Below are 57,671 nucleotides of genomic sequence, written 5' to 3' on the forward strand. Positions count from 1 at the left end.
TGGGTGGCGAACGCCCGTACCTTCAACGCGTTTAACCTGGCTGCGACAGGAGTACCCTGTAGCCAGACAACGGTTACGTGGCAATCGTTGCATTGCCTGGTGCCATGATAACTCATAGATACCCAATGAGTTTTGGTGATTCTTCACTTCGTGACCGTAAGTGCCAGCCATACCACAGCACCCCACGCTGACGTTCTCCAACTTTGCGCCAAAGCGAGCAAAAATAGTCGCCCACTGTGCAGGCGCGCCCGGCAAAGCCGTCACTTCGGTACAGTGGCCAAAGAAGTACCACGGTTCACCGCCAACAGCGACTGACTGCTGTGTTTCCACAGCTTTAGATAACCATTCGTTGGCCAGCAGCACATGGAAATCACCCCGCTGTTCTCCCAGCACCAGCTTGTATTCATCGCGATAACAAAGCACCAGCGCCGGATCAACACCCACCATCGGAATATTCAGCTTCGCTACCCGGTTAAGAAACTCGGATGTCTTTTTCGCCGTTTTGGCAAAACGGTTTAAAAAGCCTTTAATGTGCTGCGCCTTGCCGTTTGGCGAAAACGGCAGCAGTACCGGCTGCATACCCAGTTTTTCTACCAGACGTATAAAATCAGCCACCACCTGCGCATCGTAATAGCTGGTGAACGGATCCTGTACCACCAGCACCGTGCGGGCTTTTTGCTCGAGGCTGAGTAATTCGAGCTGTTCAAGCGTCATGTTGGCAGAACGATGCCCCACCAGTTGGCGTTGCAGCGACGGCGCAGACAATAGCGGTAAATCAACCATTCCAATGTGCTTTTTAGCCAGATTTCGCACCAGCGGCTGATTGATGAAGAAGTTAAACGTTTTAGGCGCCCGCGCCATTAGCGGTGCATAGCTCTCAACGGTCGCCACCATATGATCGCGCAACGGGCGCAGATAACGCGTGTGGTACAGTTGTAGGAAGCGTGAGCGGAACTCCGGCACATCAATTTTAATCGGACACTGTGTGGAACAGGCTTTACACGCCAGGCAACCTGACATCGCCTCTTTTACTTCGTGCGAGAAATCGTATTCACCCTTGCGTGCATGCCAGCTGTTGCGGGTACGGGTAATCAGCGTGCGTAAACTGGCGCGTTTCTCCGGTAGCTCTTTTTCCAGTTGCACAGGATCGATCCCGCGATCGGCCAACAGACGCAGCCATTCACGTACCAGCGTAGCTCGCCCTTTCGGAGAATGGATACGGTTAAGGCTGATTTTCATCGACGGACACATGGGGCTTTTCGCATCGAAGTTAAAGCATAACCCGTTGCCATTACACTCCATTGCCCCACGCCACTCCTGGCGTACGGCCAGCGGGATTTGACGGTCATACGTTCCGCGTTTCACCGCATCCACTTTCATCATCGGCGCATCAACGTCCTCCGGTGGACAGATTTTGCCAGGGTTGAGCCGGTTTTGCGGATCAAACACCGATTTCACTTTGCGCAGTTCACGATACAGTTCATCACCGAAAAACGCCGGACTGTATTCCGCACGAAAACCTTTCCCGTGCTCACCCCACAACAAACCGCCATATTTTGCCGTCAGCGCGACGACATCATCAGAAATGCGTTTCATCAGCACTTCCTGCTGCGGGTCGCACATATCTAAAGCCGGCCTGACGTGCAGCACGCCAGCATCCACGTGGCCGAACATGCCGTAACTCAGACCATGGCTGTCGAGCAGCGCGCGAAACTCGGCAATATAGTCAGCCAGATGCTCCGGAGGAACGCAGGTATCCTCGGCGAACGGAATTGGCTTCGCAGAACCTTTTGCATTGCCCAGGAGACCGACAGCCTTTTTGCGCATGGCGTAAATTCGTTCGACGCCCGCCAGTTCAGTACATAGCTGCCAGCCAATAACGCCCGCTTCCTGACGAGCGATTAACCCATCCAGGCGTTCGCAGAGTGCGCTGACCTGCGAATTAACCAAGGTTTCATCGTCACCGGCAAACTCGACAATATTCAGGCCCAGCATCTCTTTATCCGCTACATCGGTAATCAGTTCGCTTACCGAGTGCCAGACGATGTCTTCACGCGCCAGATTGAGTACTTTGGAGTCGACGGTTTCTACCGACAATGCGCGCGCTTCCACCATCACCGGCGCGTTACGCAACGCCGAATCAAACGAATCGTACTTAACGTTAACCAACTGTCTGACTTTGGGCAGTGGCGTGATATCAAGGCGGGCTTCGGTGATAAACGCCAGCGTACCTTCAGAGCCGGTAAGAATGCGGGTTAAATCAAATTCGGTCATCTCATCGTTAAAGACGTGCCGCAGATCGTAACCCGTCAGGAAGCGATTAAGTTTCGGGAATTTATCCATGATCAGCTGTCGGTTATCGCGACAACGCTCATAAACGGTCTTATAGATACGGCCAATCGTGGTATTGCTGTTACCCAACGTTTGGGCAAGCTCGACCGGCATGGGCTGGGTATCCAGAATATCACCGCCCATCAGCACCGCACGGATGCCCAACACATGATCGGAAGTTTTACCGTAAACCAACGATCCTTGCCCGGACGCATCGGTGTTGATCATCCCGCCGAGCGTTGCCCGGTTACTGGTGGATAATTCCGGGGCAAAGAAATAGCCATATGGCTTCAGAAACTGGTTAAGCTGGTCTTTTATCACCCCGGCTTCTACCCGCACCCAACCTTCTTGCGGGTTGATTTCAATAATGCGGCTCATATAGCGGGACATATCAACAATAATGCCCTGGTTCAGCGCCTGACCGTTAGTCCCGGTGCCGCCGCCGCGCGGGGTAAAAATCAACGAAGAGAATAGCGGTTCTGCCGCCAGACGGGCGATTAGCGCCACATCTGCGGTTGAACGAGGGAAAACGACAGCATCAGGAAGCAGCTGATAAATACTGTTATCCGTCGACATTGTCAGACGATCGGCATAGCTCGTTGCCGTATCACCCGTGAATCCTTGCTGCTCCAGCGCCTGCAAAAAATTGAGCACCAGTTGAACGACACCTGGCGCCTGAGAAATTTGTGGAATCATTATAGTGACCCTTTCCTGCGGTCTGTGTTGTGAATTTAATCGTTTGCGTGTTGCTTTGTTTGTTGTATCACATTTTTTTCTAATACGCTCAGCAGATTTACAGGCAGAATCCGCCTGTTCAAAACCGCTGAAATTGCTCATCATTATAAAGTGTGATTAACGTGTTCACGTCGCGTCAACGTTCTGGCGCAAAGACAAAGGTGAAAAGTATTTATGGTAAATTTCCGTCAGCCCAGGGATATTGCACAAGTGCTGCTATCGGTGCTGTTTTTAGCCATCCTGATTGTGGCCTGTCTCTGGATTGTGCAACCCTTTATCCTCGGTTTTGCCTGGGCAGGCACGATTGTCATTGCGACCTGGCCTATCCTGCTACGCTTACAAAAATTGCTCTGGGGACGTCGTTCACTTGCCGTACTGGTGATGACACTGTTGTTAGTGCTGTTGTTCATCATCCCTATCGCGCTGCTGGTTAACAGTATCGTCGATGGCAGCGGGCCGCTGATCCATGCCGTAACCGCAGGTGATATGACGCTACCGGATCTGGCATGGTTGAACAGCATTCCACTGGTGGGTGCCAAGATGTATGGCGCATGGCACAGTTTACTGGATATGGGCGGTTCGGCCATTATGGCCAAAGTTCGTCCTTATATCGGTACCACCACCACCTGGTTTGTCGGTCAGGCCGCGCATATCGGCCGCTTTATGATGCACTGTGGTCTGATGCTGCTGTTCAGTGCCCTATTGTACTGGCGCGGTGAACAGGTCGCATTAGGTATTCGTCACTTCGCCTGCCGTCTTGCCTCTAAACGTGGCGATGCTGCCATTCTGCTGGCCGCGCAAGCCATTCGCGCCGTCGCATTGGGCGTTGTGGTCACCGCTCTGGTGCAGGCAGTGCTCGGGGGTATTGGTCTGGCGGTAACCGGCGTGCCTTACGCCACGCTGCTGGCGGTATTGATGATACTGTCTTGTCTGGTGCAACTGGGGCCGTTGCCAGTGCTGATTCCGGCCATTATCTGGCTATACTGGACGGGGGATTCCACCTGGGGCACAGTGCTGCTGGTGTGGAGCGGCGTGGTCGGAACACTGGATAACGTAATTCGACCAATGCTGATTCGTATGGGGGCTGATTTGCCACTGATCCTGATTCTCTCCGGGGTCATCGGCGGACTGATTGCCTTCGGCATGATTGGTCTGTTTATCGGTCCAGTAGTGCTGGCCGTTTCCTGGCGTCTGTTCTCCGCCTGGGTAAACGAAGCCCCTGCGCCAGGTACCAATCCGGATGAAATCCTCGAAGAAATTGCTGAAATCGAACGCAATAAGTAATCCAACATCAGGCGGCAGCGCCGCCTGATTGTTTAACAATACTAATCAATCCTCCCTCTTGCGGGATTAGACCCAACCTCGTCCTTCTTTAAAGAATCATTTGTGTCGCAAATTCTTTACAGTTTTTAAACTATTGAGATGAATCTGATCGACGTAAAAAATCACTATGCCTACTATTAGCTCATGGCTTTAGATCAACACATTGATTTATAAGCATGGAAATCCCCTGAGTGAAACAACGAATTGCTGTGTGTAGTCTTTGCCCAACTCCCACGTTGGGCTTTTTTTTGTCTTTCGCGCGCCACTCCACCAACCTTAACGCACCAACACATTATCTTCCCCGTCAAGGAACAAATAATATTGCACAAAATACTGTGACTCTCTTCAAGCAGAAATATCCACAGCAATGTTATTACTATTCCACCGTCTTTTATGAAGTGACCAAATAATGAACGCATTAGAACTACAGGCGATCCGCCATATTTTTGCTATGACGGTGGAAGAAAGCGCCAGGTATATCGCGCGCGATAACAATGTTGCCGCCTGGCAGCAATGGGAAAAGGGTGAAAGAGAAATTCCAGAAGACATCATCCGCATTTGTTCAGAAATGAAAGCAAGGAGGAAGTTAAGAATTAATGCAATTATCGACAAAATAAATAATCGTATCGGTAATAACACCATGCGTTTTTTCCCCGATCTGAACGCTTTTCAGGCGGTTTATCACCACGATGGTTTTCTCGACTGGAAAATCTATCAATCGGCTGCTGTTGAACTCTATGCTCACGATCTCGAGCGTATGTGTTAAGAGATTGCAACGCCATACCTATTTAGCCTCTTCGCTGAGTAACACATTATGAAAAACACCTATTTCTCCACTGCGATAGGGCTGTACCTAAATTACCTGGTGCACGGCATGGGGGTCATTCTGATGAGCCTCAATATGTCTTCGCTGGAACAACAGTGGCAAACCAATGCTGCGGGCGTCTCGATTGTTATTTCCTCACTCGGTATCGGCCGCTTAAGCGTTTTATTAGTGGCAGGGATGCTTTCCGATCGCTACGGTCGCAGACCATTTATTATCCTTGGTATGACCTGCTACCTGATTTTCTTTATTGGCATCATCAATACTCACAGTATTTTTCTTGCCTATGCTTTTGGTTTTTTAGCAGGAATGGCAAACAGTTTTCTCGATGCCGGAACCTATCCCAGCCTGATGGAGGCATTCCCCCGTTCCCCCAGCACAGCCAATATTTTGATAAAAGCCTTCGTCTCCAGCGGTCAGTTCCTGCTGCCAATGATCATCAGCCTGCTGGTGTGGAGCGAACTTTGGTTTGGCTGGTCCTTCCTGCTGGCGGCTGCCGTTATGATACTCAACGGCGTGTTTTTGTTTCGCTGTCGGTTTCCGCCACACCCCGGGCCTCATATCGTCATCCGGGCACAACCTGCTGAACGAGAAACCGCACAACCTGAACATCGTTGCTCCCTGCTCGACCTTGCCAGTTACACCCTGTACGGCTACATCGCAATGGCAACATTTTACCTGGTAAGCCAGTGGCTGGCGCAATACGGACAGTTTGTCGCAGGAATGTCCTATACGTTATCTATCAAACTGTTAAGCATTTATACCTGCGGCTCTCTACTGTGCGTGCTGATCACCGCCCCGCTGGCGCGAAAAGCAGAACGCGCGACATCGATGCTGATGCTGTATACGTTTATCTCATTTGTCGCATTGCTGATGGTTTGTCTGCATCCGACACCCTACGTGGTCATTATCTTTGCGTTTGTCATCGGTTTTTCTTCCGCTGGGGGCGTTGTGCAAATCGGTTTAACGCTCATGGCCGCACGCTTTCCGCATGCGAAGGGCAAAGCGACCGGGATTTACTACAGCGCGGGCAGCATTGCGACCTTCACCATTCCATTGATAACAGCAAAACTCTCAGAAACCAGTATTGCTCACATCATGTGGTTTGATACTGGTATAGCCGCTGTTGGGTTCCTGTTGGCGTTGTTTATTGGTTATCGCAGCTACATCGCGTCAAAGCATCAGCTAAAAATGATACAAGCCGTAGAATAGCGTGGATGCAATATTGTTCCCCCCTTCTGCAAAATAATTGGCATATGTTTTAAAACATCAACAAAACACCGGCTGGCAGAGTTCAATTTCACAGTGTGTTATGCAATATACCTGGTAACTTAAACGCCATGCTATGTAGGCTCTGTGGCTGCTGCCCGGTATATTAATTACAAGGTCGCCGCAATTTAAACAATATCGACGAGCACAGAACAATTTTAAAATCCGCAAGGAGTTGTGAAAATGTCTCAAAGCAAGACCTTTAATACGCCATTTCTTTTGGCGATAACCTGTATTTATTTAAGTTATTTCCTACACGGCATTAGCGTCATTACACTGGCGCAAAATATGACCTCTCTTGCAGAAAAGTTTTCCACCGACAATGCAGGAATTGCCTATTTAATTTCAGGCATTGGTCTGGGGCGACTAGTGAGCATCTTATTCTTTGGCGTGCTCTCAGATAAATTTGGTCGTCGGGCTATCATTCTGTTAGGGGCTATTCTTTATATACTGTTCTTCTTCGGTATTCCCGCCAGCCCTAATCTGATGATTGCCTTTATTCTGGCCGTTTGCGTTGGCGTGGCAAACTCGGCACTGGATACCGGTGGGTACCCGGCGTTAATGGAATGCTTCCCTAAAGCCTCTGGCTCAGCCGTTATCCTGGTGAAAGCTATGGTCTCGTTTGGGCAGATGATCTACCCCATCGTCGTCAGCACCATGCTGCTCAACCATATCTGGTACGGTTATGCGGTCATTATCCCGGGAGCGTTGTTTGTAGTCATTACCCTGATGCTGCTAAAAAGTCGTTTCCCCAGCCAGATGGTGGATGCCGGCATCGCGAAAGATCTGCCACAGATGAACAGTAAACCATTGGTCTGGCTGGAAGGTGTGGCATCCGTCATGTTTGGTGTTGCTGCCTTTTCGACTTTTTACGTCATCGTGGTCTGGATGCCGAAATATGCGATGGCCTTTGCCGGTATGGCAGAATCCGACGCACTGAAAACAATCTCTTACTACAGTATGGGTTCGTTGGTCTGCGTATTTATCTTTGCCGCACTGTTGAAAAAATGGGTACGACCTATTTGGGCAAACGTATTTAACGCCGGACTGGCAACCATCACCGCAGCCGTCATTTATTTATACCCATCTCCGCTGGTATGTAACGCAGGTTCATTTCTCATTGGATTCTCTGCCGCTGGCGGTATTTTACAGCTCGGTGTCTCGGTGATGTCAGAGTTCTTTCCCAAGAGCAAAGCCAAAGTCACCAGTATTTATATGATGATGGGTGGCGTAGCCAACTTTATTATCCCATTAATCACCGGATACCTCTCTAACATTGGTCTGCAATACATTATTTTGCTGGACCTTGCATTTGCTCTGTTGGCTTTTGTCACCGCCATCATCGTCTTTATTCGTTACTACCGCGTATTTGATATCCCCAAAAATGATGTGCGGTTGGGCGAGCGTTATTTTCAATAAATTGTTTAGAAGGAGTATTAAATGGACGTAACTGCAAAATATGAACTGATTGGTTTGATGGCCTACCCTATCAGACACAGTCTGTCGCCTGAAATGCAAAATAAGGCATTAGAAAAAGCGAGATTGCCATTCACTTACATGGCATTTGAAGTTGATAACTCAACGTTTGCTAATGCCATTGCCGGGCTGAAGGCCTTAAAGATGCGGGGTACCGGGGTCTCAATGCCCAACAAGCAGCTGGCATGTGAGTATGTTGATGAATTAACACCCGCAGCCAAGCTGGTCGGCGCAATTAACACTATCGTCAATGATGATGGTTACCTGCGCGGTTACAATACCGATGGCACGGGCCATATTCGTGCAATTAAGGAAAGTGGTTTCGATATCAAAGGTAAAACCATGGTACTGTTGGGCGCAGGCGGTGCGTCGACGGCTATTGGTGCACAGGCAGCGATTGAAGGCATCAAAGAAATTAAACTCTTTAACCGCCAGGATGAGTTTTTTGCCAAAGCGCAGGAGTTTGCCAAACGCGTCAATGAAAACACCGACTGCGTGGTCACCGTTATCGATCTCGCCGATCGCCAGGCTTTTGCTGACGCACTTGCCAGCGCAGATATTTTGACCAACGGCACTAAAGTCGGCATGAAGCCGCTGGAAAATGAATCTCTCGTGACCGACGCTTCCCTGCTGCGTCCGGAACTGCTGGTAACCGAATGCGTCTACAACCCGCATATGACCAAATTATTGCAGCAGGCACAAAGTGCTGGTTGCAAAACAATTGATGGTTACGGCATGTTGTTGTGGCAAGGGGCTGAACAGTTCAAGCTCTGGACCGGGAAAGATTTCCCACTGGAGTATGTGAAACAGGTTATGGGTTTTGCCGCCTGACAGGCAAGCATTTGTACAATAGTTAAAGGGTAATCAATGAAAACCGTAACCGTAAAAAACCTCGTTATTGGCGAGGGTGCGCCGAAGATCATTGTCTCGCTGATGGGTAAAGACATCGCAACGGTAAAAAGCGAAGCGCTGGCCTATCGCGAAGCGGATTTCGACATTCTGGAATGGCGCGTAGACCATTTCGCCGATGTCTCTTCCATTGAGGCGGTGTTGGAAGCTGCGCGCACCATCCGCGATGTGATGGCTGACAAACCACTGCTTTTCACCTTCCGTAGCGCCAAAGAAGGCGGTGAACAGGCTCTGTCTGTCGAGCACTATATTGCACTTAACCGCGCGGCGGTAGACAGCAGTCTGGTGGATATGATCGATCTGGAACTGTTTACCGGTGACGAACTGGTCAAAGCGACCGTCGAGCATGCGCATGCGAAAAATGTCTTTGTGATTATGTCCAATCACGATTTTCATAAGACACCAGCCGCGGAAGAGATTGTCCAGCGCCTGCGTAAAATGCAGGAGCTGGGCGCAGATATTCCGAAGATTGCCTTGATGCCGCAAAATAAAACGGATGTTCTGACGCTGCTTAGTGCCACGCTGGAAATGCAAGAACGCTATGCCGATCGCCCGATAATCACCATGTCGATGGCTAAAACAGGGGTGATTTCACGTCTGTCTGGTGAGGTTTTCGGTTCAGCGGCAACCTTTGGGGCAGTAAAAAAAGCCTCCGCACCAGGACAAATTTCGGTCACCGACCTGCGTACTGTATTGACAATATTGCATCAAGCTTAATTACAGATATATCCATATAAATATCAGTAATGCCCTACCCCAGATATTCGTCCAACCACGGATATCTGGCCGGTAATTAAGCGTTATTATATAACTCACAATATTATTGTCGAATATAGCGACAGGTAGTCGCACGCATATAATCTGGAGTTCACATGAAATTTTCAAGGCCAAATCGTATAGATGGTCGGGTACCCGTATTATCCGCTGCAGATGCAGTCAATTATATTCCTGATGAAGCAACTCTTTGTGTATTAGGTGCAGGCGGGGGTATTCTCGAAGCAACAACATTAATTAACGCACTGGCTGAAAAATATAAAAATTCTCAGTCACCACGAAATTTAGCGTTGATTAGTCCTACAGGTCTTGGTGACCGGGCCGACCGGGGAATTAGTCCACTGGCACAGGAAGGTTTAGTCAAATGGGCATTATGCGGCCACTGGGGACAATCACCGCGAATCTCCGATCTGGCTGAACAAAATAAAATTTCCGCCTATAACTATCCTCAGGGCGTATTAACCCAAACCCTGCGTGCATCGGCGGCTCACCAGCCAGGGATCCTTAGTGATATCGGCATCGGTACATTTGTTGACCCTCGCCAACAGGGCGGTAAGCTGAATGAAGTGACCACCGAAGATCTGATCAAATTGGTGGAAATTGATAACAAAGAGTACCTGTATTACAAAGCCATTGCGCCAAACATCGCCTTTATTCGCGCCACCACTTGCGACAGTGAAGGCTACGCCACCTTTGAAGATGAAGTGATGTATCTTGATGCACTGGTGATTGCCCAGGCCGTACACAATAACGGTGGCATCGTTATGATGCAGGTGCAAAAGATGGTGAAGAAAGCCACGTTGCATCCGAAATCGGTGCGTATTCCCGGCTATCTGGTCGATATTGTGGTCATCGACCCCGACCAAACGCAACTGTATGGTGGCGCGCCGGTTAACCGCTTTATCTCTGGCGATTTTGTTCTCGATGACAGCCAACAGACTGCCCTGCCGCTCAATCAGCGTAAACTGGTGGCCAGACGCGCCCTGTTTGAAATGCGCAAAGGTGCGGTCGGCAACGTTGGCGTAGGCATTGCCGATGGCATTGGCCTCGTCGCTCGCGAAGAAGGCTGTGCTGATGATTTTATTCTGACAGTCGAAACGGGTCCGATTGGCGGCATCACCTCTCAAGGTATTGCTTTCGGCGCCAACGTCAACACCCGCGCCATTCTGGATATGACTTCCCAGTTTGACTTCTATCACGGTGGTGGATTGGATGTGTGCTATTTAAGTTTTGCCGAAGTCGATCGCCACGGCAACGTTGGCGTACACAAATTCAATGGCAAGATCATGGGTACCGGCGGTTTTATCGATATTAGCGCCACCTCCAAAAAAATTATTTTCTGCGGCACGTTAACTGCCGGAAGTCTGAAAACGGAAGTTGCCGATGGCAAGTTAAATATCGTGCAGGAAGGTCGGGTGAAAAAATTCGTCAACGAATTACCTGAAGTGACTTTCAGCGGAAAAATTGCTCTCGAACGTGGACTTGATGTGCGTTACATCACTGAGCGCGCTGTATTTACGTTAAAAGCAGATGGTCTTCATTTAATCGAAATTGCACCGGGAGTCTCTTTACAGGAAGACATCCTGGACAAGATGGATTTCACGCCAATCATTTCGCCAAATCTGAAGCTGATGGACGAAAGATTATTTATCGATGCCTCGATGGGTTTTGTGTTACCCGACGCCGCCAATTAAAAGGAGTACCATGATGGACTTTTCTTTAACTGAAGAACAAGAACTGCTACTTGCCAGTATTCGAGAACTGATTACCAGCAATTTCCCGGAAGAATATTTCCGTACCTGCGATCAGACGGCGACCTACCCAAAAGAGTTTATGCGTGCCCTGGCGGACAACGGTATTTCGATGCTGGGCGTTCCGGAAGAGTTTGGTGGCATCCCGGCGGATTACGTCACACAGATGCTGGCGCTGATGGAAGTTTCAAAATGCGGCGCACCCGCTTTTTTGATCACTAACGGTCAGTGTATTCACAGTATGCGTCGTTTTGGATCCGCCGAACAGCTGCGTAAGACCGCAGAAAGCACCATGGAAACGGGCGATCCAGCGTATGCGCTGGCATTAACCGAACCGGGAGCTGGCTCCGACAACAACAGCGCGACCACCAGCTACACTCGCAAAAACGGTAAGGTCTATCTCAACGGGCAGAAAACCTTTATTACCGGCGCGAAAGAGTATCCATATATGCTGGTACTGGCCCGCGATCCGGAGCCAAAAGATCCGAAAAAAGCTTTTACGCTATGGTGGGTCGATTCGAAGAAACCCGGCATTAAGGTTAATCCGCTGCATAAAATCGGCTGGCATATGCTCAGCACCTGCGAAGTCTATCTTGATGACGTCGAAGTGGACGAAAGCGATATGGTCGGAGAGGAAGGCATGGGTTTCCTCAACGTCATGTACAACTTCGAAATGGAACGTTTGATCAACGCTGCACGCAGTACCGGTTTTGCTGAATGCGCCTTCGAAGATGCCGCCCGTTACGCCAACCAGCGCATCGCATTCGGTAAGCCAATTGGTCACAATCAGATGATCCAGGAAAAACTGGCGCTGATGGCGATTAAAATCGATAACATGCGCAATATGGTGTTAAAAGTCGCCTGGCAGGCCGATCAGGAACAGTCTCTGCGCACCAGTGCAGCGCTGGCAAAACTGTATTGTGCACGTACTGCAATGGAAGTGATTGATGACGCCATTCAGATTATGGGTGGACTGGGTTACACCGACGAAGCACGCGTTTCCCGCTTCTGGCGTGATGTCCGCTGTGAACGCATTGGCGGTGGTACAGATGAAATCATGATTTACGTCGCGGGTCGCCAAATCCTGAAAGATTATCAGAATAAGTAAGCAGTAATGCTTGCCGGATAGCGCAAATGCGTTATCCGGCACGTGCCAGGTGAATCATATTTCTGGCATCAAACATTCTTGTTCTACAAGGTTATTTTTAAACTGCTTACGATAATCGCTGGGAGTACAACCCACATGCCGCTGAAAGAGTTTGGCAAAGTGATCGACATTTTCATACCCTACCCGCCATGAAATTTCTGCCAACGAGGACTCCGTATTCGTCAGGGCAAATTTTGCCTCTGTCATTCGCCGCTGAATCACATAATTAATCGGCGAAATACGATATTCCTTAGTAAACTCGTGACAGATATAGCTCACGCTGGCTCGAAATTTCTTAGACAACTGTTCCAGCGTAATTTTCTCTCGGAAGTTGTTATTTAAATAAACCAACACATCTTTAATTAAGATATCTTTTTTAATATATCCCTGCTCAGAACGATAAGCATTTTTAAAGTTTTCGTAATATAAAACGGTTAATGCATAAGCAAAGGCGTCATAAGCGGAAGACGTCAGGTTATTCTTGCTCTGCGGGATCATAACACTCAGTTCATTAAAGATACTTTTAATAACCTCTTTGCCCTGGCTAACGCTAATAACCGGACACGAGTGCATCTGCAAGAGTTGGTTCTCCTGCCAGTCGTTAAAACGAAAGCCGTAGAGCGCACAGGTGTAAGTGGTTGCAGGTGCGCTGCTATCGGAAGCAACCGCATGTAACCGCCCTTGTTCTATCACTACGATGTCACCCGCATGTGCGACATACAGCGAAGAGTCGATAATTAGCCTTGCGACACCCTTTTTTACATAGATAAGCTCTGTTTCATTGTCATGAACATGATGGCCCGACTCCCAGTTAGGATCATCACTGATGACGAATCGCGAAAATCTCGGGGTTTTTCCCTGTTCAAAAAGGGTCTCCATGGCATTATCAAAACAGCGTTGATACATGACAACCTCCACCGAAAGGCAGTAATTTTGCGGATAGTTAATATTGAAAAGTAAAAACGATGATGATGTTATACAACGTTATTCTATCCAGGCGAAACAAAATTATTTGCGTCGTCTGCAAGATGACACCTCCTACTCCAGCACGCTGCTCGCGCAAATTGTTTTTATTTTAAAATAACAGGAAAGTATAAATGTTATTAAGTCAGCAATAATAATTTACACACCAGAAACAAAGTGCGTGCAGAAACGGATAAAAATATGATCCATTTCTCAAAAAAACGTCTCGATTTTATTTCCATATTTATCACTTTAACACCCGGCGTCGTCTTTACGTTCATAAACTCAGCATTCCTAAAGTCCTTTTTTTTGCAAGATTGTTGGGAATGAAAACAGATTGCCCCGTCGAAAACAGTCTCCCTCTGCCGCACACTATTTTCAGTCAATTTTCCCTACTGTTGATGATGTCACTCCCCGTCATCATCCACACGAGAATCACTGGAGATGCCATGAAACTAATAACCTGCTTTAAGTTGGTGCCTGAAGAACAGGACATTGTTGTTACCCCAGAACGTTCGCTTAACTTTGACCGGGCCGATGCCAAAATCAGTCAGTTTGATTTGAATGCAATAGAGGCCGCGACGCAACTTAGTGCGGAAGGTGATGAAATTGTCGCCTTAACGGTTGGCGGCTCGCTGCTGCAAAACTCCAAAGTGCGTAAAGACGTACTGTCCCGCGGGCCGGACAGTTTGTTTATGGTGCAGGATCCCCAACTGGAGCATTCATTACCGCGAGACACGGCTCAGGCGCTGGCCTGCGCGGCCAAAAACATTGAATTCGACCTGATGCTGTTCGGCGAAGGGTCTGGAGACATCTACGCCCAGCAGGTTGGCTTACTGGTTGGCGAACTCTTACAACTTCCAGTGATTAACGCCGTCAGCAACATCCAACGTAACGGCGATCGCATTGTGGTTGAACGTACGCTGGAAGACGAAGTTGAAGTGATTGAACTGTCGCTCCCCGCCGTGCTGTGCGTAACCTCGGATATCAACACGCCGCGTATTCCCACGATGAAAGCCATTCTGGGCGCAGGTAAAAAACCGGTCACACCGTGGCAAGCCAGCGATATTGGCTGGACACCTGCCTCACCGTTAGCAGAACTGGTGAGCCTCACCGTTCCGCCACAAACAGAACGTAAGCACATCATTCTGGAAAATGACTCAGCAGAAGCCATCGCCGAGCTGGCTGAGCATCTGAAAAAAGCCCTGAACTAAGCCCAACGGAGAGAAATTATTATGAGTAAATTAGCTAACGTATGGGTGTTCAGCGATAACGTAGAACGCTATGCAGAATTAATGGCCGGCGCACGCCTGTGGGGTGAACAAGTACACCTTATTGTACAAGGCAACGAGCAGGCCAATCAGGTTAAACCTCTGGGTGCCGATGAGATTGTCGTGCTTGAAACAACGTCTGGTTTACAGCGTGTTGAAAATTTTGCCGAGACCATCGCCGCCCTGATACAAGAACATACCGGGCTATTGCTGATGCCAGCGACTAAACGCGCTAAATCCCTTGGTGCGCGGTTAAGTATTCAGCTCAATGCAGCGATGGTAAATGACGCCACGTCGGTAACACTTGATGATGGCTCACTGTTCGCAGAACACCGTATGTACGGTGGCCTGGCATTCGGCAAAGAAAAAATCAAAACAACTCAGGCAATTATCACCCTTGCCACAGGCGTACTTGAACCGGTAGAGGCTAATGCTTCACATACCTGCCCTGTAGTCTCTGCACCTTACATCGCACCACACCATGAAATTATGTGCCAGGAACGTCGCGCCAAATCCGTGAGCAGCGTGGATCTCAGCAAAGCCAAACGTGTGGTGGGTGTGGGTCGCGGCCTGGTTGCGCAAAACGATCTGGAGATGGTGCACCAGTTGGCATCTGTACTGGGTGCAGAAGTGGGTTGTTCACGACCGATTGCCGAAGGCGAAAACTGGATGGAACGCGAACGCTACATCGGCGTTTCTGGCGTGTTACTGAAATCGGACCTTTACCTCACCCTCGGCATTTCAGGACAAATTCAGCATATGGTCGGCGGTAACGGCGCGAAAGTCATTGTCGCCATCAACAAAGATAAGAAAGCCCCTATTTTCAATTACGCCGATTACGGACTGGTCGGCGACATCTACAAAGTCGTTCCGGCTCTTATCGAGCATCTCAGCCGCTAACCCCCACATTTAACGCACATATCCCGCTGCCCTCGCAGCGGGAAGGGAGCATAAAGCATGTCAGATGAAAAATTTGATGCCATTGTGGTCGGTGCTGGCGTGGCGGGTACGGTTGCAGGCTACGTGATGGCTCAGGCCGGACTGGACGTACTGGTCATCGAGCGCGGAAACAGTGCAGGTAGTAAAAATATGACCGGCGGAAGACTCTATGCACATAGTCTTGAGCGCATCATGCCGGGTTTCGCGCAGGAAGCGCCGCTCGAGCGTAAAGTCACCCGCGAAAAAATCTCTTTTCTGACCGAAGAAAGCGCCGTCACTCTCGACTTTCATCGTGAAAAAGCTGACGCGCCAACGCAGGATTCGTATACCGTTTTGCGCAACAGACTTGACCCATGGCTAATGGAAAAAGCGGAACAAGCTGGCGTGCAGTTCATCCCCGGCGTGCGCGTCGATGCCCTGATCCGCGAAGGTAATAAGGTTACCGGAGTTCAGGCCGGTGACGATATCCTGGAAGCCAATATTGTCATCCTTGCCGATGGCGTCAACTCTATGCTGGGGCGTTCCCTGGGGATGGTTCCGCCCTCTTCTGCACATCACTATGCCGTTGGCGTAAAAGAGCTGATCGGCTTACCTCCAGCGGTCATTGCAGATCGCTTCAATCTTTCAGGTAATGAAGGCGCGGCCTGGCTGTTTGCAGGCTCACCGTCTGATGGATTGATGGGAGGCGGATTTTTGTATACCAACCAGGACTCCATCTCTCTGGGTCTGGTGTGTGGTCTGGGGGATATTGCCCATGCCACAAAAAGCATTCCACAAATGCTGGAAGACTTTAAACAACATCCAACTATTCGGCCATTGATTGCCGGTGGAGAACTACTGGAATATTCCGCGCATATGGTGCCGGAAGGCGGTCTGGCAATGGTTCCAAAGTTGGTCGATGACGGTGTGATGATCGTGGGCGATGCCGCCGGTTTCTGTTTGAACCTGGGTTTCACGGTGCGAGGTATGGATTTGGCCATCGCTTCCGCAGAAGCCGCTGCCCAAACAGCTATTGCAGCAAAAGAACGCCAGGATTTCTCTGCCAGCAGCCTGATGGGCTACAAGCGCGCGCTCGAACAGGGCTGTGTGATGCGTGATTTACAGCATTTTCGCAAGATCCCGGCGTTAATGGAAAACCCACGGCTGTTCACTCAGTATCCGCGTATGGTGGCCGACATCATGAGCGATATGTTCACCGTTGACGGACGTCCAAATCAACCGGTTCGCAAGATGATTATGTCCCACGCAAAACAAATCGGGCTGATGAACTTACTGAAAGACGGTATCAAGGGGGCAACTGCACTATGAATCAGGACAATACCGTTAACGTTGACGTTAAACTGGGCGTCAATAAATTCAATGTCGATGAAGGCCACCCGCACATTATTCTGGCCGAACATCCAGACCTTAATGAATTTCGCAAGCTGCTGAAAGCCTGCCCCGCCGGGCTGTATAAGCAGGACGAGAGTGGAAACATTCATTTTGATTCTGCTGGTTGCCTGGAGTGCGGAACGTGTCGAGTACTGTGCGGCGACACAATCCTCGACCAATGGGAATATCCGGTCGGAACATTTGGCGTTGATTTTCGCTACGGCTAATGGATTTTGCCTGTAGTACACCGGATCGGCCACGCCGGCCATCCGGTCAGATGTATGCCGAAATCATCCTGGGAATAACTTCATGAGTATCACACTAACGTTTAACGCCGAACGCCGCGAAGTCTGGCGGCAACAGGGTTTATGGGGAGATGCTTCGCTTGGCGATTACTGGAACCAAACTGCCAGAGCCATGCCAGATAAAATCGCCGTGGTTGATAACCATGGCGCTTCATACACCTATGCTGCACTCGACAGCGCGGCCAGCAGTCTGGCAACCTGGTTTTTAGCCTGCGGTATTCAACCCGGCGATCGCATTGCCTTCCAGTTACCGGGCTGGTGCGAGTTTACGATTATCTACCTGGCCTGCCTGAAAACCGGGGCCGTTTCCGTACCGCTGCTGCCAGCGTGGCGTGAAGCAGAGCTGGTATGGGTGCTGAATAAGTGCAAAGCGAAGATTTTTTTCGCACCGACGCTATTTAAACAGACCCGACCGGTCGATCTGATCCTCCCCTTACAAAACCAGTTGCCGCATCTGCAACAGATCGTTGCCGTGGATAAACTGGCTCCGGCAACTACCTCGCTGGCGCTCAGTCAACTGCTTTTAGCTCCACCTTTAACCCAGACGATTAATGTTCACGCCGATGAACTGGCGGCGGTGTTGTTTACCTCCGGTACCGAGGGAATGCCAAAAGGCGTAATGCTGACCCACAACAACATCCTTGCCAGCGAGCGCGCCTATTGTGCCCGCCTCAATCTCACCTGGCAGGATGTGTTTTTGATGCCCGCACCACTGGGACACGCTACCGGTTTTCTGCATGGCGTTACCGCACCGTTTTTAATCGGCGCACGCAGCGTATTGTTAGACATTTTCACCCCAATCGCCTGTCTTGAACTGCTGGAGCAACAACACTGTACCTGTGTGCTCGGCGCAACGCCCTTCGTCTACGACATGTTGTGTAGCATGGAAAAACGGCCACGCGACCTCTCATCGCTACGCTTTTTCTTATGTGGGGGCACAACCATTCCACAAAAGATTGCCCGTGACTGCCAGCAGCTCGGCATAAAATTATTAAGCATTTATGGCTCGACAGAGAGTTCACCGCATGCGCTGGTCAATCTCGATGATTCGCTTTCTCGCATGATGAATACCGACGGATATGCTGCTGCAGGCGTCGAAATTAAAGTGGTCGACGAAGCACGCAATACGTTGCCCGCGGGGGTAGAAGGTGAAGAAGCTTCGCGTGGTCCCAATGTGTTTATGGGCTACCTCGATGAACCCGAACTCACCGCCCGCGCGCTGGATCAAGACGGCTGGTATTACAGCGGCGACTTATGCCGAATGGACGATGCGGGGTACATCAAAATCACCGGACGGAAAAAAGATATCATTGTCCGCGGTGGAGAAAACATCAGCAGCCGCGAAGTTGAGGATATTTTATTGCAGCATCCTCGCATTCACGATGCCTGTGTTGTCGCGATGCCGGACGAACGCTTAGGTGAAAGGTCGTGTGCTTACGTGGTCCTCAAACCTCCACATCATTCGTTGTCGCTGGAATCAGTGGTGGCCTTTTTTAGCCGCAAGCGGGTGGCAAAGTACAAATACCCTGAGCACATTGTGATCGTGGAGAAATTACCGCGCACGGCGTCCGGTAAAGTACAAAAATACCAGCTTCGTCAGGATATTATTCAGCGTTTGAGCGTGGAGAGTCTTACAGGATAAAGCACCGGATGGCGATGCTAACGCATCTTATCCGGCCTACATTGAATAGGCCGGATAAGGCATGATGTTACTTGTTCAGTTCAGCCAGACTCAGCCAGGTTTGTACGACGGTGTCCGGGTTCAGCGACAGGCTGTCGATCCCCTCTTCCATCAGCCAGGCCGCGAAGTCTTCGTGGTCAGAAGGTCCCTGGCCGCAAATACCCACGTATTTACCCTGTTTCTTGGCTGCACGAATCGCCATCGACAGCAGTGCTTTCACCGCGTCGTTACGCTCATCAAACAGTTCAGAAACCACACCAGAGTCACGATCCAGACCCAGCGCCAACTGCGTCATGTCGTTTGAGCCGATGGAGAAACCGTCGAAGTATTCGAGGAACTGCTCGGCCAGCAAGGCGTTAGACGGGATCTCGCACATCATGATGATCTTCAGTCCGTTCTCGCCGCGTTTCAGCCCCTGGCGTGCCAGCTCTTCCACCACCGCTTTCGCCTGGGCAACGGTACGTACAAACGGTACCATCACTTCAACGTTAGTCAGGCCCATGTCGTTACGGACACGTTTTACTGCGTCGCATTCCAGCGCGAAGCAGTCGCGGAAGCTGTCGGCAACATAACGGCCCGCCCCACGGAAGCCCAGCATCGGGTTCTCTTCATGCGGTTCATAACGCTCACCGCCGACCAGGTTGGCATATTCGTTGGACTTAAAGTCCGACATACGCACGATGACGCGTTTTGGATAAAACGCCGCACCCAGCGTCGCGATCCCTTCCGTCAGACGACCGACATAGAATTCACGCGGAGAATCGAAACCTTTCATCATGGCGCGGATTTCATTTTGCAGCTCAGGCGTCTGGTCATCGAACTCCAGCAGCGCACGCGGGTGTACGCCAATCATGCGGTTGATGATAAATTCCAGACGCGCCAGGCCGACGCCTTCGTTTGGCAGACAGGCGAAGTCGAAAGCCCGGTCCGGGTTACCGACGTTCATCATCACCTTCAACGGCAGATCCGGCATGGTCTCCACGCTGGAACTCTTCACGCTAAAGTCGAGCATGTCAGCGTAAACATAACCGGTATCGCCTTCGGCACAGGAGACGGTTACCTTCTCACCATCTTTCATGCGCTCGGTCGCATCGCCACAGCCCACCACGGCCGGGATCCCCAGTTCACGGGCAATGATTGCCGCGTGACAGGTACGACCGCCACGGTTAGTGACAATTGCTGCCGCTTTCTTCATGATCGGTTCCCAGTCCGGGTCGGTCATGTCGGTAACCAGTACGTCGCCTGGTTCGATGCGGTTCATTTCGCTGATGTCATGAATGACTTTGACCGGACCCGCGCCAATGCGGTGGCCGATGGCGCGACCTTCAGCAATAATTTTACCCTGAGCATGCAGCGTATAACGCTCCATCACCTGGCCGCGAGAACGCACAGTTTCCGGACGCGCCTGAACAATGAACAGCTTGCCGGTATGACCGTCTTTCGCCCATTCGATGTCCATTGGACGACCGTAGTGCTTCTCGATCTGCACCGCCTGCTTGGCCAGTTCCTGCACTTCTTCGTTAGTCAGGGAGAAAATGTCGCGTTGTTCCTGCGGGACATCTTCAATGGTCACCTGCTTACCGTGTTCCTGGGTCGGCGCGTAAATCATGCGGATTTTTTTCGATCCCATTGTGCGACGGACGATCGCCGGACGGTTAGCCGCCAGGGTCGGTTTGTGCACGTAGAATTCATCCGGGTTAACGGCGCCCTGCACGACCATTTCGCCCAGGCCCCAGGCGGACGTGATAAAGACAACCTGGTCGAAACCGGATTCGGTATCGATGGAGAACATTACGCCTGAGGACGCGAGGTCAGAACGTACCATCCGCTGAACGCCAGCAGAGAGCGCGACGCCACGGTGGTCATAGCCCTGGTGAACACGATAAGAGATCGCGCGGTCGTTAAACAGCGAGGCAAATACGTGTTTGATGGCAACCAGTACGGCATCAAATCCCTGGACGTTGAGGAAGGTTTCCTGCTGACCGGCAAATGACGCATCTGGCATATCTTCTGCGGTAGCGGAAGAACGCACGGCAAAAGAGGCATTGGCATCGTCCGCTGACAACTGCGCGTAGGCATCGCGGACGGCATTTTCCAGTTCGGGCTGGAAAGGAGTGTCGATAATCCACTGGCGGATCTGTGCCCCGGCTTTCGCAAGCTCAGTGACATCGTCGATATCCGTTTTATCCAGCAGCTCATAAATGCGCTGGTTTACACCGCTCTGGTCCAGAAACTGGTTAAACGCATCGGCGGTCGTTGCAAAACCATTCGGTACGGAAACACCCATACCTGAAAGGTTAGTAATCATTTCACCCAGGGAGGCATTTTTGCCTCCAACTCTGTCTACATCATTCATGCCGAGTTGGTTATACCAAAGCACCAGCGGTGACGAGCCATTGTTGGACATCGAACAATCCTTATATATGAACGAGGTTAGGAAACTCAATTTTGCGTAATTATCTTGGCATATTTACTCCGGCGAAAAAAACGGTGAATCGTTCAAGCAACTTTATTTTTTATTTTTTCAGATTGTTTCCGCATTTGCGCAAACCCGCGAGCCACACGGGATCACCACAAAAACGATCGGTATAAACATTTGTTCCGAAAAATGAAATCCACTTTTCATTAAATATAAAAATACCGTTTCATTTTATAAAATAGATGCGGCAATATTCGCTTCTGGCGAATTTTAATTTATGCTTTCAGAGAATTATATCTGCCCCAGGATGAGCAAAATGGATAATGCTGTTGATCGTCACGTATTTTATATTTCTGATGGTACGGCCATCACCGCCGAGGTATTGGGTCACGCGGTGATGTCGCAATTTCCTGTCACGATCAGCAGTATTACGCTGCCGTTTGTGGAAAATGAGAGTCGTGCGCGCGCGGTTAAAGACCAGATTGACGCTATTTACCAACAAACTGGCGTGCGCCCTTTGGTGTTTTACTCCATCGTCCTGCCGGAAATTCGCTCGATCATTCTGCAAAGCGAAGGATTTTGTCAGGATATCGTGCAGGCGTTGGTTGCCCCACTGCAACACGAGATGAAACTCGACCCTACGCCTATCGCCCATCGCACTCACGGTCTGAATCCCGGTAACCTCAACAAGTACGACGCGCGCATTGCTGCCATTGACTACACCCTCGCCCACGACGACGGTATTTCGTTGCGCAACCTCGATCAGGCGCAGGTGATCCTGCTCGGCGTTTCCCGTTGCGGCAAAACCCCGACCAGTTTGTATCTGGCCATGCAGTTTGGTATCCGCGCGGCCAACTACCCCTTTATTGCCGATGATATGGATAATCTGGTACTGCCCACTTCCCTCAAGCCGTTGCAGCATAAGCTGTTCGGTCTGACTATCGACCCTGAGCGCCTGGCGGCCATCCGCGAAGAACGCCGTGAGAACAGCCGTTACGCCTCGCTGCGTCAGTGCCGTATGGAAGTCGCTGAGGTAGAAGCGCTGTACCGGAAAAACCAGATCCCCTGGCTGAACAGTACCAATTATTCGGTAGAAGAGATTGCTACCAAGATCCTCGATATCATGGGACTGAATCGTCGCATGTACTAGAATGCTAGTGCATTGGTTCGATTTTTTGTTATTATGCTCGCCACCAGGCAGGATGAGTGTGATATTGTGATGTACATCACTTCCCGGTAGTCCTGCCGTTGAAGCAACAAATTTCTGAGACAAGTAATGAACAGAACCGATGAACTCCGTACTGCGCGTATTGACAACCTGGTCACTCCAGCAGAGCTTGCGCAACGGCATCCTGTTTCATCCTCCGTCGCCCGTCATGTTACGGACTCCCGACGTCGGATAGAAAAAATTTTAAATGGTGAAGACCCCCGTTTACTGGTGATCGTAGGTCCCTGCTCGATTCACGATCTTGATGCCGCGATGGAATACGCGACACGATTACAGGCGCTGCGCACTAAGCACCAGGCGCGTCTGGAAATCGTGATGCGTACCTATTTTGAAAAACCACGCACCGTCGTAGGCTGGAAAGGCCTGATTTCCGACCCGGATTTGAACGGCAGTTATCGTGTAAACCACGGTATTGAACTGGCGCGAAAACTGCTGTTGCAGGTCAACGAACTGGGCGTCCCCACGGCGACTGAATTCCTCGACATGGTGACCGGCCAGTTTATTGCCGATTTAATCAGTTGGGGAGCTATTGGCGCGCGCACCACCGAAAGTCAGATCCATCGTGAAATGGCCTCCGCGCTCTCCTGCCCGGTCGGCTTTAAGAACGGAACGGATGGCAACACGCGCATCGCCGTCGATGCGATTCGCGCCTCCCGCGCCAGTCACATGTTCCTCTCGCCGGATAAAACCGGCCAGATGACCATTTACCAGACCAGCGGTAACCCTTACGGGCATATCATCATGCGTGGCGGTAAAAAGCCGAATTATTATGCTGAAGATATTGCTGCCGCCTGCGATACCCTGCACGAATTTTCCCTGCCTGAGCATCTGGTGGTCGATTTTAGCCACGGCAATTGCCAGAAGCAGCATCGCCGTCAGTTGGACGTTTGTGATGATGTATGCCAGCAAATTCGCAATGGTTCGACGGCGATTGCCGGGATTATGGCGGAGAGTTTCCTGCGTGAAGGTACGCAAAAAATCGTTAGCGGCCAGCCGCTGGTTTACGGTCAGTCCATTACCGACCCGTGCCTGAACTGGGAAGATACCGAACTGTTGGTTGAAAAACTCGCCTCTGCGGTTGATAGCCGTTTTTAATGCTGTTCGCCGGGCAATATCAGCTTGCCCGGCGCTAATCCCTTGTTTTTCCCTTTCTTATTGCGCAAAAAACGTTCTCGTCACAATTATTTCACAAAAACGCTTGCCGCAAATTTGCAGTTTGATGATAATGATTATCATTGTTACATTGATTGTTATTTTTAAACACTATGTCACGTATGGATAACACAACGGCAACGCCTGCAAAAGACAAAACACCGCCTTCCGTCGCGCCAAACGACCGACGAATTGACAGTAAAACCCTGCTTGGTAACGAAGGACGCGTGATCATAGAACATGATGGTCAGCACTACCTGCTGCGCCAGACACAAGCCGGAAAACTCATTCTGACTAAATAAACAACACATTTCGCCAGCCACCCAGGTCATACCCAGGCAGCCAGCGCTTTTCGATTTCCTAATGGAGAGTTGCTATGCCTTACCTGCACACCGCTTCCCTGCGCCCATCGCTGTTGGCGCTGGCGATTATCGGTAACATGCCCGCCGTCGCCTATGCGGCGGTCGAGGATATGACCGTTACCGCCACCGGCAATGCCCGTAGCGCCTTTGAAGCACCGATGATGGTCAGCGTCATTGATGCCACTGCACCAGAAAACCAAACCGCCAGCTCAGCTGCCGACCTGTTACGTAAGGTTCCGGGCCTGACCCTTGATGGTACGGGCCGTACCAACGGCCAGGACGTGAATCTGCGCGGGTATGATCGACGCGGCGTTCTGGTGCTGGTTGACGGCGTTCGCCAGGGAACCGACACCGGACACCTGAACAGTACCTTCCTCGACCCGGCGCTTATCAAACGCATCGAAGTCGTGCGTGGCCCTTCCGCACTACTGTACGGTAGCGGCGCGCTAGGCGGCGTGATCGCCTATGACACTGCAGATGCCAAAGATCTACTGGAAGTCGGGCAAAACAGTGGTTATCGCGTGTTCGGTACCGCGGCGACCGGCGATCACAGTCTCGGCATGGGCGCCAGCACGTATGGCCGTACCGATACGCTGGACGGACTGCTTGCCTGGTCCAGCCGCGATCGCGGTGATTTACGCCAGAGTGACGGTACTACTGCGCCGAATGACGAAGCAATTAACAATATGCTGGCGAAAGGTAGCTGGAAAATTGACAGCGCCCAGACGCTGGCCGGTTCGCTGCGTTACTACAATAATGACGCCCGGGAACCTAAAAACCCGCAGACCAGCGCGGCGGATGCCAGCAATCCGATGACCAACCGTTCAACGATCCAGCGTGATGCGCAACTGACCTACTCGCTCGCTCCGGCGGACAATGACTGGCTGAACGCTGACGCCCGTATCTACTGGTCCGAAGCGCGCATTAATGCTCAGAATGCAGATAACACTGGCGAATTTCGCAAGCAAACCACCAAAGGCGGGAAGATCGACAACCGCAGCCGTCTGTTTACCGACTCTTTTGCATCTCACCTGTTGACCTACGGCGGTGAATACTATCGTCAGGAACAACAACCGGGAGGAGCAACAACTGGTTTCCCGGAGGCTAAGATCGATTTCAGCTCCGGCTGGCTCCAGGATGAAATCACCCTGCGCGACCTGCCGGTTACGCTGCTGGGCGGTACCCGTTATGACTCTTATCGCGGCAGCAGCGACGGTTATGAAGATGTCGATGCCGATAAATGGTCGTCCCGCGCCGGATTAACGGTTGCGCCAACTGACTGGCTGATGCTGTTCGGTTCATACGCTCAGGCTTTCCGTGCCCCGACTATGGGCGAGATGTATAACGATGCGAAACACTTTTCGATTGGTCGTTTTTACACCAACTACTGGGTGCCGAACCCTAACCTGCGCCCGGAAACCAACGAAACACAGGAATACGGATTTGGCCTGCGCTTTGACGATCTTCTGATGGCGAGCGACGCGCTCGAATTTAAAGCCAGCTATTTCGACACCAAAGCGAAAGATTACATCTCCACCAGCGTCGATTTCGCCGCTGCGACAACCACGTCCTATAACGTACCCAACGCCAAAATCTGGGGCTGGGACGTGATGGCGAAATATTCCACCGACCTGTTCAGCCTCGACATGGCCTATAACCGCACACGCGGAAAAGATACTGACACCGGCGAATACATTTCCAGCATTAACCCTGACACCGTCACCAGCAAACTGAATGTGCCGGTTGCGCACAGCGGTTTCTCTGTCGGCTGGATAGGGACATTTGCTGACCGTTCAACGCATATCAGCAGCACCTACGCTAAACAGCCCGGCTATGCGGTAAACGATTTCTACGTGAGCTATCAGGGCCAACAAGCGCTGAAAGGCATGACCACCACGCTGCTACTGGGCAACGCCTTCGACAAAGAGTACTGGTCACCGCAAGGCATTCCGCAGGATGGTCGTAATGGCAAAATTTTCGTGAGTTATCAGTGGTAATCACTTTTCCCCGGTTCGCCGGGGCCGCAATCTGGAAGGAAGAGACAATGAATCATTACACACGCTGGCTGGAACTGAAGAAAGAAAATCCTGGCAAATACGCACGTGATATTGCGGGGTTGATGAATATTAGCGAAGCCGAACTGACCTTTGCTCGCGTCGGTCACGACGCCTGGCGCTTACGTGGTGAAGTGCGTGAAATTCTCAGCGCACTGGAAGCAGTTGGCGAAACCAAATGTATTTGCCGCAATGAATACGCAGTACATGAGCAGGTAGGTGCTTTTACCAATCAGCACCTCAACGGTCATGCCGGACTGGTTCTCAATCCGCGCGCCCTCGATCTGCGTCTGTTCCTGAATCAGTGGGCCAGTACCTTTCATATCAGCGAAACAACCGCCCATGGTGAGCGTCAGAGCATTCAGTTCTTCGACCATCAGGGAGATGCGCTGCTAAAGGTCTATACCACGCAAAATACCCTCGTTGAGGAATGGGCAGCGTTGCTGACCCGTTTCATCTTTGCAGAAAACCCGCCGCTGGCACTGCAACCCGCCAACAATTCTGCGCCTGCCGCCGTCACAGTCGATGCGCAGACCGTCGATCAAGAGTGGCGAGCGATGACCGATGTCCACCAGTTCTTCGGTCTGCTGAAACGCCATGAACTCACCCGTCAACAAGCGTTTAATCTGGTGGGCGACGATCTGGCCTGTAAGGTTTCTAATAGCGCACTGGCGCAGTTACTCGACACCGCGCGTCAGGATGGCAACGAAATTATGGTTTTTGTGGGTAATCGCGGCTGTGTACAGATTTTTACCGGCGTGATTGAAAAACTGGTACCGATGAAAGGCTGGCTAAACATCTTCAACCCAACCTTTACCCTGCATCTGCTGGAAGAGAGCGTGGCCGAAACGTGGGTAACGCGCAAACCGACCGCCGATGGTCACGTCACCAGTCTGGAACTGTTTGCTGCCGACGGTACGCAAATCGCACAACTGTATGGTCAACGTACGGAAGGCGAGCCGGAACAGACACAATGGCGCACACAGATTGACGCGCTAACGCCGAAAGGACTGGCCGCATGAAAAAACTGCTGGCCCTGATCGCGCTGCTGCCCTTCGCCGCACTGGCTGCACCCGAGGAACGAGTTGTTGCCCTCGGTGGCGATGTCACCGAGATCGTATACGCACTGGGAGCACAACCCTCCCTTGTGGCGAGAGACAGCACCAGCCAATGGCCTGCTGCGGCAACCGCGTTACCTGATGTTGGTTATTTGCGCCAGCTCAACGCCGAAGGGATCCTTGCCACACGCCCTACGCTGGTCCTTGCCAGCGCGCAGGCGCAGCCTTCTCTGGTGTTAAAACAGATCGAGCAGAGCAACGTCAGGGTTGTCACGATCCCAGCAAGCAACGATCTTAACGCGATTGATGAAAAAGTTAGGGTTATCGCCGAGGCTACCCATCGGGAGGCCGACGGCGAAACGCTGCGCGCAACGTTACGTCAGGAACTGGCGACGCTCCCGTCATCTGAACTTAATAAACGTGTGCTGTTTATTCTCAATCATGGTGGGATGACCGCGATGGCGGCGGGCCAGCAAACCGGAGCCGATGCGGCGATTCGTGCCGCTGGTCTACGCAACGCGATGCAGGGCGTTAATCGCTATCAGCCGCTGTCACAAGAAGGCGTCATTGCCAGCCAGCCCGATCTGGTAGTGATTTCACAAGAAGGTGTTAAGGCGATGGGTGGCGAGGCAAACCTGTGGGCGCTGCCGGGGCTGGCGCAAACACCTGCTGGGCGGAATAAACAGGTGTTGCAGGTTGACGATATGGCGCTGTTGGGCTTCAGCGTTCGCACGCCACAGGCTATTTTGCAGCTTCGTGCTAAAGCGGAGCAATTACCCTGATGTCCCGGCGGATCACCTGTTCGTTGTGGATGTTGGCATTGATGCTGATTGTAATGACGGTTCTGGCTACCGGTTTTGGCGCGTTGCGCCTGCCGGTAAGTCTGCTCTGGCGTGATGACGATGAGGCATTGCGTCAAATCTGGCTCACGATTCGTCTGCCCCGCGTCCTGCTGGCGCTGGTGATTGGCGGTTCTCTGGCGCTCGCTGGCTGCGTGATGCAGGGGCTGTTTCGCAATCCACTTGCAGACCCTGGATTACTGGGAATAAGCAGCGGCGCCGCCTGCGCTGTGGCCCTGTGGGTGGTGCTGCCTGTCTCCTTGCCCGCGCTGCTGATGTTGTATGCTCCAATGCTGGCCGCTTTTTTCGGCGCGCTGGCGGCAACGGTAGTGATTTTTATCCTCAGCCAACAGCGCGACGGTTCACTCTCACGCCTGCTGCTGGTCGGCATTGCCATTAACGCGCTCTGTGGGGCGGCGGTTGGCGTTTTGTCGTGGGTCAGTAATGATGCGCAACTGCGCCAGCTGTCGCTATGGGGAATGGGAAGTCTGGGGGCCGCGCAGTGGTCCACACTGTTGGCTGTCACTTCACTGACAATCCCGACAGTGCTGATCATCTGGCGACTTGCTCCGGCGCTGAATCTTCTGCAGCTGGGTGAGGAAGAGGCGCATTATCTCGGCGTTGATGTGCGTACAATCCAGCGTATTTTGCTGCTTTGTAGCGCATTACTGGTTGCCTCAGCCGTGGCGGTAAGCGGCGTGATTGGCTTTATCGGGTTGGTCATCCCACATTTAATACGTATGTGGCTCGGCTCAGACCATCGGGCCGTTATTCCGGGTTCCGTGCTGGCGGGCGCGTTTTTATTGCTGATTGCCGACACGCTGGCCCGTACGGCGGTTGCGCCTGCGGAGATGCCGGTCGGTCTGTTGACCAGTCTTCTCGGCGCACCGTGGTTTTTATGGCTTATTTTTCGTCAGCGAGGACCGCATGGCTGAACATTTCATCGCTGAAGGGCTTCACTATCACGTAGCTGGCAGAGCGGTGATCGACGACGTATCGCTCGCCCTTACAAAAGGTGAACTGGTGGCGCTGATCGGCCCAAACGGTGCGGGGAAATCCACTCTGCTACGCCTGCTGACCGGTTTTCTGAAACCGGCTACCGGGCGCTGCGTGCTGGCGGGCAAACCGCTGGAGGAGTGGCCTACCCAAATGCTGTCGCGACACCGGGCGGTAATGCGTCAGCAAACGCAACTGGGATTTGACTGGCCGGTAGAGGCCGTCATCACGATGGGTCGCGCGCCCTGGACCCAACGACCGGAACCTGGGCTTATTGCACAGGTAATGGAGATGACCGGATGTACGCCTCTGGCAGGCCGGCAATACGCCGCGCTTTCCGGCGGTGAGCAACAGCGAGTGCAGTTAGCCCGTGCGCTGGCGCAACTCTGGTGCGACGGTGCGCCTCGCGGTTGGTTATTCCTTGATGAACCGACCTCCGCGCTGGATCTTTACCACCAGCAGCATCTGTTGCGCATGCTAAAAACGCTAACCGCTTCGGGTGAGCTGCATGTGTGCATTGTGCTTCACGATCTGAACCTCGCCGCACTGTGGGCAGACAGAATAGTGCTGCTGCACAACGGCAGGCTGGTGTCGCAGGGAACACCGGAAACTGTGTTACAGGCCGATGATCTGAAGCGCTGGTACGGTGCTCAGGTACACGTTGGCCAGCATCCGGCCAACGCCTCCCCGCAGGTATTTCTGGCCCCTTAGCTTGAACAACTCACTTCCAGCCGTTTGCCCCAGTCAGGTGGACGGCTGGCATAGTCGTCATCGCGATCGGCAAACGGGGTACGCAAGGCCTGGTGCAACCGATGCAGTTCGGCGTAATCCCCCTGCTCTGCCTGACTAATCGCCCGTTGCGCCAGCCAGTTACGTAATACCATCGCCGGATTTGCCGCCTTCATCTGTGTTTGTCTGACTGCATCGGCAATATTGTCTTGCTGAAGGCGCGAGCGATACCGCGTGAACCAGTCGTCAAATGCTGCGCGGTCGATAAACTCATCGCGCAACGGAGATTGCGCACTGTGCTGCTCCGTTTCGCTGAGCATGCGAAACGTTCGCGTATAGTCGCTTCTTTCTCGCGCCATCAGGCTAAACAGTTCGCTAAGCAGTTCGTTATCGTCTTTCTGCTCGCTAAAGAAGCCGAGCTTTTGCCGCATCCGCTGACCATAGCGAGTTAATAGCGCCAGCTGGTAACTGTCCAGCGCATCATTTAGCACCTCGACCGGGATAAACGGCGACAGGGTTTGCGCCAGACGTTGCAGGTTCCACAACGCGGCAGCCGGTTGGTTATCGAAACTGTATCGCCCCTGGTTGTCAGAGTGGTTGCAGATATAATCAGGCACGTAATCATCAAGAAAACCGAATGGACCGTAATCCATTGTCAGACCCAGAATCGACATGTTGTCCGTGTTCATAACACCATGCGCAAATCCTACCGCCTGCCAGTCAGCGATTAACGTCGCAGTACGCGTGACAACATCGTTAAACCACAGCTGATACTTATCGGCTTCTTCCTGCCATTGCGGCCAGTAATGGCGAATCGCAAAGTCAGCCAACTCGCGCACTTTTTCCGGCTCTCGGCGATAGTAAAAATGCTCAAAATGGCCAAACCGCATATGGCTTTGCGCCACGCGAATGAGCATCGCCCCTGCTTCGACCGTTTCGCGATAAACCGGCGTGTCGCTGGTGACAATCGACAATGCCCGCGTGGTCGGTATTCCCAGGTAATGCATCGCTTCACTGGCCAGGCTTTCACGAATGGTCGAGCGCAGCACGGCACGCCCATCACCCATGCGGGAATACGGCGTGAGTCCGGCGCCTTTCAGGTGCCAGTCAAACGTTGAACCATCCGCGAGCTGTTGTTCGCCCAGCAGGATCCCACGTCCGTCGCCAAGCTGACCAGCCCAGACACCGAACTGATGCCCGCTATAAACCTGGGCTAAAGGCGACATCCCGGGAAGCAACGATTCGCCGCCCCAAACGCCTGCACCAGTCGGAATATCAAATAGCGCCGCAGGAATTGCTAATTGCTCCGCCAGCGCATCGTTATGCCAGATAAGGCGCGCGTTTTTCAGAGGGGTGGGTGAAAGCGCGGTATAGGTTGCTGGTAGTTCATCACGCCAGCGAGTGGTAAAAGACAGGGTCATAGGGCCTCCTGCCTCTAGTGTAGACTGTTAATAGGCTGTTAAACACCAGCAAATAAAAGGGTTATATCTTAGCGAGCGAAATTATCTGCGCAGGAGGCACCGCAGGCCACAATCCTCCCTGCATGGCACTGAATCCCACAGGCAAGACGCGCTCCAGCATCTCTTGTGTATCAATTCCGCTAATGATTATTGACTCACAGCTGGGCGATAGTTGCGCCAGAATAGCCCGCATAAACGGTTCAAACGAAATATGTGCAATCCTTTGTTGAACAAAGTTTTTATCCAGCACGACGTGTTTGAACAGGCCGTCAAAAATTGCCCGGGTTGATATACCGCCAGAACCATAGTTTGTCAGGACTAATGGAAATCGCGCAGCAAGTGCGGCCAATACTGGATTATCTTTACCTTTGTTTAACTCCGGATAGCTTTCATTAATAGTCAGCTCCAGAAATGAAAATCGTTCAACTTGTGAAGCAAATTCAGTATCTGATAATAAAGTATTAGCAACTGCTGGCGTTAAATTAATCCAGGCGGATACTTTTCGCTGAATAAAAAAATGTTGGCACGTTTCGATTAATTCTAGTTTTTCTACAAATAAACGACATTGTTCGTCGTCTGACATCCGAGGTAGGACCAGCTCGGTGGGTATACGCACATCCCCATGCGCACTGGCGAAACTGGTGATGATATCGACGAATTCAAGATCGCCTTTTTCGCTTCTCGCAGGAAGAAAAGAGAACTCAGAATGGTAAAGATTATCCAGTGAAACAATCATCGTGCCAGCCCCGCTGCATGGGTGTTATCCGGCATCCTGTAGCAAAGGATGGAGAAATACGTTACTGCTGATGCAAGTAGAGGCCCTTTCATTTTTCCCTTTTTAGCCGGTAAATCGAATCCTTTTTTTTAGCTTATCCTGATTATAAGCGAATATCCAGCTTTGCACTTTTTAATATCTCGGAATAAATCATATTTTTAGCAAGATACGCTCTTAATGTTCAGGGGTATTGTCTAACCAAAAGCAGAAATAAAAGTTAACTTTCAAATGGTGATGTTGAGGCTGCGCACTCGATGGCAGCCTCGGAGTTGCGGGGGATTAAATACGTCGTGCCTGCCAAAAGTTTTTACGCCAGTAAACGTTATCCAGAGACGAGCGCATCACGCCACGACTGGTTGAAGCATGAATAAATTGATTATTGGTATCGTAAATACCAACATGCAGACCGCTTTCCCCAGACCCGGTTTTAAAGAAAACCAGATCGCCGGGCAGCAAATCGTCTTTATCAATTTCGGTACCAATCTTTGATTGCGTACGCGTATCGCGCGGGAGTTGCAGGTCGAATTTATCGCGCATCGTCATCAAAACAAATCCAGAACAATCCACCCCACTACGGCTCATGCCGCCATAACGATAGGGTGTGCCATGCCAGGTTTGTAGCTGATCATTAAGACCGGCGATAACGGCAATAGAATCCGACAAGCGGGCATTTGGCGCAGGCGCACGATGGCTGCTGCAACCCGCCAAAAACAATGCTGTGATGAAAAGGAGCCAAAAGCGCATTCAGTACGAATCCTCTGAATTTTATTTTTATGCCAATTTAGCGTGGAAATTATATGATTTTCAAGAACCCATTTCACTTAAGTGGTTGATATGAGCATTCTGTGCCCTTCAATATCCAAACGTCGGAAGTTGACGCCATAGGCCGCAGACAGATTGGCCGGCGTCAGTACCGCATCTCGTGAACCACTGGCAATTAGTTTCCCGCGTTTGAGTAGCCAGGCTTTATGCGCATGGCGTAAGGTGTGATTAAGGTCGTGGCTACTCATCACAATCGCAATGCCCTGCAAACACAGCTGACTCAACAGTCGGTCCAGTGCGTTTTGTTGCGCGACGTCCAGACTGTTCATCGGCTCATCCAGCAGTAAAAGCTGACCTAATGGATTCGATTGTGGGCAAATCTGCAGGATAACCGCAGCCAGACGCACACGCTGCCACTCACCGCCGGAGAGTTGGTTCACGCCGCGCCCCAGTTTATCTCCCAGGCCGAGCGCATCGGCGATCTCCTGTAACAGATCGGTGCGTGCTTTGTCGGGTTGATGCAGCGTCAGAAAATGCCAGACCGGCATGGCAAACGGCGGATTTTGCTGTTGCGCAAGATAGGCGCGATATTGCGCCAGCCTGGCGGCCGGCCATTCCTCCAACGGCATATCACCAAAAGTGATACTGCCCTCTCCGTTTGTCAGACCCGCCATACGCGCCAACAGCGTACTTTTTCCGGCACCGTTTGGTCCCACTAAATGCAGGATCTCTCCTGCTTTTATCTCACCAGTAAGCGGGCCGAGACGGGTCGATTCCGCGACGTCCTGTAGCTGCATCAATCGAGACATTAGTTTGCCAGCGCCTGCTTGATGGTTTGCACCAGGATGGGATCCTCAGGCGTCATATCCGGTGAGAATCGTTGCAGCACTTTTCCATCGCGACCCACTAAAAACTTCTCGAAATTCCACAGGATATCGTCCGGGTAAAGCGGCGCACGACCTTTGCTCGCCATTCGCTCGTAGAACCCACTGTCCGCAGGCGCAACGGCCGTTGGTGCGGCATCAATCAGCTTCTGATACAGCGGATGGCGTCCCTCACCGTTGACGTCAATTTTGCTGAACATCGGGAAAGTTACGCCCCATGTGGTACTGCAGTACGTTTTTATTTCCTCTTCGCTGCCCGGCTCCTGGCCCAGAAACTGGTTGCAAGGAAAACCAAGAACGCTGAAGCCCTGTTGGTGCCAGGCTTTCTGCAGATTCTCCAGTTGCTCGTACTGCGGCGTCAGTCCACATTTTGAAGCAACGTTGACGATTAACAGCACATTCCCGGAATACGGCTGCAGTGAGGTAACCTCGCCGTCAATGGTCGTCACTTCTGTATCGAGGATAGAGTTTTGCATAGCATCTCCAGAACAACAGGTGGATTTTCAGTTTTTAATCATAGACCGAACCAACGCGTTCTAGCGCGCGGCTTTTAACAATAGCCAGATAAATACCGGTGCACCCATGGTGGCCGTTACCACGCCGATAGGTAACTCAGCCGAGGCCAGCACCAAACGCGCGACAACATCAGCAAACAATAATGCGATTGCGCCAGCCAACGCACAACCTGGCAGTAAAACACGGTGATCGGTGAGGCCGCACAGTCGCAAAATATGCGGGATCACAAGCCCAATAAAACCAATCGCCCCTGCCAGAGCCACGCTCACGCCAACCATCCAGCCAGTGGCAACCACCAGCAGGTTGCGCCAGAACCATAATGGCAGTCCCAGCTGACGCGCAGAAGTCTCTCCTAACGCCAGCATATTCATCGGCTGCGACTGACAGCAAATCCACACCAGCACCGGAATCAACGCCACCATGAGCCAGGCCTGATGCCAGTCTACGCCACCGAAGCCCCCCATCATCCAGTACATCAGCTGTCGTAAGTCAAACGAGGTAGAGAAGTAGATAGCCCATGTCATCAGCGCGCTACAGATTATCCCCAGCGCCACCCCCGCCAGCAGCAGACGGCTGGTAGACAGATGTCGACGGGCGAAACGTAGCAGAATAAGCGTGATAACCAGCGCCCCGGCAATGGCGCAAAGGCCCAACGCCCAGCCGGGGAGTTGCCCCTGCCCCAGCAGCACCGCCGCGATAAGCCCGACTCCCGCGCCGTTAGATACGCCCAGTAATCCAGGCTCTGCGAGCGGGTTTTCAAACAGAGCTTGCATCACTGCGCCAGATAAGGCCAATGCAGCGCCTACCAGCAAAACGGCAAGGGTACGGGGAAGTCGAATTTGCCAGACGAACAGATCGCCGCGGGCGCTGAACCAGTCGCCGGGAGCGATCCATTGTTCTCCTGCGCACAAGCTTAGAATCGTTGCCAGTAGCATAAGTACTGACAGTGACAGTATCCAGCGCACGTTTCGGCGCTGTTGTTGATGGGCGAAAGTCAGCATGTTTTCCATTCTGCTGAAAAGAGATGGAGGTGATTCTACGGTGCTGATTAGGTAGTGAAAAGGAAAAAGGCCGCATAGCGGCCTTTTTAGTTATACGCGTCATACTCTGCGTATCGTTAAATCACTCTTCTTTGGGCGTTGCGTTTTCAACCCGGCTTTTTAACTTCTGTCCGGGTCTGAAGGTCACCACGCGCCGTGCTGTAATGGGAATATCTTCGCCCGTTTTCGGGTTACGGCCCGGACGTTGATTCTTATCACGCAGATCGAAGTTACCAAAACCAGAGAGTTTTACCTGCTCACCATTTTCCAGAGCACGACGGATCTCTTCGAAAAACAGCTCGACCAGTTCTTTGGCATCCCGCTTGCTAAGCCCAAGCTTATCAAACAGATATTCTGACATTTCAGCTTTTGTAAGCGCCATAGGTTCAATCCCTCAATGATGCCTGGAATCGCTCTTTTAATGCCTCTACACATTTGGCGACGGTAGCGGCAATCTCCTCTTCTTCAAGTGTACGGCTGGTATCCTGAAGGATCAGGCTGATAGCGAGGCTCTTATAGCCCTCCGCAACACCCTTACCGCGGTACACGTCAAATAAGTTTACGCCAACTACCTGATTTACGCCAACTTTCTTACACTCGGATAAAATATCCGCAGCGGGAACGTTTTCTGCGACAACGACTGCGATATCGCGACGGTTCGCTGGGAAGCGAGAAACTTCACGCGCCTGAGGCACCACGCGGTCTGCGAGCTTATTCCACTCCAGTTCAAACACCAGAGTGCGACCGTTCAGATCCAGTTTACGTTCCAGTTCAGGATGAACAACCCCAATGAAACCAATACGTTCACCTTTCAGATAAATCGCCGCAGACTGACCCGGATGCAGTGCTGGATTCGCTTCAGCTTTGAACTGAATGTCCGCCAGTTTGCCGGTCAGATCGAGAACCGCTTCCAGATCGCCTTTCAGATCATAGAAATCAACGGTCTCTTTTGCCAGATTCCAGTGTTCATCATGACGGTTACCGCAGATCACGCCCGCCAGCATTAGATCCTGACGGATCCCGAGGTTGGCCTGCGTATCTGGCACGAAACGTAAACCCGTTTCGAAAATACGTACGCGGTTCTGCTGACGGTTCTGGTTATACACTACCGTAGACAGCAAGCCAGTCCACAGGGACAAACGCATTGCCGACATATCAATAGAGATTGGGCTTGGCAGCAGCAGCGCTTCTTCACCCGGATGCAGCAGCGACTGGACTTTCGGGTCGACGAAGCTATAGGTAATGACTTCCTGGTAGCCTTTGTCATTCAGCATGGTTTTTACACGTTTCAGCGACAAATCCGCTTCACGATGCGTACCCATGATAAGACCCGCCTGAATCGGCGTGTTCGGGATATTGTCATACCCGTATACGCGGGCAACTTCTTCGACCAGGTCTTCTTCGATTTCCATATCGAAACGCCAGCTCGGCGCGACCGCTTTCCACTCATCCTGCCCTTCCGTCACGTCACAACCCAGACGACGCAGAATGTCACTCACCTGCTCATCGGCAATATGGTGTCCGATCAGACGATCCAGTTTGCTACGACGAAGCGTAATGGTTGCGCGTTTTGGCAGCGTGGCTTCGTTCGTCACGTCAATGACTGGGCCCGCTTCACCGCCGCAGATATCAATCAGCAGGCGCGTTGCACGTTCCATGGCCTTATGTTGCAGCGCAGGATCGACACCACGCTCATAGCGGTGAGATGCATCGGTGTGCAGACCGTGACGACGCGCGCGACCGGTAATAGACAGCGGGCTGAAGAATGCACATTCCAGCAGGACGTTTTGTGTTTCATCATTCACGCCGGAATGTTCGCCACCAAAGATGCCCCCCATCGCCAGCGCTTTGTTGTGGTCCGCAATCACCAGCGTATCTGCATTTAGCTTCGCTTCGCTGCCGTCCAGCAATACCAGGGTCTCACCCTCTTTTGCCATACGAACAACAATTCCGCCTTCAATGCGGTCTTTGTCGAATGCGTGCATCGGCTGACCCAGTTCGAGCAGCACATAGTTAGTCACGTCAACCACGGCATCGATAGAACGAATACCGCAACGGCGCAGTTTTTCTTTCATCCACAGCGGGGTCGGCGCTTTAACATTGATGCCTTTCACCACGCGGCCCAGATAGCGTGGGCAGGCTTCCACGGCTTCGACCTGAATCGGCAGGACGTCGCTAATGGTCGCGGCAACTGGCGCGATTTCCGGCTCAACCAGCGGGGCTTTGTTCAGTACAGCAACGTCACGCGCTACACCGATGATGCCTAAGCAGTCGGCGCGGTTCGGCGTGACGCTGATTTCGATGGTGTTGTCGTCAAGCTTCAAGTATTCACGGATATCGGTGCCAATTGGCGCATCGGCAGGCAGTTCGATAATCCCGTTATGATCGTCGGAAATACCCAGCTCGGAGAACGAGCACAGCATGCCTTCAGATGGTTCACCGCGCAGTTTCGCGGCTTTAATTTTGAAATCGCCCGGCAGAACGGCACCAACGGTTGCCACAGCCACTTTCAACCCCTGACGGCAGTTTGGCGCACCGCAGACGATATCCAGCAGGCGGTCGCCGCCTACATTCACTTTGGTGACGCGCAGTTTGTCAGCGTTCGGGTGCTGGCCACATTCAACCACTTCACCTACCACAACGCCATTGAACGCGCCGGAAACAGGTTCCACACCGTCAACTTCAAGACCCGCCATCGTGATTTGGTTTGACAGCGCATCGCTATCAATCGCCGGATTTACCCATTCGCGTAACCACAGTTCACTGAATTTCATTGTTTTATCCTGCCTTTATTTAAACTGTTTGAGGAAACGCAGATCGTTTTCGAAGAAAGAACGCAGATCGGTAACGCCGTAACGCAGCATAGTAAGACGCTCCATACCCATACCGAATGCAAAGCCGGAATAGATTTCCGGATCGATGCCAACGTTACGCAACACGTTCGGGTGAACCATCCCGCAGCCCAGCACTTCCAGCCATTTGCCGTTTTTGCCCATCACGTCAACTTCCGCAGATGGTTCAGTGAACGGGAAGTAGGAAGGACGGAAACGAACCTGCAGGTCTTCTTCAAAGAAGTTGCGCAGGAAATCGTGCAGTGTGCCTTTCAGGTTGGTGAAATTGATGTTGGTATCAACAATCAGCCCTTCCATCTGGTGGAACATTGGGGTGTGAGTCTGATCGTAATCGTTACGATATACGCGGCCCGGGGCGATAATACGGATCGGCGGCTGTTTTTCTTTCATGGTGCGGATCTGCACGCCGGAAGTCTGTGTGCGCAGCAGACGCGTCGCGTCAAACCAGAAAGTGTCGTGGTCAGCGCGCGCCGGGTGATGGCCAGGAATGTTGAGCGCATCGAAGTTATGATAGTCATCTTCGATTTCCGGACCAGTCGCCACGGTAAAGCCCAGCTCACCGAAGAAACTTTCAATCCTGTCGATTGTACGCGTCACCGGGTGCAGACCGCCGTTTTCGATACGACGCCCAGGAAGGGAAATATCGATCGTTTCTTCAGCCAGACGAGCATTCAGCGCAGCACTTTCTAATTCGGCCTTACGCGCGTTCAGCGCTTGCTGTACCTGCTCTTTGGCTTCGTTAATCACCGCACCTGCTGCCGGGCGCTCTTCTGGCGGCAGTTCGCGCAGGGTTGTCATCTGAAGGGTCAGGTGCCCTTTCTTGCCCAAATATTCGACGCGGACATTGTCTAACGCGGCAACATCTGAAGCCTGGTTAATGGCGGCCGTTGCACTGGCAACCAGCTCTGCGAGATGTGACATGGTTTTCCTCGTTATGTTGCGATATTCACTAGTCGCTCGTATATACGCAAAATCATTCAAGTTGTATCAACGCGGCCAAAGAGCGAATGCAGCCAATACAGAGACAACTTGAAGGATGACGCGTATAAAAAAAGCCTCCACCAGGGAGGCTTTTAGGCGCTGTTTTCCGTTTCTTCTTTCACGCGCAAGCCTCCTGAGTTCAGGTGCTAAAGTAAAAGAAGAAGCGGAAAATAGCAGCATTCATGCTTGCGTTACCTTGTGTGGTAAAAACCGGACAACCTTTATTGAAAAGGCTTACGGATAAATTGTCAACTAATTGATTGCACTACAAATAAAAGAGAGGGAGCCAGGCTCCCTCTTTTCACCGGCTTATGCCAGAGCTGCTTTCGCTTTTTCGACCAGAGCGGTGAACGCTACTTTGTCGAATACTGCGATGTCAGCCAGGATCTTACGGTCGATTTCAACAGAGGCTTTTTTCAGGCCGTTGATGAATTTGCTGTAAGAAATACCGTTCTGACGTGCTGCTGCGTTGATACGCGCAATCCACAGTTGACGGAACTGACGCTTTTTCTGACGACGGTCACGATAAGCGTACTGACCAGCTTTGATAACAGCCTGGAAGGCAACGCGGTATACGCGAGAACGCGCACCGTAGTAGCCTTTAGCTTGTTTCAAAATTTTCTTGTGACGTGCACGGGCAACTACACCACGTTTTACGCGAGCCATATGTGCTCTCCTGTATCTATATTCTTAGTAAAAAAATGAATTAAACGTTAACGGCTTATGCGTACGGCAGGCACGCGATAACCAGACCCAGATCGCCTTTAGACACGAGGCCTTTTGGACGCAGGTGACGTTTACGCTTAGTAGATTTTTTGGTCAGAATATGACGCAGGTTTGCGTGCTTACGCTTAAATCCACCACCACCGGTTTTTTTGAAACGCTTAGCAGCACCGCGTACGGTCTTAATTTTTGGCATTTTAATAACTTCCACTTCGCATTGTTAATAAACGAAACGTAGGCGAACAACGGCTGTGGAACCCGTAGGCTCCACAGACATTGCTACTTGAAGGCCTTACTGTTTCTTCTTAGGAGCGAGCACCATGATCATCTGGCGGCCTTCGATCTTCGTAGGGAAGGATTCGACTACTGCCAGTTCACTCAGATCGTCACGGACGCGGTTGAGCACTTCCATACCGATCTGTTGGTGGGCCATCTCACGACCGCGAAAACGCAGCGTGATCTTAGCCTTATCGCCATCTTCCAGAAAGCGTACCAGGCTGCGGAGTTTTACCTGGTAATCGCCATCGTCGGTGCCAGGACGGAATTTAATTTCCTTAACCTGGATAACTTTTTGCTTTTTCTTCTGTTCCTTAGAAGACTTACTCTTTTCATAAAGGAACTTGCCGTAGTCCATAATACGACAAACTGGCGGTTCGGCGTTAGGGCTGATTTCAACTAAATCTACTCCAGCTTCTTCAGCTTTTTCGATCGCTTCTCTCAGACTCACAATACCCAAAGCTTCGCCTTCCAGACCTGTTAAGCGAACTTCCAGGGCGCGAATCTCGCCATTGATACGATTCGGACGTGCCGTTTGAACTCGTTTTCCGCCTTTAATACCTTATTCCTCCAGTTGTTGAAGACTGCGGCTGCGAATCTCTTGTTGCAGCTTCTCAATCACTTCATTTACGTCCAGGCTGCCCAAGTCTTTGCCACGACGGGTGCGCACGGCAACTTTGCCTGCTTCTACCTCTTTGTCGCCACAGACCAACATGTAAGGGACACGACGTAAAGTGTGCTCGCGGATTTTAAAGCCAATCTTCTCATTTCTCAAGTCTGCTTTTACACGAATACCCGCATTTTGTAGTTTCTGCGTTAATTCGTTAACGTATTCAGACTGAGAATCGGTGATGTTCATGACCACAACCTGAACCGGCGCGAGCCAGGTCGGGAAGAAGCCCGCGAACTCTTCGGTCAGGATACCGATGAAACGTTCCATCGACCCAAGAATAGCACGGTGAATCATAACCGGAACCTGACGCTCGTTGTTTTCGCCAACGTAAGAGGCGCTTAAACGGGACGGCAGGGAGAAGTCCAGCTGTACAGTACCGCACTGCCATGCACGATCGAGGCAGTCATACAGGGTAAATTCAATTTTCGGACCGTAGAACGCGCCCTCACCCAGTTGGAACTCAAACGGGATGTTGTTTTCTTCCAGCGCAACGGCCAGGTCAGCTTCAGCACGGTCCCACATTTCATCGCTACCGATACGTTTTTCGGGGCGAGTGGACAGTTTGACGACGATTTTCTCGAAGCCAAAGGTGCTGTACATATCGTAGACCATACGAATGCACGCGTTAACTTCATCACGAATCTGCTCTTCAGTACAGAAGATATGTGCATCATCTTGAGTGAAGCCACGAACACGCATCAGGCCATGCAGCGCACCTGACGGTTCATTACGGTGGCAGCTACCAAACTCAGCCATACGCAGCGGCAGATCGCGATAGGATTTCAGACCCTGATTAAAGATCTGCACGTGGCCTGGGCAGTTCATTGGCTTAATGCAGTATTCACGGTTCTCAGAAGAGGTGGTGAACATTGCATCTTTGTAGTTGTCCCAGTGACCTGTTTTTTCCCACAGCACACGGTCCATCATGAACGGACCTTTCACTTCCTGATACTGGTATTCTTTCAGTTTTGAACGAACGAATACTTCCAGTTCACGGAAGATAGTCCAGCCATCGTTGTGCCAGAACACCATACCAGGTGCTTCTTCCTGCATATGATACAGGTCAAGCTGTTTACCGATTTTACGGTGATCGCGTTTGGCTGCTTCTTCCAGACGTTGCAGGTAGGCATTCAGGGCTTTTTTATCTGCCCATGCAGTACCATAAATACGCTGCAGCATCTTGTTATTGCTGTCGCCACGCCAGTATGCCCCTGCGGTCTTCATCAGTTTGAAGTGATGGCAGAAACGCATGTTCGGCACGTGCGGGCCACGGCACATATCGACATATTCTTCATGATGGTACAAGCCAGGCTTGTCATCATGGGCAATGTTTTCATCAAGAATGGAGACTTTATAGGTCTCGCCACGCTTCACGAAGGTTTCACGCGCTTCGTACCAGCTGACTTTCTTCTTAATGACATCGTAGTTTTTCTCAGCGAGCTCGTGCATCCGCTTCTCGAGCGCGTCGACGTCTTCCTGGGTTAACGTACGGTCAAGATCGATATCGTAGTAAAAACCGTTATCAACAACCGGTCCGATCGCCATTTTGGTGTGCGGCCAGAGTTGTTTGATCGCGTGCCCTAACAGGTGCGCACAGGAGTGACGAATGATCTCCAGACCTTCTTCATCCTTCGCGGTGATTATGGAGAGCTTCGCATCATGCTCAATCAGATCGGAAGCATCTACCAGCTCACCGTCAACACGGCCAGCAATAGTGGCTTTCGCCAGACCTGGACCGATGTCCAGCGCAACATCCATGGGGCTTACAGCGTGGTCGTAATGGCGTTGGCTGCCATCAGGAAGAGTAATAACAGGCATGTTATATCCTTATTTGCAGTGGTGCCCCACACGTAAGAGCACATACAAAGATTCAATATTTAAAATTATCAAAAAGGTCTGGGCTGATTCCCGCTTCACTCTGCGAAATATGTCACTGGTCGCCTTAGAGACCACACTGGACCTACACCCGCTTTTTGATAACACCGTTTGACAGTGTACACGGCATTACGGGTCGATCAAAGCAACAATCAACGCGCGCTCTATGATGTAAATCAATTCACTGACACCCAACCGTCTTTGTTACACTTGCACAAAGTCATCTAACCTGAGCAGGAAAAAAACAATGCCCACAAATCGCTTTGCGAAGAAACACTGGAAGATGGTTGTGATTCTGCTCGTTATTTGTGCGGCCATGTTGATGCTGCGCTGGGCTGCGATGATCTGGGGCTAAATGACGCTCACCCACTGTTCCGCTTTCGTTTATTTATCGATTAATCGAATTTGTCTGAAAATAGCGCGTTATGACCAGATAAAAAAATAAAACGCAAATTAAATATTAAATAAACTTAACTTTAATTTAGAAAAGCCAGGTCATTTATTTGACCCGGCTTGTCGTTACATCCGATAGCCGAGGGAAACTGTCGTGCGGCGATCGGTATGCTCCGGCGCTGTTGCCGGCGGTTCAGAGTTCCAGGTCACGTTGTAAGCCACCTTTAACCCAAAGTGCTCGTTGATGGCAACGTTCAGGGCAGTTTCAGAGTTGAGCGTGGTATCGTCAGCGCCGAATACCGACACACCCTGAGTAAACTTGGTATTGTCCGTCATCTGCCATGCATAGGCCCCGGACGCATAGCCCAACGGCTGTGTTTCGGTGGTGCCATCCGTGTGCTCGTCATAGCGCACGCCAGGACCGAATTCGAAACGGAAGCTGTGCACAGGTCCGTTGAGGAACTGACGACCGTAACCTGCGGTCAGTACGTCACGCTCGCGATAACCGTTGTAACGGTCGGTCAACCAGCTTGCCTGCCCAAAGAGATAGTCATAGTCGGTCATGTTATAACGACTACGGCCACCTACGGCATATTTCTCCGATGAACGCTCATCATTTGAGGAGGTATTGCTGGCATTTCCCCACAGAGACCATGCGGTCGTTTGGCCGTACCAGGTCATGGTGGTATCTGCGGTTAAAGAAGAACTTTTTGTGTTGCCTGACTGGGCGAGATATCCCGCGTTCAGGTTACCTTCAAAGGGTTTTTTCGCGCTGGAAGGGTCATCCATGACAGTAAAAACGGAATCATCGGCTACAGCATGCATTGACGCAAGCAGGCCTCCCGTCAGCAATAATGCTGCGGGCACTGTCTTCAAAAGCTTCATTTATTAAGAGTCCGTACAACAAAAAAAGAGACCATTACGGTCTCGGAAACTTTCATATGGATCAATGACAAAAGACCCTTGAAAGGTAACAAATTATAAAAAGACTCGAATAACATAGCAATAAATTCTTATTTCATTTTTTGAATAAGAGCGTTCCTAAACCTTTATTTTATTTATATATCTTTATGACGATAATTTTAAATAAAGATATGAAAAATCATGTTGTTAATTACTTCACTTTCGGGAGGTTAAGTGCCAGACTGAGTTCAGCCTAACAGGAGGTAAAGATGGTACGTATCTATACGTTAACACTTGCGCCCTCTCTCGATAGCGCAACAATCACCCCGCAAATTTACCCGGAAGGTAAGCTTCGTTGTACCTCGCCGGTTTTTGAACCCGGCGGCGGCGGTATCAACGTCGCTCGCGCAATTGCCCATCTTGGCGGAACCGCAACAGCGATTTTCCCCGCGGGGGGAGCAACCGGAGAACATCTTGTTGCATTGCTCGCCGACGAAAATGTTCCCGTATCTACCGTCGAAGCCAAAGACTGGACCCGACAAAATCTTCATGTCCACGTGGAGTCCAGCGGCGAACAATATCGTTTTGTCATGCCAGGCGCTGCGCTGACCGATGAAGAGTTCTACCAACTTCAGGATCAGGTGCTGGAAATTGAATCTGGCGCGCTGCTGGTCATCAGCGGCAGTTTGCCGCCCGGCGTACAGCTTGAGAAATTGACCCGACTCATTACCACCGCACAAAAACAGGGGATCCGCTGTATTGTCGACAGTTCAGGCGAAGCACTGACGGCGGCGTTAGCCATCGGCAATATCGAACTGGTCAAACCCAACCTCAAAGAACTGAGTGCGCTGGTTAACCGCGAACTGACACAGCCCGATGATGTGCGCAAAGCCGCACAGGAAATCGTGCAAAGCGGAAAAGCGCACCGCGTTGTGGTCTCGCTTGGGCCGCAAGGGGCGCTGGGTGTAGATCGCGATACCTGCGTTCAAGTGGTTCCGCCACCGGTGAAAAGTCAAAGTACCGTAGGCGCGGGCGACAGTATGGTCGGGGCCATGACGCTTAAACTGGCAGAGAACGCGCCTTTTGAGGATATTGTCCGTTACGGTGTCGCCGCCGGTAGCGCAGCAACCCTGAATCAGGGTACGCGTCTGTGCGCTTTGGACGATACGCAAAAAATATATGCATACCTTGCGCAGTAATGGCACCGTCCCCCTTTTAACAGAAGGGGGATGTTCCGGTAAAACTGTCGGCATGGGGGTTATACGTCTATGCTAAAAAATCACGTGATTACAAAGAAGTGAATCATGTGCAGTCAGGTGTCTCCACAACGGTACGGGGTGAAGAAGAACGACAAACATTAAGTGCCTTTCCAGCGATGACGCGTCCGTGGTGTGCGTCAGTTCGTGTTTTTTAACCGCATTCTTGCGCTAACCTTATGATCTGGCAGACAACATGGGGAGAGACATCATGTGGCAGGCTATCAGTCGTCTTTTAAGCGAGCAATTAGGTGAAGGCGAAATCGAACTGCGTAATGAACTGCCCGGCGGAGAGATCCACGCCGCATGGCATTTACGCTATGCGGGGCGAGATTTTTTCGTCAAATGCGATGAAAGAGAGCTGTTAACCGGCTTTACGGCAGAAGCCGATCAGCTGGAGCTACTTTCCCGCAGTCAAACTGTATCTGTACCGAAAGTCTGGGCAGTAGGCGCAGACAGAGATTACAGCTTTCTGGTGATGGATTTCCTCCCTCCCCGTCCGCTTGATGCGCATAACGCGTTTATCCTCGGTCAACAGCTTGCGCATTTGCACGAATGGAGCGACCAGCCTCAGTTTGGTCTCGACTTCGATAACGCGCTCTCTACCACGCCGCAGCCAAATACCTGGCAACGTCGCTGGTCAACCTTTTTCGCTGAGCAGCGTATAGGCTGGCAGCTGGAACTCGCCGCTGAAAAAGGCATTGCGTTTGGCAATATTGACGCCATCGTCGAACATGTCCAGCAACGTCTCTCTTCTCATCAGCCGCAGCCGTCTCTCCTGCACGGTGATTTGTGGTCCGGGAACTGCGCCCTCGGTCCTAACGGTCCGTACATCTTTGACCCTGCCTGCTACTGGGGGGACAGAGAGTGTGACCTGGCAATGCTGCCGTTACATACCGATCAGCCGCCGCAAATTTATGACGGTTACCAGTCTGTCTCGCCACTACCGCTGGACTTTCTCGATAGGCAGCCAATCTACCAGCTCTATACGCTGCTGAATCGGGCAATTCTGTTCGGGGGACAGCATTTAGTTGTGGCGCAGAAAGCGCTGGATAGATTACTGGCGGCTTAACGACGTACCGTGTTGCTTATCAGGCCTGCCGTTTCGCAACGTGGCAGGCCCGATAGAGTGGCACTTACAAAAAGCCCAGCAGTGAGAAGAAGAAGTAGCCGATCACGATAACGATCACCGGCAGAATATAAAGCGGGAAAATTTGTAAGAAGATCGTATGGTGCGGTACCACAATTCGCGACTCCAGTTGCTCGCGGGATAATCCTTCACTGCCCTTTGCTTGTTCCAGAATTAGCTGATCCTCAACGCCTTCGCGTAAGAAACGCGCCTGGCGGCTCATTCTGGCGCCTGAGTCCTGCAGCGCCAGGCCGATAAAAATCAGAATGAATATCAGCCAAAAAACGAGATTCAGTCCACTTTGAAAATCGGGCGTTGGCGAGTTATACCAGAACACGTTAAGAAAAGGTGTGTTCACCCGCATCATGTCGATCATCACATGGGCAAAATCGAGCATGACCGCGTTAATCCCTTCCTGCTTTTCGCTGTGCGCGTACATAAACTTCAGTACTGAAACCAGCGTTGAAATCAGCGCAGGAATGAAAACCACCCATCCCACCAGCCTTTTCAAGATGGCAATGCGTCCAGCTTGTTGATACGTCATGAGTTCCCCTTGATTAAGACGTGTCATTTTGGCCTAAGTTTACCCGTTGATTACCGTTTTCGCCTGATCTTTAAAGGCGGTATACTTCTGAATTAGCCATAATGAACGCTCAGAGTCCGTCCAGGCTGGCTCTAATCCCTTTTATCACCGTAAAGGAGAGGTTGTAATGTCAACCCCGCGTCAAATTCTTGCTGCAATTTTCGATATGGATGGGTTACTGGTCGATTCTGAACCGCTTTGGGATCAGGCTGAACTGGATGTGATAGCAAGTTTAGGCGTTGATATCTCCCGCCGCCATGAACTTCCCGATACCCTTGGCTTACGCATCGACATGGTGGTTGATTTGTGGTTTGCGCAGCAACCCTGGAACGGCCCCTCACGTCAGGAAGTCACCGAGCGCATCATTACCCGGGCCATTGCGTTGGTTGAAGAAACAAAACCGCTGCTGCCAGGTGTTCGTGAAGCTGTGACACTGTGCAAATCTCAGGGAATCAAAGTAGGACTGGCATCCGCCTCGCCGCTACATATGCTGGAAAAAGTGCTGACCATGTTTGATCTGCGCGATGACTTCGACGCGCTGGCTTCTGCAGAAAAACTGCCTTACAGCAAACCGCACCCACAAGTTTACCTCGATTGTGCGGCGAAACTGGGCATTGACCCGTTAAACTGCGTAGCACTGGAAGACTCAGTGAACGGCATGATTGCCTCGAAAGCTGCCCGTATGCGTTCCATCGTCGTACCAGCGCATGAGAATCAGGACGATCCTCGCTTCGTTCTTGCCGACGTCAAACTAACCTCGCTCACCGAACTCACAGCCGCTCATCTGCGCGGCTAATCCTGTAACGGGCAATGATCGTATTGCCCGTCTTTTCAGACCTTCGCCTTTTAAAACACCGTTTCATTTTTAATTGTATTTCTGTTTAACCTCTCCTATCCTTGCCCTATAGCGCAAGCGTTAATGACATAAATAGTTGAGGTAAACATGATTCAGGAAGCTTTTCGTCTCGAGGGTAAAGTCGCCATCGTCACTGGATGTGACACCGGCCTCGGGCAGGGTATGGCAGTGGCGCTGGCTGAAGCGGGCTGCGATGTAGTCGGCGTGAATCGTAAAATACCGCATGAAACCGCAGAGAAAATTAACGCCCTCGGTCGACGCTTTATGGCCATTCAGGCCGACCTCAGTCAACAAGATGCTCTCACCAGCATCGTGACACAAACGGTGTCGGCGTTTGGCCGGGTCGATATTCTGGTCAACAATGCAGGAACTATACGCCGTCAGGATGCGCTGGACTTCAGTGAAAAAGATTGGGATGACGTGATGAATCTGAATCTCAAATCCGTTTTCTTTCTGTCGCAGGCCGTGGCGCGCCAGTTTGTGGCGCAGGGCAATGGTGGAAAAATCATTAACATTGCCTCGATGCTCTCTTTTCAGGGGGGTATCCGTGTACCTTCCTATACCGCATCAAAAAGCGGCGTTCTGGGCATCACTCGCCTGCTCGCCAATGAATGGGCGGCCAAAGGAATTAATGTCAATGCTATCGCGCCCGGCTATATGGCGACCAACAACACCCAGCAACTGCGCGCAGACAGCGAGCGCAATAAGGAGATTATCGATCGTATTCCCGCAGGGCGCTGGGGCACGCCGGATGATCTAAAAGGTCCGGTCGTGTTCCTCGCAAGTCCCGCCTCTGACTATATTCATGGCTATACGCTGGCCGTGGACGGTGGTTGGCTGGCGCGGTAAAGGCGCACTTGTGACAAAGGGTTACAACGTCACCTCTTCCGCCTACTGTATAAAACCCCTATACTGTATGAATCGACAGTTTATTGGGTTTTATCATGACGGCGGAAGGCCACCTTCTTTTTTCTATTGCCTGTGCGGTATTTGCCAAAAATGCCGAGCTAACGCCCGTTCTTGCGCAGGGTGACTGGTGGCATATTGTCCCTTCAGCCATTTTGACATGTCTGCTACCGGATATCGATCATCCCAAATCTCTGCTGGGGCAGCGTCTGAAGTGGATATCAAAACCCATTGCCCGCGCATTTGGCCATCGCGGGTTTACGCATAGCCTGCTGGCGGTTTTTGCCCTGCTGGCCACGTTCTACCTGAAAGTCCCGGATACCTGGATAATACCGGCCGATGCCTTACAAGGTATGGTACTCGGCTATCTTAGTCACATTCTGGCCGACATGCTGACCCCAGCAGGCGTTCCCCTGCTTTGGCCCTGCCGCTGGCGTTTTCGTCTGCCCATCCTCGTGCCGCAAAAAGGCAATCAACTGGAGCGGTTTCTGTGCATGGCACTGTTCGCGTGGGCAATCTGGATGCCGCAGACCGTACAAGAGAACAGCGCGGTACGCTGGTCTTCGCAGATGATTAATACGCTACAAATGCAGTTCAATCGTTTCATAACGCATCAGATTGACTAATAAATCAGCCAAAAAGTCATTTTCGGTATAAACAATTCCATTTGAATATAAGAGGCAAGTCACAGTTCTGCTAATCTTGCGCCAACAGAATCACCTTTCAATGGTGATACGCATAATAAGATCAGGAGAACGGGGATGAACTTTCCATTAATCGCGAACATTATCGTGTTCGTAGTGCTGCTGTTCGTGCTGGCGCAAGCCCGTCACAAACAGTGGAGTCTGGCAAAAAAAGTACTGGTCGGTCTGGTCATGGGTGTGGTGTTCGGCCTCGCGCTGCACACCATTTATGGCTCCGACAGCCAGGTTCTTAAAGATTCAGTACAGTGGTTCAACATTGTCGGCAACGGTTATGTCCAGTTGCTGCAAATGATTGTTATGCCGCTGGTCTTTGCGTCTATTCTCAGCGCCGTTGCTCGTCTGCACAACGCCTCTCAGTTAGGTAAAATCAGTTTCCTGACCATCGGAACGCTGCTGTTTACTACGCTGATTGCCGCACTGGTAGGTGTTCTGGTGACCAACCTGTTCGGCCTGACCGCCGAAGGTCTGGTGCAAGGTGGTGCCGAAACCGCCCGTCTGAACGCGATTGAAACCAACTATGTTGGCAAAGTGGCTGACCTCAGCGTTCCGCAACTGGTGCTGTCGTTTATTCCGAAAAACCCGTTTGCCGATCTGACTGGCGCGAACCCGACGTCGATTATCAGCGTGGTTATCTTCGCCGCATTCCTGGGTGTAGCCGCACTGAAACTGCTGAAAGATGATGTACCAAAAGGCGAGCGCGTTCTGGTCGCTATCGATACCCTGCAAAGCTGGGTGATGAAACTGGTTCGTCTGGTGATGCAGTTGACGCCGTACGGTGTTCTGGCGCTGATGACCAAAGTGGTTGCAGGTTCCAACCTGCAGGACATCATCAAGCTGGGTAGCTTCGTCGTGGCCTCTTATCTCGGTCTGGGCATTATGTTCGTGGTTCACGGGATTCTGCTGGGTATTAACGGCGTTAGCCCGCTGAAATACTTCCGCAAAGTGTGGCCGGTGCTGACTTTCGCCTTCACCAGCCGCTCCAGCGCAGCCTCAATTCCGCTGAACGTTGAAGCGCAGACCCGTCGTCTGGGCGTGCCTGAATCCATCGCCTCATTTGCCGCCTCGTTTGGTGCCACGATTGGTCAGAACGGTTGTGCGGGCCTGTACCCGGCAATGCTGGCAGTAATGGTTGCACCGACCGTCGGTATCAACCCACTGGACCCAATGTGGATTGCCACGCTGGTTGGTATCGTGACCGTGAGCTCCGCAGGGGTTGCGGGTGTCGGTGGCGGTGCAACATTTGCCGCGCTGATCGTCCTGCCCGCTATGGGTCTGCCAGTCACGCTGGTTGCGCTGCTGATCTCCGTTGAGCCGCTGATCGATATGGGTCGTACCGCGCTGAACGTAAGCGGTTCCATGACTGCCGGTACGCTGACCAGCCAATGGCTCAAGCAGACTGATAAAACGATTCTGGACAGCGACGATAACGCAGAACTGGCGCATCGCTAAGTCTGTCAGCTAAAAAACAAAAAACCGCCGGAGTATCATGCTCCGACGGTTTTTTTATATCCATTAATCCCTTAGTTCATTTTCCTGGCGAACCTGATTAGCCCAGCGCTGTGCTGATTCCGGGACCGTAAATGCAGGCGAACGTTGAAACGCCTCCCCCATTAAGACAAAAGCGACATATTTTCCGCGCAGTATCCATACGTCACGAAACGCATCCATTTTAACCGCATGCTCTGGTGGCGCGGGCTCCACGCGGGGAACATAGCTGATAACCGGACGATTTTGTTGGCGAAGAGGTTTCATAATCAGTTGCTTCACTAAAGACAAATTCTAAAAATCAGAAAACCGCTATCTTAGCCGATTTTGCCGCCTTGCGTCCTGCCTTGCGTGCGCTGTTTGCCTGGTTCATCGCGCTTTACGTCATCGGCCTGTACCTGCGCCGCTGAGTGAGTGGTCTATAGTTAAAGCTTTTGACAACAACAACGACCCTTTCAGCAATGAAACCAGGAGACGAGTTTAATGTCACAGAATGATAAGCATCCACTCCATCACTCAGCGCCGGTTCATGATGCCAGCGAATCCCAGCCAGGACTTGACTCACTGGCCCCCACAGACGGTTCACATCGGTCAACTCCTGAACCCACACCGCCAGGTATGCAGCCCACTACGTCCGGCAGTTTAAAAGCGCAAGATATCAAAAGTGACAAACTCAATGCACTGGACAGTTTTCGTAAAGGAAGCGAAGATTTTGCTCTGACAACTAATCAGGGTGTGCGAATCGCAGACGATCAAAACTCTCTGCGCGCAGGTAATCGCGGGCCAACCCTGCTGGAAGACTTTATCCTGCGGGAAAAGATTACCCATTTTGATCATGAACGCATCCCGGAGCGGATTGTACATGCCCGAGGTTCTGCCGCTCATGGTTACTTTCAGTCCTATGCCAACCTGAGTGCGACGACGAAAGCGGACTTTCTAAGTGATGAAAATAAAATCACCCCGGTTTTTGTCCGATTCTCTACCGTTCAGGGCGGCGCAGGCTCTGCGGATACGGTCAGGGATATACGGGGATTTGCGACCAAGTTTTACACTGAAGAGGGCATTTTCGACCTGGTGGGAAACAATACTCCCATCTTCTTTATTCAGGATGCCCATAAATTCCCGGATTTCGTCCATGCGGTTAAACCGGAGCCGCATTGGGCTATCCCGCAGGGCCAAAGCGCCCATGACACCTTCTGGGATTATGTCTCATTACAGCCTGAAACGTTGCACAACGTCATATGGGCAATGTCCGATCGGGGTATTCCGCGCAGCTATCGCACGATGGAAGGCTTCGGTATTCACACATTTCGGTTGATTAATGCGCAAGGGAAAGCCACCTTTGTCCGTTTCCACTGGAAACCGCTGGCAGGCAAAGCCTCGCTGGTATGGGATGAAGCGCAAAAACTTACTGGTCGGGATCCCGACTTTCATCGCCGCGACCTGTGGGAAGCTATCGAAGCGGGCGATTATCCGGAATATGAACTGGGACTACAGCTGATTCCCGAAGAAGATGAATTTAAGTTCGATTTTGACCTGCTCGATCCGACCAAGCTGATCCCGGAAGAGCTGGTTCCGGTGCAACGCGTCGGTAAAATGGTGCTGAACCGCAATCCTGATAATTTCTTCGCCGAAAATGAACAAGTCGCTTTTCATCCCGGACATATCGTCCCTGGCATCGATTTTACTAACGATCCCCTGCTGCAGGGTCGCTTGTTCTCCTATACCGATACCCAAATCAGTCGCCTGGGCGGGCCCAATTTCCATGAAATCCCGATTAATCGCCCGACCTGTCCGTACCATAATTTCCAGCGTGACGGCATGCATCGAATGGACATCGATACCAATCCAGCCAACTATGAACCGAATTCCATCAATGATAACTGGCCGCGTGAAACGCCGCCGGGGCCAAAACGCGGTGGATTTGAGTCGTATCAGGAACGGATTGAAGGAAACAAAATCCGCGAACGTAGCCCCTCTTTTGGCGAATACTATGCGCACCCTCGCCTGTTCTGGCTAAGTCAGACGCCAATTGAACAGCAGCATATTATCGGCGGATTCAGTTTCGAACTCAGTAAGGTTACGCGCCCCTATATTCGGGAAAGAGTGGTCGAACAGTTAGCTCATATTGATGCTGCCCTCGCCGAGGCGGTTGCCGATAATCTCGGTTTTAAGCTAACCAAGGAACAGGCCAGCATTGCGCCACCGCCCAACGTCAACGGTTTGACAAATGCACCGTCACTCAGTTTATATGCAGGTGCGCAAGGTGAGATTAAGGGCCGCGTGGTCGCCATCCTACTTAATGACCAGGTGAAATCGAGCGACCTGCTCGCCATCATGCAAGCCCTACAGGCCAAAGGCGTTCATGCCAAATTGCTCTATTCCCGAATGGGTAAGGTAGTTGCCGATGATGGATCTGCTCTGACGATCGCCGGTACTTTTGCGGGTTCGCCATCCCTGACGGTCGATGCGGTTATCGTTCCATGCGGTAATCTCGCGGACATCATTAAGAACGGTGATGCCCGATATTATTTACTCGAAGCGTATAAGCACTTAAAACCTATCGCCCTGGCCGGCGATGCTCGTCAGTTTAAAGTAACGTTGAATATCAAAAATGAAGGAGAAGAAGGTGTGGTGGAAGCGGACAGTGCAGACGCACAGTTTATGGATACCCTGTTGACGCTGATGACCGCGCACCGCGTCTGGTCACGTGCCGGAAAAATAGAAACGATTCCCGCCTAAAAAAATGCGGCGCATTAAGCGCCGCAAACTCAGGAATTACACGTTCAGAAAACTGCCAAGACGATAACCGCGCTCCGCAATTGCATATTTCAGTGACGAAGACGTCAGCACGTCGAGCTCAGTTAAGCGGGGGTAACAGTAGGCACTTTGACGAATAATGTCATCGATAAAGGCCGGATGACACATCACTTCCAGCGAAGACTCTCCCCGGTCGGCTGACGCATCCAGCGTCTGTAAAAACAGAGCCTCGGAAATCGCTTCGCCGTAAAACTCGCTGCTGAATCCCTGGGAGGTACGTAACGTTTCCGGAAAATCAGACGCCTGAAACACGGTCTGACGATCGATACGCAATGCAATCCCCTTCTCGGCAGCAAACCCGGCTACGATAGGGAAAATTTGCGGGAACATATGCACATGGTGATGGCTATCCAGATGCGTCGGCTCCCGCCCGAACAGGTCAATAAAACGCTGATACTGCGCGGCCAGTTCCTGAGAAATTTCATCCAGCGGCAAAGTGTCCTCCTCTGCCATCTGCCAGATCCATTTCCCCAGTAATCCGTCACGGGTAAGGCCCGGCATTGCCGTCAACGGCCTACCCAGCGTCAGAACAAAATGCATCCCGACGGCAAGTGCAGGTATGTCGCGACTCAGCTGTACCGCATGGTCAATCGCCGCACCGTTAACCAATGCCGTTGTCGAGGTGACAACGCCATTGCGACAGGCTTCAACAATGCCGTAGTTTTGTCCTTTACTCAGGCCAAAATCATCCGCATTCACAATCAGTACGCGTTCCATAGCCGACCTCAGTTAGTGTTGTTCGCTTTTGAGTTTCTCAATGCACCCGGCAAAGTTTGGCAGCCATTTTTCATGTGCCAGAATTAACTCACGCGCCAGAATTTCGGCATCGCTGTCAGAATGCACCAGCGGACTCAGGTTTAACGCCAGCAGCACATCATTCAGCTCGCCGCTCAATGCCGCATTGCTCGCCGCAACCTCAAAGCCTTTAATGGTGTAGATAAGGCCAAGTACTTTCTCATCAAAATGGGTAATACGTGGGTGCGGCGTAGCACCGTTACGTCCCAGCGTGCAGGTCATCTCAACCGCCCAGTCCGCAGGAATGTTATCAACATGTCCATGATGTGGAATGTTGACATAGTGCTCGGTCTGTTTGTCGTTGTAGATGGCGTTGATCACTTCACAGGCCGCATCGGAGTAATACGCGCCACCGCGCTGCTCCAGCTCTTTCGGCTTAACGTTCAGCTCAGGATTTTTATAGAGATCAAAAAGTTGTTTCTCAACTTTCTGTACCACCTGAGCGCGTGCCCCGCCTTTATAGTATTCACCCATTTCAATCGCCAGCATCTCTTTTGGCTTGAAGTAGTACAGCAAATACGAGCACGGCAGCAGCTTCAGCGAACGAATCAACCCTTCGCTGAACGGCAGGTCAAAAATGTTCTTCACGGTGGAAGCTTTCAGTTGTCCAGAAGCTACGCCATCCAACAGTTCATCAAAGCGTGATGTACCGTTCACCAGCACGTCTTTAATAAAGACCATGTGGTTCAGACCGAACAGATCGATGGATAAATCATCGCTCTCTTTCAGCGCCAGCACATCGCTAATGAACATTTTCATGCCGACAGGAATATTACACACGCCGATGAATTTCTTGAAATTCGTGTGGCGATAGACCGCTTCAGTCACCATCCCTGCCGGGTTAGTAAAGTTAATCACCCAGGCATTCGGGCACAGTTCTTCCACATCTTTAATAATATCAAAGATAACCGGAATGGTACGCAGACCTTTGAACAGCCCACCCGCACCGTTGGTTTCCTGTCCCAGATAACCGTGGCTCAGCGGAATGCGTTCATCCTTTTCACGGGCTTTCAGTTGCCCTACGCGCAGTTGGGTGGTAACGAAATCAGCATCTTTCAGTGCTTCACGGCGGTCCAGCGTTTTAAACAACTTCATCGGTACGCCGGCTTTGTCGATCATGCGCTGGCAAAGGTCAAAAATAATGTCCAGCTTCTCTTTTCCACCGTCGACATCAACCAGCCACAACTCAGAAACCGGTAATTCATGATAGCGCTTAATAAAGCCTTCAAGTAATTCAGGGGTGTAGCTGCTCCCGCCACCGATAGTGACGACTTTTAATTTCTGGCTCATACTTTCTCCCTTCAGTGTAAAAACACTGACGTGTATTATGCTCAACCCGTTTGTCAGGTATAGCGTGGCTGTCCCGACGCTATTTTGGGCAAGCTATAAAAAATGGGTTATTGGCAAATAATATCTACTGATTAAATTCAGTTAATTTCTTACGGTAGCTATTCGGTGTAAACGACGTCAGCTTTTTAAACGTTTTAATAAACAGGCTTGGGCTACTGTAGCCAGACTCGTAAGCAATATCCGTTACAGAATAGTTCGTCATTTCCAGCTGTTTTTTAGCAAAGTTAATGCGGATTTCATTAATAATCTGCATCGGCGTTTTGCTGTAATAACGCTGGGTAGCGCGGGTCAGATACTCCTGGGATTTCGCGGACAGGTGTACCATATTTTCCAGCGCATTCTCGCTAAACTGCCGTTTGTCGTGCATGGTCTCGACGGTGGTTTTAAGCCACTGCGGAATATCATCCAGCACCTGCTCTTCGCGATGATGGCGTAACCGATTAATAATATAGAAGGTGACCACTTCTACAAATTCATCCAGCCCGCTCTCACGAAAGTTCAGTGATGCAATAACCGTTTCAATGTAGGTAAGAAACGAGTTATTCGCCCGGTAGACCTGCGATGCAACGAAACAAAATGGCAGCAGCGGGTGATAGTGCTGTTCAAAAAAACGTTTACTGATGCCGACGTTAAGGATCCTTGTCGCACCAAAATCATAAAAACTCTGGTGGTGCGATCCCAACGGGATAAAGACAAAGTCTCCACGTTCTAGCAGTACGCGTTTACCGTTGATTTCCTGATAATAGCGCCCGGTTAAAACCAGGGTAAACTCATAGTAGTCATGCTGATGCAGCCCGCTGATACTCTCAGTTTTGTTATAGATGAACACATGGAAATTTTTGCCATTAAACAGCTGCTGTTCATAAACGGTTTTGATTTCCGGTGCGTTAATCTGTAGCTGCATTATGCACTCCTCGCTATTTCAGCTTTTCGTGAAGCTCAATCAGTTCAGTCACCAGCTCACGCGCCAGCATTGATGTCATCAGGTGGTCCTGTGCGTGGACCAGCACCAGGCTAACTTTCATTTTACCTTCACCCTGATCGCCTTCAATCAGTTTCGTTTGCACGAGGTGCGCTTCGTTCAGCGCCAGACGAGACTGGTCCATCATGGTCTTAGCTGACTCGAAATCACCCTGCTTGGCCATTTTGAGTGCGCCGTACGCCAGGCTACGCGCCTGACCTGAGTTGATGATGAGGCCCATCACCACTTCTTCAAGTTCTTCTGCTTCTGACTGCGTGTCGACGATGTTCTCGATATCCAACATACTTTTTTCCTCTGGTTCAGTCCGGCATGGCCGTAAAGCCATGCCGGATTAAATTTAGAATTTCAATGCGTTAGCGATATCTTCTTCGCTTTCTTCTTGGTCAATAACGTTCTGCGCTTTGTTGGCTACCACCACGAACGGCAGGTAAACCAGCGTTGCGATACCGAGGTTGAACAGCGCGACCAGCAGAGCAGCGACGCTACCGTTGGTGTTAAAGAACGCGCCCAAACCGGTTGGCATAGTCCACGGTGCAATGTTGGTAATCGGTGGAATAATGCCTGAGTAGTAAGCTGCCAGCGTAATCGCCGCCAGAATCGGTTGCACCAGAATGAACGGGATAAACATCACCGGGTTCATGATGATCGGCAGACCGAACAGGATAGGTTCGTTAATCTGGAACAGACCTGACGGCAGTGCCAGTTTAGCAACCTGACGATAGTCAGGACGACGCGATGCCAGGAAGATAGCGATAATCAGACCCAGCGTTGCCCCACTACCCCCAAG

The 57,671-nt window shown here is 51.3% G+C and carries 54 protein-coding genes, 1 other RNA gene and 1 other annotated feature (2 of these 56 cut by a window edge); of the genes, 30 read left to right on the plus strand and 25 right to left on the minus strand.

Going from position 1 to position 57,671, the window contains the following annotated elements; genetic code table 11:
* Positions 1 to 3,027, minus strand: partial view of a D-2-hydroxyglutarate dehydrogenase YdiJ gene (gene ydiJ, locus JQN59_RS13170; RefSeq protein WP_149607157.1) — the 5' portion only. Its footprint begins 30 nt before the window's first position; only the first 3,027 of its 3,057 coding nucleotides appear in the window; its start codon is at positions 3,025 to 3,027; its stop codon lies beyond the left edge, outside the window.
* 213 nt (positions 3,028 to 3,240) lie between these two features.
* Here ydiJ and ydiK point away from each other — a divergent pair, with 213 nt between their 5' ends.
* The 9 genes from ydiK to JQN59_RS13215 all read left to right on the plus strand — a co-directional run bounded on the left by ydiK (position 3,241) and on the right by JQN59_RS13215 (position 12,499).
* Entirely contained in the window at positions 3,241 to 4,350 is a 1,110-nt protein-coding gene (gene ydiK, locus JQN59_RS13175) for an AI-2E family transporter YdiK (RefSeq protein WP_003832632.1), read from the plus strand.
* A gap of 183 nt (positions 4,351 to 4,533) precedes the next feature.
* Positions 4,534 to 4,641: antisense sRNA RprA (rprA, locus tag JQN59_RS13180), an RNA gene on the plus strand.
* 157 nt (positions 4,642 to 4,798) lie between these two features.
* A complete protein-coding gene (locus JQN59_RS13185) occupies positions 4,799 to 5,155 on the plus strand; it encodes a YdiL family protein (protein ID WP_008784601.1) in 357 nt (118 codons plus the stop codon).
* Positions 5,156 to 5,203: 48 nt separating this feature from the next.
* The gene (locus tag JQN59_RS13190; protein ID WP_103014613.1) at positions 5,204 to 6,424 is read left to right on the plus strand and encodes an MFS transporter; all 1,221 of its coding nucleotides are present in this window, start codon (positions 5,204 to 5,206) and stop codon (positions 6,422 to 6,424) included.
* A 240-nt stretch (positions 6,425 to 6,664) separates the two neighbouring features.
* Complete coding sequence (locus JQN59_RS13195) at positions 6,665 to 7,900, plus strand: MFS transporter (RefSeq protein ID WP_032943180.1); 1,236 nt, start codon at positions 6,665 to 6,667, stop codon at positions 7,898 to 7,900.
* A 21-nt stretch (positions 7,901 to 7,921) separates the two neighbouring features.
* Positions 7,922 to 8,788 (plus strand): quinate/shikimate dehydrogenase, encoded by an 867-nt coding sequence (gene ydiB / locus JQN59_RS13200; protein WP_149607156.1) that lies wholly within the window; start codon positions 7,922 to 7,924, stop codon positions 8,786 to 8,788.
* A 36-nt stretch (positions 8,789 to 8,824) separates the two neighbouring features.
* Positions 8,825 to 9,583, plus strand: a complete 759-nt coding sequence (aroD, locus tag JQN59_RS13205; RefSeq protein ID WP_048235496.1) for a type I 3-dehydroquinate dehydratase — start codon at positions 8,825 to 8,827, stop codon at positions 9,581 to 9,583.
* A 155-nt stretch (positions 9,584 to 9,738) separates the two neighbouring features.
* Positions 9,739 to 11,334, plus strand: coding sequence for an acyl CoA:acetate/3-ketoacid CoA transferase (locus tag JQN59_RS13210; RefSeq protein ID WP_048214317.1), 1,596 nt, complete (start codon positions 9,739 to 9,741; stop codon positions 11,332 to 11,334).
* Between the two features lie 13 nt (positions 11,335 to 11,347).
* Positions 11,348 to 12,499 (plus strand): acyl-CoA dehydrogenase, encoded by a 1,152-nt coding sequence (locus tag JQN59_RS13215; RefSeq protein WP_003832619.1) that lies wholly within the window; start codon positions 11,348 to 11,350, stop codon positions 12,497 to 12,499.
* A gap of 54 nt (positions 12,500 to 12,553) precedes the next feature.
* Here the strand turns inward: JQN59_RS13215 and JQN59_RS13220 are convergent, their stop codons facing one another.
* Complete coding sequence (locus tag JQN59_RS13220; RefSeq protein WP_032943176.1) at positions 12,554 to 13,444, minus strand: AraC family transcriptional regulator; 891 nt, start codon at positions 13,442 to 13,444, stop codon at positions 12,554 to 12,556.
* Between the two features lie 506 nt (positions 13,445 to 13,950).
* On the opposite strand from JQN59_RS13220, the gene JQN59_RS13225 reads away from it, so the two are divergent.
* The 5 genes from JQN59_RS13225 to fadK all read left to right on the plus strand — a co-directional run bounded on the left by JQN59_RS13225 (position 13,951) and on the right by fadK (position 19,029).
* Positions 13,951 to 14,715 (plus strand): electron transfer flavoprotein, encoded by a 765-nt coding sequence (locus JQN59_RS13225; RefSeq protein WP_149607155.1) that lies wholly within the window; start codon positions 13,951 to 13,953, stop codon positions 14,713 to 14,715.
* Between the two features lie 21 nt (positions 14,716 to 14,736).
* Complete coding sequence (locus JQN59_RS13230) at positions 14,737 to 15,672, plus strand: electron transfer flavoprotein subunit alpha (RefSeq protein WP_048214320.1); 936 nt, start codon at positions 14,737 to 14,739, stop codon at positions 15,670 to 15,672.
* 57 nt (positions 15,673 to 15,729) lie between these two features.
* Entirely contained in the window at positions 15,730 to 17,019 is a 1,290-nt protein-coding gene (locus JQN59_RS13235; protein WP_048214321.1) for an FAD-dependent oxidoreductase, read from the plus strand.
* Positions 17,016 to 17,309, plus strand: coding sequence for a ferredoxin ydiT (locus tag JQN59_RS13240; protein WP_003832609.1), 294 nt, complete (start codon positions 17,016 to 17,018; stop codon positions 17,307 to 17,309). The genes JQN59_RS13235 and JQN59_RS13240 overlap by 4 nt, the downstream gene beginning before the upstream one ends.
* Positions 17,310 to 17,391: 82 nt before the next feature.
* Positions 17,392 to 19,029: a medium-chain fatty-acid--CoA ligase gene (fadK, locus tag JQN59_RS13245; RefSeq protein ID WP_149607154.1), complete on the plus strand. Its 1,638-nt coding sequence runs from the start codon at positions 17,392 to 17,394 to the stop codon at positions 19,027 to 19,029.
* A gap of 67 nt (positions 19,030 to 19,096) precedes the next feature.
* Here the strand turns inward: fadK and ppsA are convergent, their stop codons facing one another.
* The gene (ppsA, locus tag JQN59_RS13250) at positions 19,097 to 21,475 is read right to left on the minus strand and encodes a phosphoenolpyruvate synthase (protein WP_003832604.1); all 2,379 of its coding nucleotides are present in this window, start codon (positions 21,473 to 21,475) and stop codon (positions 19,097 to 19,099) included.
* Between the two features lie 328 nt (positions 21,476 to 21,803).
* Between ppsA and ppsR the strand changes: the two genes are divergently transcribed.
* The 8 genes from ppsR (at position 21,804) to JQN59_RS13290 (ending at position 29,887) form a co-directional block, all read left to right on the plus strand.
* Positions 21,804 to 22,637, plus strand: a complete 834-nt coding sequence (ppsR, locus tag JQN59_RS13255; protein ID WP_003832602.1) for a posphoenolpyruvate synthetase regulatory kinase/phosphorylase PpsR — start codon at positions 21,804 to 21,806, stop codon at positions 22,635 to 22,637.
* A 126-nt stretch (positions 22,638 to 22,763) separates the two neighbouring features.
* Positions 22,764 to 23,810: a 3-deoxy-7-phosphoheptulonate synthase AroH gene (gene aroH, locus JQN59_RS13260; RefSeq protein ID WP_003030555.1), complete on the plus strand. Its 1,047-nt coding sequence runs from the start codon at positions 22,764 to 22,766 to the stop codon at positions 23,808 to 23,810.
* Between the two features lie 170 nt (positions 23,811 to 23,980).
* Entirely contained in the window at positions 23,981 to 24,169 is a 189-nt protein-coding gene (hemP, locus tag JQN59_RS13265) for a hemin uptake protein HemP (RefSeq protein WP_003832599.1), read from the plus strand.
* A gap of 74 nt (positions 24,170 to 24,243) precedes the next feature.
* A complete protein-coding gene (locus JQN59_RS13270; protein WP_149607153.1) occupies positions 24,244 to 26,226 on the plus strand; it encodes a TonB-dependent hemoglobin/transferrin/lactoferrin family receptor in 1,983 nt (660 codons plus the stop codon).
* Between the two features lie 47 nt (positions 26,227 to 26,273).
* Positions 26,274 to 27,305 carry a hematinate-forming heme oxygenase ChuS gene (gene chuS / locus JQN59_RS13275; protein ID WP_048226740.1) on the plus strand — a complete coding sequence of 344 codons (1,032 nt, stop codon included), beginning with the start codon at positions 26,274 to 26,276 and terminating at the stop codon, positions 27,303 to 27,305.
* Positions 27,302 to 28,123 (plus strand): heme/hemin ABC transporter substrate-binding protein, encoded by an 822-nt coding sequence (locus JQN59_RS13280; RefSeq protein WP_103014606.1) that lies wholly within the window; start codon positions 27,302 to 27,304, stop codon positions 28,121 to 28,123. Before chuS ends, JQN59_RS13280 begins: the two co-directional genes overlap by 4 nt.
* Positions 28,123 to 29,115, plus strand: coding sequence for a FecCD family ABC transporter permease (locus JQN59_RS13285; RefSeq protein ID WP_103014605.1), 993 nt, complete (start codon positions 28,123 to 28,125; stop codon positions 29,113 to 29,115). Before JQN59_RS13280 ends, JQN59_RS13285 begins: the two co-directional genes overlap by 1 nt.
* Complete coding sequence (locus JQN59_RS13290; RefSeq protein ID WP_103014604.1) at positions 29,108 to 29,887, plus strand: heme ABC transporter ATP-binding protein; 780 nt, start codon at positions 29,108 to 29,110, stop codon at positions 29,885 to 29,887. The genes JQN59_RS13285 and JQN59_RS13290 overlap by 8 nt, the downstream gene beginning before the upstream one ends.
* Here JQN59_RS13290 and selO read toward each other — a convergent pair.
* From selO to thrS, 14 genes are all read right to left on the minus strand, one after another.
* Complete coding sequence (gene selO, locus JQN59_RS13295) at positions 29,884 to 31,326, minus strand: protein adenylyltransferase SelO (RefSeq protein WP_103014603.1); 1,443 nt, start codon at positions 31,324 to 31,326, stop codon at positions 29,884 to 29,886. The genes JQN59_RS13290 and selO overlap by 4 nt on opposite strands.
* A 61-nt stretch (positions 31,327 to 31,387) precedes the next feature.
* The gene (locus JQN59_RS13300; RefSeq protein WP_048214327.1) at positions 31,388 to 32,101 is read right to left on the minus strand and encodes an EAL domain-containing protein; all 714 of its coding nucleotides are present in this window, start codon (positions 32,099 to 32,101) and stop codon (positions 31,388 to 31,390) included.
* A 318-nt stretch (positions 32,102 to 32,419) separates the two neighbouring features.
* On the minus strand, positions 32,420 to 32,884 hold the full coding sequence (locus JQN59_RS13305; RefSeq protein ID WP_003832591.1) for an NlpC/P60 family protein: 465 nt from the start codon (positions 32,882 to 32,884) through the stop codon (positions 32,420 to 32,422).
* A 77-nt stretch (positions 32,885 to 32,961) separates the two neighbouring features.
* Complete coding sequence (gene btuD, locus JQN59_RS13310) at positions 32,962 to 33,711, minus strand: vitamin B12 ABC transporter ATP-binding protein BtuD (RefSeq protein ID WP_149607152.1); 750 nt, start codon at positions 33,709 to 33,711, stop codon at positions 32,962 to 32,964.
* Positions 33,711 to 34,262 (minus strand): glutathione peroxidase, encoded by a 552-nt coding sequence (locus JQN59_RS13315; protein WP_048226751.1) that lies wholly within the window; start codon positions 34,260 to 34,262, stop codon positions 33,711 to 33,713. The genes btuD and JQN59_RS13315 overlap by 1 nt, the downstream gene beginning before the upstream one ends.
* Positions 34,263 to 34,322: 60 nt before the next feature.
* The gene (gene btuC, locus JQN59_RS13320; protein WP_048214330.1) at positions 34,323 to 35,303 is read right to left on the minus strand and encodes a vitamin B12 ABC transporter permease BtuC; all 981 of its coding nucleotides are present in this window, start codon (positions 35,301 to 35,303) and stop codon (positions 34,323 to 34,325) included.
* A gap of 121 nt (positions 35,304 to 35,424) precedes the next feature.
* Positions 35,425 to 35,724 (minus strand): integration host factor subunit alpha, encoded by a 300-nt coding sequence (gene ihfA, locus JQN59_RS13325; protein WP_003030571.1) that lies wholly within the window; start codon positions 35,722 to 35,724, stop codon positions 35,425 to 35,427.
* Between the two features lie 4 nt (positions 35,725 to 35,728).
* Entirely contained in the window at positions 35,729 to 38,116 is a 2,388-nt protein-coding gene (gene pheT / locus JQN59_RS13330) for a phenylalanine--tRNA ligase subunit beta (protein WP_032943162.1), read from the minus strand.
* 15 nt (positions 38,117 to 38,131) lie between these two features.
* Positions 38,132 to 39,115, minus strand: coding sequence for a phenylalanine--tRNA ligase subunit alpha (gene pheS, locus JQN59_RS13335; protein ID WP_003832580.1), 984 nt, complete (start codon positions 39,113 to 39,115; stop codon positions 38,132 to 38,134).
* A 124-nt stretch (positions 39,116 to 39,239) separates the two neighbouring features.
* Positions 39,240 to 39,364: a sequence feature (Phe leader region), on the minus strand.
* Positions 39,315 to 39,359 carry a pheST operon leader peptide PheM gene (gene pheM, locus JQN59_RS13340; RefSeq protein ID WP_001386830.1) on the minus strand — a complete coding sequence of 15 codons (45 nt, stop codon included), beginning with the start codon at positions 39,357 to 39,359 and terminating at the stop codon, positions 39,315 to 39,317. (Overlaps the previous feature by 45 nt.)
* A 120-nt stretch (positions 39,365 to 39,484) precedes the next feature.
* Entirely contained in the window at positions 39,485 to 39,841 is a 357-nt protein-coding gene (gene rplT, locus JQN59_RS13345) for a 50S ribosomal protein L20 (RefSeq protein WP_003030578.1), read from the minus strand.
* 55 nt (positions 39,842 to 39,896) lie between these two features.
* Positions 39,897 to 40,094 (minus strand): 50S ribosomal protein L35, encoded by a 198-nt coding sequence (gene rpmI / locus JQN59_RS13350; RefSeq protein WP_003030583.1) that lies wholly within the window; start codon positions 40,092 to 40,094, stop codon positions 39,897 to 39,899.
* 96 nt (positions 40,095 to 40,190) lie between these two features.
* A complete protein-coding gene (gene infC / locus JQN59_RS13355; protein ID WP_048997935.1) occupies positions 40,191 to 40,733 on the minus strand; it encodes a translation initiation factor IF-3 in 543 nt (180 codons plus the stop codon).
* A gap of 3 nt (positions 40,734 to 40,736) precedes the next feature.
* Positions 40,737 to 42,665 carry a threonine--tRNA ligase gene (thrS, locus tag JQN59_RS13360; RefSeq protein WP_003832572.1) on the minus strand — a complete coding sequence of 643 codons (1,929 nt, stop codon included), beginning with the start codon at positions 42,663 to 42,665 and terminating at the stop codon, positions 40,737 to 40,739.
* Positions 42,666 to 42,969: 304 nt separating this feature from the next.
* Between thrS and yniD the strand changes: the two genes are divergently transcribed.
* Positions 42,970 to 43,077, plus strand: coding sequence for a small membrane protein YniD (yniD, locus tag JQN59_RS13365; RefSeq protein ID WP_003030590.1), 108 nt, complete (start codon positions 42,970 to 42,972; stop codon positions 43,075 to 43,077).
* A 164-nt stretch (positions 43,078 to 43,241) separates the two neighbouring features.
* On the opposite strand, the gene JQN59_RS13370 is transcribed toward yniD, so the two are convergent.
* The gene (locus JQN59_RS13370; protein ID WP_003832568.1) at positions 43,242 to 44,000 is read right to left on the minus strand and encodes a DUF481 domain-containing protein; all 759 of its coding nucleotides are present in this window, start codon (positions 43,998 to 44,000) and stop codon (positions 43,242 to 43,244) included.
* Positions 44,001 to 44,287: 287 nt separating this feature from the next.
* On the opposite strand from JQN59_RS13370, the gene pfkB reads away from it, so the two are divergent.
* On the plus strand, positions 44,288 to 45,217 hold the full coding sequence (gene pfkB / locus JQN59_RS13375) for a 6-phosphofructokinase II (RefSeq protein ID WP_048226753.1): 930 nt from the start codon (positions 44,288 to 44,290) through the stop codon (positions 45,215 to 45,217).
* Between the two features lie 268 nt (positions 45,218 to 45,485).
* Entirely contained in the window at positions 45,486 to 46,346 is an 861-nt protein-coding gene (locus tag JQN59_RS13380) for a fructosamine kinase family protein (protein ID WP_003030598.1), read from the plus strand.
* A gap of 64 nt (positions 46,347 to 46,410) precedes the next feature.
* On the opposite strand, the gene JQN59_RS13385 is transcribed toward JQN59_RS13380, so the two are convergent.
* Entirely contained in the window at positions 46,411 to 46,947 is a 537-nt protein-coding gene (locus JQN59_RS13385) for a YniB family protein (protein ID WP_008784573.1), read from the minus strand.
* A gap of 166 nt (positions 46,948 to 47,113) precedes the next feature.
* Between JQN59_RS13385 and hxpB the strand changes: the two genes are divergently transcribed.
* The 4 genes from hxpB (at position 47,114) to tcyP (ending at position 50,901) form a co-directional block, all read left to right on the plus strand.
* Complete coding sequence (gene hxpB / locus JQN59_RS13390; protein ID WP_103014598.1) at positions 47,114 to 47,782, plus strand: hexitol phosphatase HxpB; 669 nt, start codon at positions 47,114 to 47,116, stop codon at positions 47,780 to 47,782.
* 147 nt (positions 47,783 to 47,929) lie between these two features.
* Positions 47,930 to 48,691 carry a 2-dehydro-3-deoxy-D-gluconate 5-dehydrogenase KduD gene (gene kduD, locus JQN59_RS13395; RefSeq protein WP_048214334.1) on the plus strand — a complete coding sequence of 254 codons (762 nt, stop codon included), beginning with the start codon at positions 47,930 to 47,932 and terminating at the stop codon, positions 48,689 to 48,691.
* An 83-nt stretch (positions 48,692 to 48,774) separates the two neighbouring features.
* Positions 48,775 to 49,374, plus strand: a complete 600-nt coding sequence (locus JQN59_RS13400) for a metal-dependent hydrolase (protein WP_008784570.1) — start codon at positions 48,775 to 48,777, stop codon at positions 49,372 to 49,374.
* Between the two features lie 135 nt (positions 49,375 to 49,509).
* The gene (tcyP, locus tag JQN59_RS13405) at positions 49,510 to 50,901 is read left to right on the plus strand and encodes a cystine/sulfocysteine:cation symporter (RefSeq protein ID WP_149607151.1); all 1,392 of its coding nucleotides are present in this window, start codon (positions 49,510 to 49,512) and stop codon (positions 50,899 to 50,901) included.
* Between the two features lie 63 nt (positions 50,902 to 50,964).
* Here tcyP and cedA read toward each other — a convergent pair whose 3' ends face one another.
* On the minus strand, positions 50,965 to 51,207 hold the full coding sequence (gene cedA, locus JQN59_RS13410; protein WP_231587320.1) for a cell division activator CedA: 243 nt from the start codon (positions 51,205 to 51,207) through the stop codon (positions 50,965 to 50,967).
* A 213-nt stretch (positions 51,208 to 51,420) separates the two neighbouring features.
* Between cedA and katE the strand changes: the two genes are divergently transcribed.
* Entirely contained in the window at positions 51,421 to 53,679 is a 2,259-nt protein-coding gene (gene katE, locus JQN59_RS13415; protein WP_149607150.1) for a catalase HPII, read from the plus strand.
* A 36-nt stretch (positions 53,680 to 53,715) separates the two neighbouring features.
* Here katE and chbG read toward each other — a convergent pair whose 3' ends face one another.
* From chbG to chbC, 5 genes are all read right to left on the minus strand, one after another.
* Positions 53,716 to 54,474, minus strand: a complete 759-nt coding sequence (chbG, locus tag JQN59_RS13420) for a chitin disaccharide deacetylase (RefSeq protein ID WP_032943153.1) — start codon at positions 54,472 to 54,474, stop codon at positions 53,716 to 53,718.
* 12 nt (positions 54,475 to 54,486) lie between these two features.
* Positions 54,487 to 55,842, minus strand: a complete 1,356-nt coding sequence (locus JQN59_RS13425; protein ID WP_032943151.1) for a 6-phospho-beta-glucosidase — start codon at positions 55,840 to 55,842, stop codon at positions 54,487 to 54,489.
* 124 nt (positions 55,843 to 55,966) lie between these two features.
* The gene (gene chbR, locus JQN59_RS13430) at positions 55,967 to 56,809 is read right to left on the minus strand and encodes a transcriptional regulator ChbR (RefSeq protein WP_085951046.1); all 843 of its coding nucleotides are present in this window, start codon (positions 56,807 to 56,809) and stop codon (positions 55,967 to 55,969) included.
* A gap of 10 nt (positions 56,810 to 56,819) precedes the next feature.
* Positions 56,820 to 57,167: a PTS N,N'-diacetylchitobiose transporter subunit IIA gene (gene chbA / locus JQN59_RS13435; protein WP_003832549.1), complete on the minus strand. Its 348-nt coding sequence runs from the start codon at positions 57,165 to 57,167 to the stop codon at positions 56,820 to 56,822.
* A gap of 54 nt (positions 57,168 to 57,221) precedes the next feature.
* Positions 57,222 to 57,671, minus strand: partial view of a PTS N,N'-diacetylchitobiose transporter subunit IIC gene (chbC, locus tag JQN59_RS13440; RefSeq protein WP_006684840.1) — the 3' portion only. It continues 909 nt past the right edge of the window; 450 of the gene's 1,359 nt are visible here — the last part of the coding sequence; its start codon lies off the right edge, out of view; the stop codon is at positions 57,222 to 57,224.

Origin of the sequence: Citrobacter sp. B72 (assembly GCF_016894305.1) — a bacterium.
Classification (GTDB): domain Bacteria; phylum Pseudomonadota; class Gammaproteobacteria; order Enterobacterales; family Enterobacteriaceae; genus Citrobacter; species Citrobacter portucalensis.

Excerpts from the sequence above, each read along its gene's own strand:
- aroD (WP_048235496.1), top strand. The coding sequence starts at position 8,825 with ATGAAAACCGTAACCGTAAAAAACCTCGTTATTGGCGAGGGTGCGCCG.
- JQN59_RS13230 (WP_048214320.1), top strand. The coding sequence starts at position 14,737 with ATGAGTAAATTAGCTAACGTATGGGTGTTCAGCGATAACGTAGAACGC.
- ydiK (WP_003832632.1), top strand. The coding sequence starts at position 3,241 with ATGGTAAATTTCCGTCAGCCCAGGGATATTGCACAAGTGCTGCTATCG.
- ppsR (WP_003832602.1), top strand. The coding sequence starts at position 21,804 with ATGGATAATGCTGTTGATCGTCACGTATTTTATATTTCTGATGGTACG.
- ydiB (WP_149607156.1), top strand. The coding sequence starts at position 7,922 with ATGGACGTAACTGCAAAATATGAACTGATTGGTTTGATGGCCTACCCT.
- JQN59_RS13280 (WP_103014606.1), top strand. The coding sequence starts at position 27,302 with ATGAAAAAACTGCTGGCCCTGATCGCGCTGCTGCCCTTCGCCGCACTG.
- rplT (WP_003030578.1), bottom strand. The coding sequence starts at position 39,841 with ATGGCTCGCGTAAAACGTGGTGTAGTTGCCCGTGCACGTCACAAGAAA.
- JQN59_RS13215 (WP_003832619.1), top strand. The coding sequence starts at position 11,348 with ATGGACTTTTCTTTAACTGAAGAACAAGAACTGCTACTTGCCAGTATT.
- JQN59_RS13285 (WP_103014605.1), top strand. The coding sequence starts at position 28,123 with ATGTCCCGGCGGATCACCTGTTCGTTGTGGATGTTGGCATTGATGCTG.
- selO (WP_103014603.1), bottom strand. The coding sequence starts at position 31,326 with ATGACCCTGTCTTTTACCACTCGCTGGCGTGATGAACTACCAGCAACC.
- chuS (WP_048226740.1), top strand. The coding sequence starts at position 26,274 with ATGAATCATTACACACGCTGGCTGGAACTGAAGAAAGAAAATCCTGGC.
- yniD (WP_003030590.1), top strand. The coding sequence starts at position 42,970 with ATGCCCACAAATCGCTTTGCGAAGAAACACTGGAAGATGGTTGTGATT.
- JQN59_RS13425 (WP_032943151.1), bottom strand. The coding sequence starts at position 55,842 with ATGAGCCAGAAATTAAAAGTCGTCACTATCGGTGGCGGGAGCAGCTAC.
- ihfA (WP_003030571.1), bottom strand. The coding sequence starts at position 35,724 with ATGGCGCTTACAAAAGCTGAAATGTCAGAATATCTGTTTGATAAGCTT.
- chbA (WP_003832549.1), bottom strand. The coding sequence starts at position 57,167 with ATGTTGGATATCGAGAACATCGTCGACACGCAGTCAGAAGCAGAAGAA.
- JQN59_RS13235 (WP_048214321.1), top strand. The coding sequence starts at position 15,730 with ATGTCAGATGAAAAATTTGATGCCATTGTGGTCGGTGCTGGCGTGGCG.
- chbG (WP_032943153.1), bottom strand. The coding sequence starts at position 54,474 with ATGGAACGCGTACTGATTGTGAATGCGGATGATTTTGGCCTGAGTAAA.
- JQN59_RS13305 (WP_003832591.1), bottom strand. The coding sequence starts at position 32,884 with ATGCGCTTTTGGCTCCTTTTCATCACAGCATTGTTTTTGGCGGGTTGC.
- ppsA (WP_003832604.1), bottom strand. The coding sequence starts at position 21,475 with ATGTCCAACAATGGCTCGTCACCGCTGGTGCTTTGGTATAACCAACTC.
- JQN59_RS13210 (WP_048214317.1), top strand. The coding sequence starts at position 9,739 with ATGAAATTTTCAAGGCCAAATCGTATAGATGGTCGGGTACCCGTATTA.
- kduD (WP_048214334.1), top strand. The coding sequence starts at position 47,930 with ATGATTCAGGAAGCTTTTCGTCTCGAGGGTAAAGTCGCCATCGTCACT.
- hemP (WP_003832599.1), top strand. The coding sequence starts at position 23,981 with ATGTCACGTATGGATAACACAACGGCAACGCCTGCAAAAGACAAAACA.
- JQN59_RS13220 (WP_032943176.1), bottom strand. The coding sequence starts at position 13,444 with ATGTATCAACGCTGTTTTGATAATGCCATGGAGACCCTTTTTGAACAG.
- JQN59_RS13225 (WP_149607155.1), top strand. The coding sequence starts at position 13,951 with ATGAAACTAATAACCTGCTTTAAGTTGGTGCCTGAAGAACAGGACATT.
- JQN59_RS13190 (WP_103014613.1), top strand. The coding sequence starts at position 5,204 with ATGAAAAACACCTATTTCTCCACTGCGATAGGGCTGTACCTAAATTAC.
- JQN59_RS13185 (WP_008784601.1), top strand. The coding sequence starts at position 4,799 with ATGAACGCATTAGAACTACAGGCGATCCGCCATATTTTTGCTATGACG.
- btuD (WP_149607152.1), bottom strand. The coding sequence starts at position 33,711 with ATGTCTCGATTGATGCAGCTACAGGACGTCGCGGAATCGACCCGTCTC.
- JQN59_RS13380 (WP_003030598.1), top strand. The coding sequence starts at position 45,486 with ATGTGGCAGGCTATCAGTCGTCTTTTAAGCGAGCAATTAGGTGAAGGC.
- JQN59_RS13290 (WP_103014604.1), top strand. The coding sequence starts at position 29,108 with ATGGCTGAACATTTCATCGCTGAAGGGCTTCACTATCACGTAGCTGGC.
- pheS (WP_003832580.1), bottom strand. The coding sequence starts at position 39,115 with ATGTCACATCTCGCAGAGCTGGTTGCCAGTGCAACGGCCGCCATTAAC.
- rpmI (WP_003030583.1), bottom strand. The coding sequence starts at position 40,094 with ATGCCAAAAATTAAGACCGTACGCGGTGCTGCTAAGCGTTTCAAAAAA.
- JQN59_RS13315 (WP_048226751.1), bottom strand. The coding sequence starts at position 34,262 with ATGCAAAACTCTATCCTCGATACAGAAGTGACGACCATTGACGGCGAG.
- JQN59_RS13195 (WP_032943180.1), top strand. The coding sequence starts at position 6,665 with ATGTCTCAAAGCAAGACCTTTAATACGCCATTTCTTTTGGCGATAACC.
- thrS (WP_003832572.1), bottom strand. The coding sequence starts at position 42,665 with ATGCCTGTTATTACTCTTCCTGATGGCAGCCAACGCCATTACGACCAC.
- aroH (WP_003030555.1), top strand. The coding sequence starts at position 22,764 with ATGAACAGAACCGATGAACTCCGTACTGCGCGTATTGACAACCTGGTC.
- JQN59_RS13385 (WP_008784573.1), bottom strand. The coding sequence starts at position 46,947 with ATGACGTATCAACAAGCTGGACGCATTGCCATCTTGAAAAGGCTGGTG.
- hxpB (WP_103014598.1), top strand. The coding sequence starts at position 47,114 with ATGTCAACCCCGCGTCAAATTCTTGCTGCAATTTTCGATATGGATGGG.
- tcyP (WP_149607151.1), top strand. The coding sequence starts at position 49,510 with ATGAACTTTCCATTAATCGCGAACATTATCGTGTTCGTAGTGCTGCTG.
- JQN59_RS13370 (WP_003832568.1), bottom strand. The coding sequence starts at position 44,000 with ATGAAGCTTTTGAAGACAGTGCCCGCAGCATTATTGCTGACGGGAGGC.
- fadK (WP_149607154.1), top strand. The coding sequence starts at position 17,392 with ATGAGTATCACACTAACGTTTAACGCCGAACGCCGCGAAGTCTGGCGG.
- JQN59_RS13240 (WP_003832609.1), top strand. The coding sequence starts at position 17,016 with ATGAATCAGGACAATACCGTTAACGTTGACGTTAAACTGGGCGTCAAT.
- JQN59_RS13300 (WP_048214327.1), bottom strand. The coding sequence starts at position 32,101 with ATGATTGTTTCACTGGATAATCTTTACCATTCTGAGTTCTCTTTTCTT.
- pheT (WP_032943162.1), bottom strand. The coding sequence starts at position 38,116 with ATGAAATTCAGTGAACTGTGGTTACGCGAATGGGTAAATCCGGCGATT.
- btuC (WP_048214330.1), bottom strand. The coding sequence starts at position 35,303 with ATGCTGACTTTCGCCCATCAACAACAGCGCCGAAACGTGCGCTGGATA.
- JQN59_RS13270 (WP_149607153.1), top strand. The coding sequence starts at position 24,244 with ATGCCTTACCTGCACACCGCTTCCCTGCGCCCATCGCTGTTGGCGCTG.
- pfkB (WP_048226753.1), top strand. The coding sequence starts at position 44,288 with ATGGTACGTATCTATACGTTAACACTTGCGCCCTCTCTCGATAGCGCA.
- katE (WP_149607150.1), top strand. The coding sequence starts at position 51,421 with ATGTCACAGAATGATAAGCATCCACTCCATCACTCAGCGCCGGTTCAT.